Genomic DNA, 56,644 nt, shown 5'->3' with positions numbered 1-56,644 from the left:
CCGGCCCGACGCCGACGACGAGGCGGTCCTCGCGGCGCTGCGGGACGCGGGCGCGTACGACTTCGTCGCGGCGCTGCCCGACGGGATGCGGACGGCCCTGGGCGAGGACGGCGCCGGACTCTCCGCGGGCCAGCGCCAGCGCCTCGCCCTCGCCCGGGCGTTCCTCGCCGACCGGCCGCTCCTGCTGCTGGACGAGCCGACCGCGAGCCTGGACGGCGAGAGCGAGGCCGGGATCGTCGACGCCGTACGGAGGCTGGCCGCCGGGCGGACCGTGCTGCTGGTCGTCCACCGCCCGGCCCTGCTGGCGGTCGCCGACCGCGTGGTGACCCTGGAGCCGCGTACCGACGTGCGGGAGCGGACCGAGGACGCGGGCCGCGGTACGCGTGCCGTCGCCGCCGGACCGGCCGTCCCGCAGCCGCTCGCCGGGGGCGAACTCCTGGACGCCCACCGGGTGGAGGAACTGCGCGCGGCCGACGGCGGACCGCGGAAGGCCGGTGCCCGCTCCGGACGGGTGCTCGCCCGGGTCCGCGAGGCGGCCGGCGCGCAGCGGGGGCGGCTGACCCTGGCCCTGCTGCTCGGCAGCCTGGCGGTCGGGTCGGCCGTGGGGCTCATGGCGGTCTCCGGCTGGCTGATCTCCCGCGCTTCCGAAGAGCCGCCGGTCATGTACTTGATGATGGCGGTCACCGCGACCCGCGCTTTCGGCATCGGCCGGGCGGTCTTCCGCTACGCCGAACGGCTCGTCTCGCACGACGCCGTACTGAAGCTCCTCGCCGACCTGCGGGTCTCGGTCTACCGGGGTCTCGAACGCATCGCCCCCGGGGGCCTGCGCACCACAAGGCGCGGGGACCTGCTGTCCCGGCTCGTCGCCGATGTGGACGCGCTCCAGGACTACTGGCTGCGCTGGCTGCTGCCGGTCGGCACCGCAGTCGTGGTGGGGACCGCGGCCGCCGGCTTCACCGGCTGGCTGCTTCCGGAGGCGGGCGTGATCCTTGCCGTGGGGCTGCTGGTCGCCGGAGTCGGCGTCCCGCTCGTCAGCGGTGCCTGCGCCCGCCGTACGGAGCGTCAGCTCGCACCCGCCCGTGCCGCCCTGGCCACCCGGGTCACCGACCTCCTGGGCGCCACTGCCGAACTGACCGTCGCGGGCGCGCTGCCCGCCCGGCAGACGCGGCTGCGCGCGGCCGACACGCTGCTGACCCGGATCGCCTCGCGCGCCGCCGCCGCGACAGCACTGGGCGGCGGGCTCTCCGCCCTGGTCTGCGGGCTCACCGTGGTGGCCGCCGCGGCCGTCGCCGTCCCCGCCGTGCGGGACGGCCGGCTGTCCGGTGTCGCGCTCGCCGTGGTAGTGCTGACCCCGCTCGCCGCCTTCGAGGCCGTCACCGGGCTGCCGCTCGCCGTGCAGTACCGCCAGCGCGTCGCGCGGAGCGCTGAGCGGGTGTTCGAGGTGCTGGACGCCCCCGTGCCCGTACGCGAGCCCGAGGCCCCCGCCCAGGAGCCCGCGTCGCCCTTCCCGCTGGAGGTGCGGGGGCTGAGCGCCCGCTACCCGGGGGCCCGGCACGACGCGCTGGCCTCGCTCGACCTGACGCTGACGCCCGGTCGGCGCATCGCGGTCGTGGGCCCCTCCGGCTCGGGCAAGACGACGCTCGCCCAGGTCCTGCTGCGCTTCCTGGACGCCTCGTCGGGGACGTACCGGCTGGGCGGCGTCGAGGCGTCCGCGCTGGAATCGGAGACGGTCCGGCGCTCGGTCGGGCTGTGCGCCCAGGACGCGCACGTCTTCGACAGCACGATCCGCGAGAACCTGCGGCTGGCCCGCCCCGGGGCGACCGACGCCGAACTGCGCGACGCGCTCTCCCGGGCCCGGCTCCTGGACTGGGTGCTGGCCCTGCCGGAGAAGCTCGACACCCCGGTGGGCGAGCACGGCGCGCGGCTCTCCGGCGGCCAGCGCCAGCGCCTCGCGCTGGCCCGCGCGCTGCTCGCGGGCTTCCCCGTACTCGTCCTGGACGAGCCGGCCGAACACCTCGACCTGCCGACCGCCGACGCCCTCACCGCCGACCTGCTGGACGCGACCCGGGGCTGCGCGACCGTGCTGATCACCCACCGGCTGACCGGCCTCGACACGGTCGACGAGGTGTTGGTGCTGGACGCGGGCCGGGTCGTGCAGCGCGGACCGTACGCCGAACTCGCCGCCGAGGACGGGCCGCTGCGCCGCATGCTGGAGCGCGAACGGGAGACGGTCGGGGCGGGGGTGTGAGGCGGTGGGCGACGAGGACCGGCTTCGGACGCGAACGCCCCTCCGGTCATCCCGCCCATTCTCGACTTTCGCCGCCTATCCGTACTAACTAGGCTCGGGCCATGGCAGAGCCCGACCCGCAGGACTCCCTCGACGCCGCCACCCGGGCCACCCGCAGCCTCCAGGGTCTGTCCACCGAGCTGACCGCGCGGGTACCGCAGCTCCTGGAAGCAATGCGTTCCGTCGGCGCGGGGCTGGAACTGCACTCCACCCTGGACCGGATCTGCGAGACGGCGGCCGAGCTCGCCCACGCCCGGTACGCCGCCATCGGCGTCGTCGACGAGCGGGGTGAGGGGCTGTCGGACTTCGTCACGTACGGGGTTCCGCAGGAGGTGGCCGAGGCGATCGGGCGACGCCCCGACGGCCACCGGGGTCTGCTCGGCGCGCTGATCCACGACCCCGCCCCGGTCCGGCTGGCCGATCTGTCCACCGATCCGCGGTCCGCGGGCTTCCCGCCGGGGCACCCCTCGATGCGGACCTTCCTGGGGGTGCCCATCCGGGTCCAGGGGGAGATCTTCGGCAACCTCTACCTCACCGAGAAGCGACACGGAGCGGACTTCACCGACTACGACCTCCACATGGTCCGGGTGCTCGCCACGGAGGCCGGGATCGCCATCGGCAACGCCCGGCTGTACGAGGCGGCGCGGCAGCGGGAGCACTGGATCGACGGTTCGGTCGCGGTCACCACGGCCCTCCTGTCGGGCGGGGACGCCGACGAGGCGCTGTCCGTGGTCGCCGAACAGGCCCGCCGGCTCGCCGACTCCGCCGCCGGGATCGTCCTGCTGCCCGCCGAGGAGGGCGGCCTGGAGATCGTCGCCGTCTCGTCCGACGACCCCGCGTCCTTGCTCGGCGTGATCATCCCGCCCCGGAGCGCGGTGGTGGCGAGACTCCTGGCGGGCGAGGCGGTGTTCATCGACGACTCGGCCACCGACAGCCGGATGGTCACCAGACTGGCCGACCGGTTCGGCCCCAGCATGATGCTGCCGCTCCACAGCGGCGGGCGGGTGCTCGGTGCGCTGGCCACCCCCCGGGCGCGGGGCGCGCGTCCGTTCACGGAGACCGAGCGGACGCTCGCCACCCAGTTCGCCTCCCAGGCGGCGCTCGCGCTGATGATGGCCGAGGCGCAGCGGGACCGGGAGCGGCTCGCGGTGTACGAGGACCGTGACCGGATCGCCCGCGACCTCCACGACCTGGTGATCCAGCGGCTGTTCGCCACCGGGATGATGCTGGAGAGCGCCCAGCGCCGGTCGGTGGTGCCCGAGGTGCGGACCGGTGTCGGCCGGGCTGTGGACGAACTGGACGTGACGATCCAGGAGATTCGCACGGCCATCTTCGCGCTCCAGCAGGAACCGGCCGAAGCCCCGTCGGGGCTGCGCACCCGCGTGCTGCGGGAGATCAACATGGCGGCCGTCCCGCTGGGCTTCAAGCCCTCGCACCGCTTTCTGGGCGCGGTGGACTCGCTCGTCGGCGAGCTGACCGGTAAGAACCTGGTCGCGGCGCTGCGCGAGGCCCTCTCCAACGCGTTCCGGCACGCGGGGGCGTCGCTGATCGATGTGGTCGTCGACGCGACGGTGACCCTGCCGGGCGGGCGGGCAGCGGTACGCCTCTCGGTCGCCGACGACGGGGTGGGCATCCCGGAGGGCGGCCGTCGCAGCGGGCTGCGCAACCTGGCCCGCCGGGCCGAGTCCCTGGGCGGGTCGAGCCGGATCGAACCGGGGATCGGGGAGGACGGCGGCGGTACGACGGTGGTGTGGGAGGCGCCGTTGTGAGGGCGGCCCGGCGGTGCCCCTGCGGGCCCTGCCGGGCGGGCGGGGCGGGCGGGGCGGGCCTCGCGGTCCCTGCCGGGCCTGCGAGGCGGTGTGCTGGGGCGCAGGTACGCAGGTACGCAGGTGCGCAGGTGCGCAGGTGCGCAGGTGGGCCGGTGTGCCGAAAGGTTTCAGCGGGTCTCTGCGCGGGTGGCGAGGATCCGCTCGATGACGACCGCCACCCCGTCGTCCTCGTTGGTCGCGGTCCGGCCCGAGGCGGCGGCCACAGCGTCCGGGTGGGCGTTACCCATCGCGAAGGAGGCGCCGGCCCAGCGGAGCATCTCGATGTCGTTGGGCATGTCGCCGAAGGCGACCACCTCGGCGGGCGAGATGCCGCGCTCGGCACAACAGGCGGCGAGCGTGGTGGCCTTGGAGACACCGAGCCCGCTGACCTCCAGGAGCGCGGAGGGGCTGGAGCGGGTGAAGGCGGCCCGGTCGCCGACCGCCGTACGGGCCAGGGTGAGGAAGGCGTCGGGGGACAGCTCGGTGTGGTGGGCCAGCAGCTTGATCACCGGCGCGCCGGTGCCCGGGGCGTCCTCGTGCAGCAGCTTCTCGGCGACGGCCACGGTCGCGCCCGGGTCCAGGTGGAAGGGCGGGTAGGCCGGTTCGTAGTTGATGCCGGTGGTCATCTCGACGGCGAAGGAGGTGCCGGGGGCCGCCTCGCGCAGGGTGCGCACGACGTGCAGGGCGGCTGTGCGCGCCAGCGGCCGTACGGAGAGCAGGTCGCCGTCCGTCCGCAGGTCGGTGACCACCGCGCCGTTGGCGCAGATCGCCGTACCGTGGCTCTGGACGTGGTCCCGCACGACGTCCATCCAGCGGGCCGGCCTGCCGGTGACGAAGAAGACCTCGATCCCGGCCTCCTCGGCCGCCGCGAGGGCCGCTACCGTGCGCGCGGACAGCGTCTTGTCGTCGCGCAGCAGAGTGCCGTCGAGGTCGGTGGCGATCAGCCGGGTCACGGCGGGAAGAGGCGTATCGGTCACTGAGGTCACCGGGCCATTCTCGCCCACAACGGTGCACGTGCGTGCGGAGGGGCGCACATCTGAGGGGGCAGGACGCTGATCTGCGGAAAAGTCCTCTGGCATATGCCAAGGCCATCAGGCCGTCGGCACACGTGCGTACGGTCGTAGGCTCAGGGGCATGAGTCCCCGCCTGAGCACCGTGATCCTTCCCGTCCATCGCTGGCACGAGGGCGGTCGCGACCGCTGGCAGCGCGCGGAGGAGCTGGGCTTCCATACCGCCTACACCTACGACCACCTGTCCTGGCGGACCTTCCGGGACGGCCCGTGGTTCGGGGCGCTGCCCACGCTCACCGCCGCGGCGACGGCCACCGAACGCCTGCGGCTGGGCACTCTCGTGACCTCGCCGAACTTTCGTCACCCCGTCACGCTGGCCAAGGAGCTGATCTCCCTGGACGACATCTCGGGCGGGCGGGTCACCCTCGGTATCGGCGCCGGCGGCAGTGGCTTCGACGCCACCGCGCTGGGCCAGGACGCCTGGGCCCCGCGCGCACGCGCCGACCGCTTCGCCGAGTTCGTCCCGCTCCTGGACCGGCTGCTCACCGAGGACGCGGTGACCGAGCACGGGAAGTACTACGCGGCGGAGGAGGCCCGCAACATCCCCGGCTGTGTCCAGCGGCCCCGGCTGCCTTTCGCGGTCGCCGCGACCGGACCGCGCGGCCTGAAGCTCGCCGCCCGCCACGGGCAGGCCTGGGTCACCACGGGCGACCCCAAGCTGTACGAGAACGGCACCCCGGAGGAGTCACGGGCCGCGCTGCGGGGGCAGAACGAGAGGCTCACTGCGGCCTGCGCGGAGATCGGCCGGGACGCGTCCGAGCTGGACCGGATCCTGCTCACCGCCTTCACACCGGACCGCAACGGCCCGTTGGAGTCCGTGGACGCGTTCGTCGACTTCGCGGGGCGCCACGCGGAGCTGGGCTTCACCGAGATCGTCATCCACGCCCCGATCCCGGACTCGGTCTTCGACGTCGACCCGAAGGTCTTCGAGCGCATCGCGACCGAGGCGCCCGCGCAGTTGGCGTAGGGGCGGGGACGACGAGCGTGGGGGTCTGCCTCGTACGGGGATACGGGGATACGGGGATCGGACCGGTCGTGACGGTCCCGGACCCTTGAGGGAAGCGGCGTTGCCCCGGCTCTGACCCGGCAGCGCTTTCCGGCGTTGAGCCGTGCCCCTGCTCATGGTGGTCGGCAGGGGAGGGGCCGTATGCACGCACAGGCTTCGTCGGAGGAGGAGTACGCCCGGGCGCGGTCGCGGCGCGGCACCGGGCGCGGCGGGACGTCCGCGGGCGGGGCGATGATCGCCTTGCAGGGCACCACGGGCAACACCGCGCTTCGGAAGGCTCTCAGCAGCCGCGCAGACGCAGGAACCGCGGAGGTACGGCGTCGGCGAGCCAGACCCCGTTGGCGCTGACCCGGAAGACATGGCCGGCGCGGTGCATCGCGCCCGCGTCCACGGTGAGGACCAGGGGGCGGCCGCGACGGGCGCCGACCCGGGTGGCCGTTTCCCGGTCGGGGGACAGGTGGACGTGGTGGCGGGCCATGGGGCGCAGGCCCTCGGTCCGGATCGCGTCCATCACCCGGGCGACCGTGCCGTGGTAGAGGTACGCGGGCGGTTCGGCCGGCGGCAGGTCCAGGTCGACGTCGACGGTGTGGCCCTGATTCGCGCGGATGCGGCCGCCCTCGACGCCGCCCTCGACGGTGAAGCGCCGCTTGTCGTTGGCGGCGACGACGTGGTCGAGCTCGGCGCGGGAGATGGCGAATCCGTGCCGGGCCGCGGCGTGCAGCAGCTCCTCGACCGCCACCCAGCCGTTCTCGTCGAGGGTGAGGCCGATGCGTTCCGGCTGATGCCGCAGATGCTTCGAGAGGTACTTGGACACCTTGACGGTGCGACGTTCGTCCATGGCGTCAGAGTGCCCGTGGCGGGCTTGTCCGTGCATCCGCATTTCGGCTCGTCGGTTGGTCGGCTCGTCAACTCGTCGGTTCTTCGTTCTTCCGCGGTTCTTCGGCCTTTCTCCTCCGACAGGTTTGATCCACAGCCAACTCAAGTTATCCACAGGCTATTTGGCAATTCTGTGGACAACACCCGTTCGTTTTAGGGCTTTTCGTTAACTGTGTCCTCTTTGGGCCGAGTTGCGGTCAGGCTGTCCAGGGTGCGTGCCTGCACCTCCCGTTCGGTGGCCGCCGCCACGAAGGCAGCCACGCGCTCCGCGCCAACCAGCTGCTGCACGGCCCGTGTTGTCCGGGCCGGAAGCAGCACGGGGCGCGTCGCGTCCTCGGAGATCGACGTTTCCTCCGCGCCGAGGTGGTGGTGCAGATGACGTGTCGCGAACGTCCGCATGGCACGAGCCAGTTCCGCGTCCACCGTCTGCTGTGCGAGCGGCCGCAGACGGCGTACGAGAGACGCCGCCTCGGCCGCGTCGGAGTCGGTGGGCGGTCGATGGCCGAGATAGCGGGCGAAGACGTGCTCGGTGGTGAACTCGAGGAAACGGGAGGCGATGTGCTCCACCTGACCGCGAAGTTCCCTCAGATGGCCGGAGATCGCGGACAGCGGGACCCCGGCCCCGTACAACTCGACGGCCACCGCCAGCTCTTGCGGGCTGGGTACGAGGAATTCGTCGTCCCGGCCGGGCACCCGCTCCAGCACGCCGAGCTCCACCGCCTCGGCGATGGCCTCGTCGTCCTGTCGGCCGCCGAACCTCGCGTCCAGCTCCCGGCGGCTGATCCGGTCGGCCTCCTCGTCCGTCCACGGGCCGTGCACCTCGGCGACCAGACCGAGCACCCCGCCGAGCCCCCGTCCCGCGTCCCACGCCTCCAGCAACTCCTTGATACTGGCGAGGGTGTAACCCCGGTCGAGCAGGTCCGCGATCTGCCGCAGCCGGGCCAGATGGGTCTCCCGGTACACATTGGCCCGTCCGCGCCGCTCGGGCGTCGGGAGCAGCCCCCGGTCCTGGTAGGCGCGGATCGTGCGCACCGTGGCCCCGCTGGCGTGGGCCAGGTCCTCGATCCGGTACTCGGCGGCCCGGGCCCCGGCCCCGGTCACAGCGGAGGCTTCAGCCGGGCGACGGAGCGCAGGGCCCCGGGGCTCAGCCGGGACAGCAGCCGCGCGCCACGCGCCTCGGGGGTCACCGGCACCACCGCCTGGTTGCGCACGACCGCCCGCAGGATCGCGTCGGCGACCTTTTCCGGCGGGTAGTTGCGCCGCCCGTACAGACGGCTCGTCCGCTTCCGTAGTCGCTCCTCCTCCGCCGCGTCGGCCCCCGCGAAACGCGTGGTGGCGGTGATGTTGGTGTTGACGATGCCGGGACATATCGCGCTCACCCCGATCGACTTCTCCGCCAGCTCGGCCCGCAGACATTCGCTGAGCATCAGCACGGCCGCCTTCGACGTGCTGTACGCGGGCAGCACCCGCGAGGGCTGGAAGGCCGCGGCCGACGCCGTGTTGACGATGTGGCCGCCTTGGCCCCGGTCCGCCATCTGTTTGCCGAAGATCCGGCAGCCGTGGATGACCCCCCACAGATTGACGTCGAGGACCTTCTTCCACTCCTCGGTCGTGGTCTCCAGGAAGGAGCCGGACAGCCCGATCCCGGCGTTGTTGACCAGGACGTCGAGGATGCCGTACTCGGCGGCGACCCGGGCGGCGAGCTTCTCCATCGCGGCCTCGTCGCTGACGTCGACCGCCTCGCCCCAGGCCGCGGGCGCCCCGATCAGCCGCGCCATCTCCGCGGTCCGGGCGGCCCCCTCCGCGTCCCGGTCCACGGCCACGACCCGGGCGCCCGCCTCGGCGAACGCGAACGCGGTGGCCCGCCCGATCCCGGAGGCCGCGCCCGTCACCAGGATCAGCTGACCGCCGAACCGCTGAGCGTAGGGGCCCTGCGCGGCCGTCCGGTGCGCGGGCGCGCCCTCCCGTCCGGCGGACTCGTTCGCGGTGACGAACTCGTCGACCCAGGAGGCCAGCTGGTCCGGCCGGGTGCGGGGCACCCAGTGCTTGGCCGGAAGCGAGCGGCGCACCAGCGTGGGGACCCAGTCCTCCAGCCCGTCGTAGAGCCGCTCGGAGAGGAACGAGTCGCCGGTCGGCGTGATCAGCTGGACGGGGGCATGGGCATAGGCGTCCGCGCGGGGCCTGCTGAGCCGGGCGCGGACGTTGTCACGGTAGAGCCAGGCGCCGTGCGCCGCGTCGTCCGGCAAGGAGGCGGTGGGGTAATCGCCCGCGGGCACCTTCTCCATGCGCTCCAGGATCCGGGGCCACCGCTTCCCGAGCGGGCCGCGCCAGGCGAGCTCCGGCAGGACCGGGGTGTGGAGCATGTACACGTACCAGGACTTCGCGCCCTGGCCGAGCAGCTGGCCGACCCGGCGCGGGGTGGGGCGGGTCATCCGGCGCTTGATCCAGTGCCCGAAGTGGTCCAGGGACGGACCGGACATCGAGGTGAAGGAGGCGATCCGGCCCTCGGTCCTGCCGACCGTGACGAACTCCCAGGCCTGGACGGACCCCCAGTCGTGACCGACCACGTGCACCGGCCGGTCCGGGCTGACCGTGTCGATCACGGCCAGGAAGTCATCGGTCAGCTTCTCCAGGGTGAAGCCGCCGCGCAGCGGCTTCGGGGCGGTGGACCTGCCGTGCCCCCGCACGTCGTACAGCACCACGTGCCAGTGCTCGGCCAGCCGGACGGCGACGTCCGACCAGACCTCCTTGCTGTCCGGATAGCCGTGGACCAGCACCACGGTCGGCCGACCCGCGTCGCCCAGCTCGGCGACGCACAGCTCGACGCCTCCCGTGACCACGCGTCGCTCACGCGCCTGAGACAGATTCACGCCGCCACCTTCTCCTCGGCCCAGCGCCGCACATGCGGCAGATCGTCGTCCAGCCAGAAAGCGCTCTGCTCGGGGTCCTTGGAGTCGGTGACGACCAGGATCTCCTCGAACTTCGCGCCCGTACCCCGGAACCCGAGGTGGGGTTCGACCGCCCACAGGCCCGGCCGCGGCGGGTGATCGGAGAAGCGGTAGGGGCTCCACAGCGGCGACCAGCCGTCCCGGTGGCCGTGCAGGGCGTCACTCACCAGACCCTTGAGGGCCTGAGTGCCGAACCCGAACACCTGCGGCGACCAACGGCGTTCGGCGACGCGGTCGATCTTGTGGGCGATCACGCCGAAGGGGTAGGCCCGGTGCCTGTTCGCGTATCCCTGCGCGGTCATGAGGCGCTCGACGTTCTCGTATATCTCGCGCAGCGAACGGCGCTCGCGCACCTCCCGCAGGATCAGCTCGCGGTGGGCCTCCAGGTCGGCCAGCAGCCTGTCGTGCAGGGGATTGAGGCCGAGGCACCCCGCATACCCGACATCGGCGGTGAAGCCCTTGTACACCGGGGCCATGTCGAGGATGAACGGCATCCCCGGCTCCAGCTTCCGGTCGGTCGGGAAGAACTGCAGCGGCACCTTGAACCCGGCGAACGCCGTGCGGTCCCCGAACCAGGCGAACGGGAGGTGGAACCAGTCGCGCACGCCGCGCTCGCGCAGCCATGTGCGCTGCATCCGGGCCGCCTCGCGCTCGGTCACCCCCGACCGCAGCTGACCGGCGACCGCCTCCGCGCAGGCATAGGCCAGACGCTGGACTTCCCTGAACCCCCGCAGCTCCGGGGTGATTTCGTGCTGCACTGCCGCGGCCATGCCGGTCATGCCACCGTCCGTTCCCTGCCGTGTGCGGTACGCGTCCGTAACGTGACACTGATGAATGTGACAATGTCCGGCGGCTGCGTCAAGGGGGCTGCATGGCCTGTGGACAAGCACGGACACCGGGCGCCCCGCCGGTGGAAAACCCCGCCCCCGCCGGTGGAAAACCCCGCCCCCGCCGGTGGGAACCCCGCCCCCGCCGGTGGGAACCCCGGCCACCCCACCCGTGGGAACCCGTACCGCCGGCCCTTCTGGTGAACCCCGGTCGCACCGCCCGCCCCGGAGTCCGGGCCTCGTCCTTCGCGGGGTCCCCCTACGGGCGCGTACGCCTGGAGTCTGACGTGGATCCAGCCATCAGGGCTGACGACCCCTGTGGCCCGCGCCACTAACGTCGTTTCCGTGACAGCCGTTATCGCTACCGAAGCCCTGAGCATGCGGTTCCCCCGGGTGACCGCACTTGACCGGCTCACGTTGGACATCGGACCGGGTGTGACCGGTCTGGTGGGTTCCAACGGAGCCGGCAAGTCCACACTGATCAAGATCCTGCTGGGTCTCTCCCCCGCCACCGAAGGCCGGGCCGCAGTGCTCGGGCTCTCCGTCGCGACCAGCGGCGCCGCCATCCGGGAGCGGGTGGGGTACATGCCCGAGCACGACTGCCTGCCGCCCGACGTCTCGGCGACCGAGTTCGTCGTGCACATGGCCCGCATGTCGGGGCTGCCGCCCACGGCGGCCCGTGAGCGCACGGCCGACACCCTGCGCCACGTCGGCCTCTACGAGGAGCGCTACCGCCCCATCGGCGGCTACTCGACCGGCATGAAGCAGCGGGTCAAGCTGGCCCAGGCCCTCGTCCACGACCCCCAGTTGGTCCTCCTCGACGAGCCGACCAACGGCCTGGACCCGGTCGGCCGTGACGAGATGCTCGGCCTGATCCGCCGGATCCACACCGACTTCGGCATCTCCGTGCTGGTGACCTCGCACCTCCTCGGCGAACTGGAACGCACCTGCGACCACGTCGTCGTCATCGACGGCGGCACGCTCCTGCGCTCCAGCTCCACCAGCGACTTCACGCAGACCACCGCGACCCTCGCGGTCGAGGTGACCGACAGCGACGCCCACCCCGACGGCACCGGCGCGCTGCGCAAGATCCTCACCGACGCCGGGGTCACCCTCATCGGCCATGACGGGATCGACACGGAGGGGCTGCCGGGCGCGGGCCACATCCTGCTGATCGAGGCGGCCGGCGAGGACACGTACGACCTGGTCCGCGACAGCGTCGCCGGGCTCGGACTCGGCCTGGTCCGTATGGAACAGCGCCGCCACCACATCGCCGAGGTCTTCCGTACCGAACAGGGCGGGGCGCACAGCACCGCCGTCCGGGCCGGGGCCGCCACCGCCGGGGCCGTACAGCAGAAGGGAAGCGGTCGCGATGAGCACTGAGACCGGGACCGCGGCCGGGCGCGACGCCTCCCGGATCCACAACATCGGCTACCGCTCCTACGACGGACCGCGGCTCGGCCGGGCCTACGCCCGCCGCTCCCTGTTCTCGCAGACGCTGCGGGGCTCCTTCGGACTGGGCCGTTCCGCCAAGTCCAAGGTGCTGCCCATGCTGCTGTTCGGCGTGATGACGCTGGTCGCGGCGATCCTGGTGGCGGTCTCCATGGCCGCCCCGGATGCCAGTAAGCTGGTGGTGGAGTACACCTCGTACGCGATCTACCTCCAAGCCGTCATCGGCCTGTTCATCGCCGCCCAGGCACCGCAGGCGGTATCCAGGGACCTTCGTTTCAAGAGCGTCCCCCTGTACTTCTCGCGGCCGATCGAACGCGCCGACTACGTGCTGGCGAAGTTCGCCGCCACCGCCGCCGCGCTCTTCATCCTCACCGGCGCGCCGCTGCTCGTCCTCTATGTGGGCGCGCTGCTCGCGAAGTTCGACTTCGCCGATCAGACCAAGTGGTTCGGCCAGGGGCTGGTGTCGGTGGCGCTGCTGTCCGTGCTGTTCGCCGGCCTCGGCCTCGTGATGGCCGCCCTGACCCCGCGACGCGGCTTCGGCGTCGCCGCGGTGATCGCCCTCCTGACCATCACCTACGGCGCCGTCTCCACGGTCCAGGCCATCGCCTGGGAGACCGGGTCGGAGGGGGCCGTGCAGTGGCTCGGCCTCTTCTCGCCGATCACGCTGATCGACGGCGTCCAGACCGCGTTCCTCGGCGCGACCTCCGCCTTCCCCGGAGGGGAAGGCCCGGGGGCCGGCACCGGCGTGGTCTACCTGTTCGTTGTTCTCGCGCTCGTCGCCGGCTCGTACGCCGTTCTGATGCGCCGCTACCGGAGGGTCGGGCTGTGACCACCATCGAGATCGACCACACCTCGCGCTGGTTCGGCAACGTGGTCGCCGTCAACGACGTCTCCATGACCGTGGGGCCCGGCGTCACCGGACTTCTCGGCCCGAACGGCGCCGGGAAGTCCACCCTCATCAACATGATGGGCGGATTCCTCGCCCCCTCGACGGGGAAGGTCACGCTCGACGGCCGACCGATCTGGCGCAACGAGGCCGTCTACAAGGAGATCGGCATCGTCCCGGAGCGGGAGGGGATGTACGACTTCCTCACCGGCAAGGAGTTCGTCGTCGCCAACGCCGAACTGCAGGGTCTGGGAGGCGCCGAGGCGCAGAGGGCGCTCGCCACGGTCCAGATGGAGTACGCGCAGGACCGCAAGATCTCCACGTACAGCAAGGGCATGCGCCAGCGCGTGAAGATGGCGTCCGCGCTGGTCCACGAGCCCTCGGTGCTGCTCCTGGACGAGCCGTTCAACGGGATGGACCCACGCCAGCGGATGCAGCTGATGGAACTGCTGCGGCGGATGGGGGCCGAGGGACGCACGGTCCTGTTCTCCTCCCACATCCTCGAAGAGGTCGAGCAGTTGGCCTCGCACATCGAGGTGATCGTGGCGGGCCGTCATGCCGCGTCCGGCGACTTCCGGAAGATCCGCCGGCTGATGACGGACAGGCCGCACCGCTACCTGGTGCGCTCCAGCGACGACCGGGCCCTCGCGGCCGCGCTCATCGCCGACCCGTCCACGGCGGGCATCGAGGTCGATGTGACCGAGAAGGCGCTGCGCGTCCAGGCCGTCGACTTCGGGCGGTTCACCGAACTGCTGCCGAGGGTGGCCCGTGAGCAGTCCATCCGGCTGCTGACCGTCTCGCCGTCCGACGAGTCCCTCGAATCGGTCTTTTCCTACCTCGTAGCGGCCTGAGTAGTGGCCTGAAAGGAGCTGTGCACCGTCATGTACGACCCCACAGTCGCCCGGCTCACCTACCGGGCCCTGCTCGGCCGGCGCCGGGCCGCCATCCTGTTCGTCCTGCCCGCACTGCTGCTGGTGATCGCCGCCGCCGTGCGCATGTTCGCCGGAGCCGATGACCAGATCGCCGCGAACGTCCTCGGCGGCTTCGCCATCGCCACGATGGTGCCGCTGATCGGCGTGATCGCGGGTACCGGGGCGATCGGCCCCGAGATCGACGACGGCTCGATCGTCTACCTGCTCGCCAAGCCGGTGAAGCGGCCCACGATCATCTTCACCAAGCTCATCGTGGCCATCGCGGTGACCATGGTGTTCTCCGCCCTGCCGACGCTCCTCGCGGGCTTGATCCTCAACGGCAACGGCCAGCAGATCGCCGTCGCCTACACGATCGCGGCGCTGGTCGCCTCGATCGCGTACAGCGCCCTGTTCCTGCTGCTCGGCACGGTCAGCCGGCACGCGGTCGTCCTCGGCCTGGTCTACGCGCTGGTCTGGGAGGCCCTGTTCGGCAGCCTGGTGGCCGGCGCGCGGACGCTCAGCGTCCAGCAGTGGTCGCTGGCGGTCGCCCAGAAGGCCGCGGGCGACGGCGCGGTGACCTCGGAGGTCGGCCTGCCGCTCGCCACGGTCCTGCTGGTCGTGGTCACGGTCGCCGCCACCTGGTACGCGGGCCAGAAGCTGCGCGCGCTGAAGCTGGCGGGCGAGGAGTGAGTCTTCCGGCCTGAGCCCCCGCGCCCCGACGACCCCCGCCCTTTCGGACATGGGCGGGGGTCGTCGTATAAGCGGACAGACGCGCGCGTAACTGTACGTTTATCGGGTCGTTGGGCAGGGTGCGTGGAGGCAACTGGAATCCGTGGCGTCGTAGCGATCGTGAAATCGGGGAATGCCGGCACCGGGTGAGGCTCAGCCCACCGGACCGGTCATCGAGTGAGTGGCAACCGTGAGCGTCCTCCACCCCTGAAGCCCGGGGTGTGGGCCGTCCTCGTCATTCCCTCGTACGAAAGGCACACCCATGCCCACGGAAGTCGCCCTGCTCGAATCGCGCGCGCTGCGCGGGGAGCAGATGGGGCGCGTCGACGTCCTCGACAAGGTGAAGAGCCTGGTCATGCTCCCGGACGGAATTCACGTTCGCACAGAGGATGTGGCTCGTTACTTCGAAGTATCCACAGGGGCGGTCAGGAGGGTGACCGACCGGCATCAGGAGGAGTTCACCGAGAACGGCATGCGGGTGCTGCGCGGCGCTGACCTGCGGTCCTTCCATAGCGACATGTTGTCGCTATGGGCCCGTGACGGGGTGGAGAGTTATCCACAGGCGGCCACGCAACTGCGGCTCTACACCCGCCGCACCGTCCTCAACATCGCCATGCTTCTTCGCGACAGCGATATCGCCCGCTGCGTGCGTACGTACCTCCTCGACGCCGAGGAGGCGCTCCGCAGCCGGTACGCCTCCCTCGACCAGCGCGTCACGCGCATCGAGAGCTGCCTCACCGGAGTCGGCAGCGCGCTGCAGGAGCTCGGGCCGGTGCTGGTGCGGATGTCGGAGCGGCTCGACAGTCTGGACCGAAAGGTGGAGGTGACGCACCAGGTGATCGGGGCGATGAGTCTGCGGCTGACGGACGTGCAGCAGGACGTCGTCCGCCTGGACGGGCGGCTGGACTACTTCGCCCGACAGCTGAAGGATCTGCGCCGCCGTAGCGGGCAGCGCGGGCAGCGCTGAGACCGGCGGCCCGGCACCGTGGGAAACGGTGCCGGGCCGCTGTCGTGCTGCCGGGTGGGGCGCCCTACTGCACGGGCACCGAGCGGAGCAGTTCCTCCAGCACCACCGCGATGCCGTCGTCATCGTTGGATGCCGTGATCTCGTGGGCGACGGCCTTCAGGTCGTCGTGGGCGTTGGCCATGGCCACGCCGTGGTGGGCCCAGCCGAACATCGGGATGTCGTTCGGCATGTCGCCGAAGGCGATCGTGTCCGCCGCCTTCACGCCGAGCCGGCGGGCGGCCAGCGAGAGGCCGGTCGCCTTGCTCAGGCCCAGCGGCAGGATCTCGACCACGCCGGCCCCTGCCATGACCACGTCGACCAGGCTGCCTACCGCCGCCCGCGCGGCGAAGGCCAGCGCGTCGTCGTCCAGCTCCGGGTGCTGTATGTAGACCTTGTTGAGCGGGGCGGTCCACATCTCGGTGGCGTCGTCCACGAAGAGATACGGGAGCGGCCCCTCCTGCACCTGGTAGCCGGGGCCCACCAGCACCTCGCCGTCCAGCCCGTCGCGGCTGGCCGCCAGGTGCAGCGGGCCGACCTCCGCCTCGATCTTGGACAGCGCGAGACCGGCGAGCTGCCGGTCCAGGGTCAGCGAGGTCAGCAGCTTGTGCTCGCCCGCGTGGTAGACCTGCGCGCCCTGACCGCAGACCGCGAGCCCCTCGTAACCGAGGTCGTCCAGGATGTGCCGGGTCCAGGGGACCGCACGTCCGGTGACGATGATGTGCGCGGCGCCGGCCGACGTGGCGGCGGCCAGAGCCTCGCGGGTGCGCTCGGAGACCGTGTCGTCCCCGCGCAGCAGTGTGCCGTCGAGGTCGGTCGCGACGAGCTTGTAGGGGAAGGTCACTTGGCGACCGGTTCCAGGACCTCGCGCCCGCCCAGGTACGGACGGAGCATCTCGGGCACCCGGACCGAACCGTCGGGAAGCTGGTGGTTCTCCAGGATCGCCACGATCGTGCGAGGTACGGCGCAGAGCGTGCCGTTCAGCGTGGCCAGCGGCTGGACCTTCTTGCCCTCGCGCATCCGGACGGACAGGCGGCGGGCCTGGAAGCCGTCGCAGTTCGACGCGGAGGTGAGCTCGCGGTACTTGCCCTGGGTCGGGATCCACGCCTCGCAGTCGAACTTCCGCGAGGCGGAGGAGCCGAGGTCACCGGTGGCGACGTCGATCACCTGGAAGGGCAGTTCGAGGGCGGTGAGCCACTGCTTCTCCCAGTCCAGGAGCCTGCGGTGCTCGGCCTCGGCGTCCGCGGGGTCGACGTACGAGAACATCTCGACCTTGTCGAACTGGTGGACGCGGAAGATGCCGCGGGTGTCCTTGCCGTACGTGCCGGCCTCGCGTCGGAAGCACGGGGAGAACCCGGCGTACCGCAGGGGCAGCTTGTCGGCGTCGATGATCTCGTCCATGTGGTACGCGGCGAGGGGTACCTCGGAGGTGCCGACCAGGTAGTAGTCGTCCTTCTCCAGGTGGTACACGTTCTCCGAGGCCTGGCCGAGGAAGCCGGTGCCCTCCATGGCGCGGGGGCGGACCAGTGCCGGGGTGAGCATCGGGATGAAGCCGGCCTCGGTGGCCTGCGCGATCGCCGCGTTGACGAGGGCGAGCTCCAGGAGCGCGCCGATGCCCGTGAGGTAGTAGAACCGCGAGCCGGAGACCTTGGCCCCGCGCTCCATGTCGATGGCGCCGAGCGCCTCGCCGATCTCCAGGTGGTCCTTGGGCTCGAAGCCCTCGGCGCCGAAGTCCCGGATGGTGCCGTGGGTCTCCAGGACGACGAAGTCCTCCTCGCCGCCGACCGGCACGTCCTCGTGGACGATGTTGCCGAGCTGGAGCAGGAGCCGCTTGGCGTCCGCGTCGGCCTCGTCCTGGGCGGCGTCGGCCGCCTTGACGCCGGCCTTGAGCTGTTCGGCCTTCTTGAGGAGCTCGGTGCGCTCCTCGGGGGTGGCCTTGGGAATCAGCTTGCTGAGGGACTTCTGTTCAGCACGGAGTTCGTCGAAGCGGACGCCGGACGACCTGCGCAGCTCGTCGGCGGAGAGCAGGGCGTCGACGAGGTCGACGTCCTCTCCACGGGCGCGCTGGGAGGCGCGAACACGGTCGGGGTCCTCACGGAGCAGGCGAAGGTCAATCACCCCTCCAGGCTACCGGTGCGCGGTTCTCGCACTCGAACCGATATTGCCGAGCGTGTCACTTTGACCGAATTGCCGGAATTGATATTTCTGAGGCGGGAAGGGCGGAGATGGGGGTCAATAACGGTGGTTAACTCCCCTGAACAGGGCAGAAGGTGTGATCGTCCTTGACGCACCCGCCTTGAGCGGCGCGGGAGTTGGGGGCGCGTCGGTCGCCGTTGTCCACAGGTGGCCCCGCATCGGAATAGTTATCCACAGGCTGTGTGGAAGTTCTGTGGATGCCGGAGGTCATTTGCTCCGGAACTCGGACGAAGCCCTGCGGAATCCCCAGTCAAACCCGCTCCGCGTGCTCGTTCGGGTGGGAATTCGTCGCCCTAAAGAGTTGATCAAGAGAATTGGGGCGACATGGGCGCCTCGTGCCGCCTCATGGTGCCTCGTTCCTCTGTGGATGGCTCCGGGTGACTGGGTTGATTTGTCGATGATGTCGCATTGCGGTGTCGACTTGTCCCCAGGCTGAGGACCCTCCTGTGGATAACTCTCCGGAGTGCGTGACTATCTGTAGATCGCACCGCTGCGGAGCGCGTAAGGAGGCCGCCCCGGGAGCCTTCGCACCGGGGCTTCTCCTGCCCCTCCGTCAGATCCGGCCGTCCTGGCTGCGCGCCAGCCAGTCGGAGGCTTCCGTGAACGCCGTGTCCGACGTGCCCGCCCGCAGCGGCGGCACCTCGTCCGGGGAGACGCCCGCCCGCGGGTACGAGCCGAGGAACCGCACCTTCGGGCTGATCCGCTTCAGCCCCATCAGGGCCTCCCCGACCCGCCGGTCCGCGATGTGTCCCTCGGCGTCCACGGCGAAGCAGTAGTTGCCGATGCCCTCGCCGGTCGGGCGCGACTGGATCAGCATCAGGTTGACGCCGCGCACCGCGAACTCCTGGAGCAGCTCCAGGAGGGCGCCGGGACGGTCGTCGCCCAGCCAGATCACCACGGAGGTCTTGTCAGCGCCGGTCGGTGCGGAGGGCCGGGCGGGTCGGCCCACCAGGACGAACCGCGTCTGGGCGTTCTCCGCGTCGTGGATCTCCGTCACCAGCGGCTCCAGGCCGTAGGTCGCGGCGGCGAACTCCCCGGCGAACGCGGCGTCGTACCGCCCCTCCTGGACCAGCCGGGCCCCGTCCGCGTTGGACGCCGCCGACTCCCACAGAGCCCCCGGGAGGTGGGTCGCCATCCAGTTGCGCACCTGCGGCTGGGCGGCCGGGTGCGCGGTGACCGTCTTGATGTCCGACAGCTTGGTCCCGGGCCGTACCAGCAGCGCGAAGGTGATGGAGAGCAGCACCTCGCGGTAGATCATCAGCGGTTCCCCGCCGGCCAGCTCGTCCAGCGTCGCGGTGATGCCGCCCTCGACGGAGTTCTCGATCGGCACGAGCGCCGCCGCCGCCTCGCCGCAGCGCACGGCGTCCAGGGCGGCCGGCACGGACACCATCGGGACGAGTTCCCGGGTGGCGGCTTCCGGGAGCGTACGGAGGGCGACCTCGGTGAAGGTGCCTTCGGGACCGAGATAGGCGTAGCGCGTGGCTGACATACGGTCACCCTAATGCGCCCCGCGAGGCCCGCCGCGCTGTCTCAGAATGCGGTCGGAAGGGCGCGGGAAGACCACGCCACACGCGCTTCCCGACCGGAGCCACAAGCGCTTCCCGACCTGAGCCACCCGCGCTTCCCGGCCGGAGCGAGGACGGGGCGAAGACGGCGCGTGCGCCCCTATGACTCCAGCAGCCGCTGTCCCACGTACTCGCCCTCCGCCGCCCCGCCCGGGACCGCGAACACTCCGCTCGCCTCGTGCCGGAGGAACGGCGACAGCGCGTCGCCCCGGTCGAGTTTGCGCTGCACGGGCACGAAGCCCCGGAACGGGTCCGCCTGCCAGCAGATGAACAGCAGTCCGGCGTCCGGAGCGCCGTCCTCCGCGATGCCGTCGTGGTACGAGAACGGGCGGCGCAGCATGGCGGCCGCGCCGTTCTTTTCGGGCGAGGAGATCCGGGCGTGGGCGTTGTCGGGGATCACGAGCCTGCCGTCCGGGCCCGCCTTGTCGAGGTCCATCTCCGTGGTCTCGCTCCCCCCGCTGAGGGGCGCCCCGTCCGCCTTGCGCCGCCCGATGACCCGTTCCTGGCGTTCCACCGGAAGCTTCTCCCAGTCGTCCAGGAGCATCCTGATCCGGCGGACGACGGCGTACGAACCGCCCTCCATCCACTCCTGCGGCTTCCCGGGCGAGGCGGGGACGAAGACGCGCCGGTCGAAGTCCTCGTCGGCCGGCTTCGGGTTTCCGGTCCCGTCGATCTGGCCCATCAGATTGCGGGCGGTCATCGGGCGGGCGGTCGCGCCGGGGGTGCGGTTGAAGCCGTTCATCTGCCACCGCACCCGTGCCGTGCCCGCGGCTTCCTTCTGGAGGGCCCGCAGCGCGTGGAAGGCGACCAGCGCGTCGTCCGCGCCGATCTGCACCCACAGGTCGCCGTTCGACCGCTCGGCGTCGAGGGCGTCGGCGGAGAACGCGGGCAGCGGGTCGAGCGCGGCGGGCAGGCGGGCGGTCAGACCGGTGCGCGCGAAGAACGTACGGCCGAAGCCGAAGGTGACGGTCAGGGACGACGGCCCCGCGTCCAGGGCGATCCCGGTGTCGTGCCCGGGGCCGTCCGGCCCGCCCGCGGCGGGGCGGCCCGCCATCAGCTCCTTCGCCACCGCGGACCAGCGCCGCAGCAGAGCCGACGCCTCCTTGCGCCCGGCGCCCGCCGCCAGGTCGAAGGAGATGAGATGGCCCCGGGCCTGAAGCGGAGTGGTGATCCCCGGTTGATGTTTCCCGTGAAACATCGCCTCGGTCGCCCCGACGGTCGTCAGCGCGGCCGTCTCCTCGGGGCGGGTGGCGGCGTACCCGGCGGCCCCGCCCCCGGCCCCCAGCACCAGCCCCGTGGCGCCCGCCGCACCCGCCGTGCCCAGCAGCCGCCGCCGCGACACGCCGGTACCGCCGGCGTTGTCGGCGCCCGGGGAACCGGTGGCGGGGCTGCCCGGGGAGCCGGTGGCGGCGGTCTCGTCCGGGGTCTGCTTCTTGGTCTTGCTCACCGTGCTCAGCCGATCTTCGCGTTCTTGTCGATGGTGACCTGGTCGATGTCGGAGGTCCGTACCGTCACGTCGACCTTCCAGTCCCCGGCCATCGGGATCTGTACGCCGCTCGCCGTCCAGTGCCCCTCGGCCAGCCGGTCCGGGACGACCGGCAGCGGGCCGATGTCCTTCGACTCCAGGGTCAGGGCCACCTTCAGCTCGGGAACGTCCATCGGCTCGCCGTCGCTGCCGTCGATCCACACATGCAGATCGTTGGATCCGGTGCGGCCGGGGTCGATGTCGATGCGGACGGTGCCCTTGCCGTTCTCGCCGCCGGTGTCGAACGGCATGCTGAGGTTGACCGGGCCGCCGGCGGCGGGGGCGGTGGCCGCGGTGGCGCCGGCCGCGGCCTCCTCCTCCGTACGGCCGGGTTCGGTGGACGTCAGCATGGTGGTGACGGCCAGCAGGACGACGGCGACGGCGGCTTCGGCCAGCACCGAGCGGCGCAGCCCGGAGCGCTCCGGGTCGGCGTCCCGTATCCGCTTCTTCTTCGTCGCGGTCAGAACGGCCCGCTGACGGGCCAGTTGCGCGGCGCGCTCGGGGGCGATGTCGTCGTCTGGAGCCTCGGGAGCCTCGGGAGCCTCCGGCGACGTGGCTGGGGCCGGGGCGGTGTTCCCCGGCTCGGTCGCGGCGTCCGATTCCTCGGCTCCGGAGGAGGCGACCGCGGTGTCCGTCAGCCGCCCCGTCCAGCGCCGGGAGAACCAGGCGACGGCGAGCAGGACGGCGATCAGCGCCACCTTGAGGATCAGCAGCTGCCCGTAGCGCGTCCCGGTCAGCGCCGACCAGGAGCCGACCTGCCGCCAGGACTGGTAGATCCCGGTCGCCGCCAGGACCACGACACTGCCGAACGCGACCGCGGAGAAGCGCCGGACCGCTGCGCTCCCGATGTCCGGCGTCCGGTACAGCGCGACCAGGAGCGAGGCGAGCCCACCGAGCCACGCGGCGACGGCCAGCAGGTGCAGGACATCCACCGGCATGGCGATGGACGCCTGGATGCCGGTCGAGGCGTGCTCGGACATCGCCCAGGTGGCGGCGATGCCCGCCGCGACGACCCCGCCCCCGACGGCGAGGCCGAAGGTGAGGTCCTTCTTCTCCCGCTCGTCCTCGCGCCGGGCGTACGTACCGAAGAGCACGGCGATGAACAGGGCGGCGGCCCCGAGCAGCAGCAGCCGGGAGACGAGGGCGGCGCCGGGCTTGGTGTCCAGGACGGACTGGAGCCCGGCGAGGTCGAAGGCGTCGGCGAACTTCCCGCTGCCCGTGTACGGGTTGCGCAGCAGCAGCATGACCAGGGTCGCCGCGGTCAGGGTGAGCCAGCCGCGGACCACGAGCCGCTGCATCGGCAGGGCGGACGCGCCCCGCCGCCAGCAGACCAGGACGAACGCGCTGCCGCCGACGAGCAGCACGAATCCACCGTAGGCGGCGTAGCGCGCGATGTCGTAGACGACGCCGACCGGGCCGCCCCCCACCTCCTGGGAGGACAGGGCCACGGTGGTCTCGGACGGGGCGCCGATGGAGAACGTGAACGCGCCGGAGATGGGGTGGCTGTCGGCGGAGATCGCCTGCCAGGCCACCGTGTAGGTGCCGTCCGGCAGACCGGAGTGGAGTGCGACGCCGTAGCGGACGGTGGAGCCCTCGGAGAGGTCGCGCGGTTCGGCCTCGGTGTCGGCGCGCTTGCCGCTGGGGTCGAGGACGCGGATGGAGTCGTCGCCCACGGCGATGGCCTCGGAGAAGCTGAGGGTGACCTCCTTGGGCGCGGTGTCCACCACCGCCCCGTCCTGCGGGTCGCTCCCGGTGAGGGCGGCGTGCGCGGACGCCGGGCCCGCGCCGGCCAGCAGCAGCCCGAACACCAGGCTGAGCAGCGCGGCGAGGAGCGCGGCGGCGGCGACGGGCCGTCGTATCGGGGACGGTCCGGAGTACGGGGCGGTGGCAGACATCGATTCAGTCCCTCACTGCTTCTTCGGGTTGTGGGTGGTTTCCTTCACCGGCAGGTCGACCGTGATGAGGCCGGCCTTCTCGAAGTGCAGCTCGACGGAGACCTTCTCGCCCTGCTTGGGCTTCTGCTTGAGCTTCATGAACATGATGTGGTTGCCACCGCGTTCGAGGTCGAGCTCGCCCTTGGCGGGCACCTCGAACGAGGAGACCTCGCGCATCTTCTGGTTCTTCGTCTCGTGGATCGTGACGTCGTCGGAGAGCGGACTGGTCACCGAGGTGAGCCGGTCCCCGGCATCGCCGTTGTTCTGGACGACGAGGAACCCGGCGGCCATGTCGCTGACGGGCTGCGGCAGATACGCGCCGACGACCTTCAGGTCGGGCGCGCTGTCCGACGAGCAGCCGGCCAGCGTCAGCCCCGTGGTGAGGGCGAGGACGCCGGCGAGGGCCGCCCGGCGGTTCACGGAGCCTCCCCCTTGAGCAGCTTGGGGAGGTCCTTCGTGTACTCCTCGGCGGTGGTGTCCTCGCCGTAGAGCACATACCCCTTGTCCGTCTTCGGGGAGAAGGCGATGACCTGGGCGCCGTGCATCGAGACGACGGTCCCGTCCTTCTCCTTCTTCGGCGCGTCGATGCCGATGCCGATCTGCCGCGCCCCGGCCTGGATGGTCGGGAAGTCGCCGGTGAGGCCGGTGAAGGAGGGGTCCTGGGCGGAGAGCCACTCGCCGAGCGAGGCGGGGGTGTCGCGCTCGGGGTCGGTGGTGACGAAGACGACCTGGAGCTTTTCCTGGTCGGCCTTGGGCAGTTCCCGCTTGGCGAGCGAGATGTTGCTCATGGTCAGCGGGCAGACGTCGGGGCATTTGGTGTAGCCGAAGTAGATGAGCGTCGGCTTGCCCTTGGTCGCCTCGCGGAGGTCGTACTCCTTGCCGTGGGTGTCGGTGAGGACGAGGTTCGGCTTGGTGAACGGCTGGTCGAGGACGGTCGCGGCCTTGTCCTTCGGCGCGGCGCTGACGTCGGCGACGGCCGATGAGCCCGCCTTGTCGTCACCGGTGCCGCAGGCGGAGAGGGCCAGTGCGGCCGCGGCGGCGAACGCCACGGCCGTCACTGCTTTTTTGTTGCGCATGGGGTGAGGTGTCCTGAACGTGGTGCGGGTGATGGAACCGGCCGGTCAGGCCGAGCGGCGACGTCCGGCGAGCACGCCGAACGCGATGCCACCGATGCCGATGACGATGCCGATGATGCCCAGCGTGCGGGCGGTGGTGTCGCTGGAGGAGGAGGACGCGGCGGTGCTGCTCTCCTTGGCCGACGCGTCGGTGTCGGCGGCCTTGTGGTCGTCGGTCTTCTTGGCGTCGTCGGCCGCCCCGCCGTGGCCGTCCTCGGCGGCGGCGGTCAGCTTCAGGACGGGGGCCGGGCTGTCGGGCTCCTCGCCGCCGGCCGTGGGCTCCTCGATCCAGCGGACGACTTCCTTGTTGTCGTACGTCTGGATCGCCTTGAAGACGAGCTGGTCGGCGTCCTCGGGAAGCGCGCCGACGGAGACCGGGAACTGCTGGAAGTAGCCGGGGGCGATCTCGCCCTCGTCCGCGGTCCAGGTCACCTTGGAGACGGCCTCGGTGATCTTCTTGCCGTGTACCTCAAGAGGCTTGTCGAGCTTGCTCTTGGAGATGTCGATCTTCCAGCCGGGGACGGCCTGCGGGGTGACGGACGACAGCGGGTGGTCGGCCGGGAAGTTGACTTCGAGCTTCACGGTCGAGGCCTGGTCGCGCTCGTTGGGGACCTTGAAGTTGAGCGTGGCGTATCCGCCCTTGGCAGCCTCGCCGACCGGCTGGACGCTGACGTGGGCGGCGGCCGGGCAGGCGATCAGCAGGACGGTGGACGCGGCGACGCCGCCGGCGAGGGCGATACGGGAAAGCTTCATGGCAGGAATCTCCACGGGGGAAACGGAACACGGTGGTCCGGCGCGCGGGTGCGCGGCGGCATCACGACACCTCGTGGTCCGGTTCCGTGGGCGTGCGTGCACAGGGACGTGCACGGACAGGTCCCGCGGGGTCGGTGGAGGCGTCGCGTCAGGCTGCGAGGGCGTACGGGGCCGGAGGCCCGCGCCTGATCACCAGGTGTTGCAGAGGATCCCCGACGGCCGGTACCGGCACCTCGTCGGAGTGGCGCGGAGGCCGCGGCCCTGCCATGAGCTGCTCGCGTGCCCCGGCCCGCAGGGCGCGGACGAGGGCGAGCGCGGCCCGCAGGGACCGCAACCGGGCCCCGGCCGCCAGCGCCTGGGCGCTGTGGGCGGAGAGCCGCGCCAGCCCGAAGAGGGCGATCTCGCCGCGTCGCAGCAGCCAGCCGGTGGCGAGCGCGACGAGGACGTGGGCCAGGAACATCGACAGGCTCGGCAGCAGCGCGGAGACCGCGGCGCAGACCTGCGCGATGCCGGAGACGCCGTCCGGGGCCGCCGACGCGGCAGTCCCGGCAGCTCCGGCGACAGCGCCGTCCGCGAGATGGCCGTGGGCCCCCGTGAGCGTCGACGGGTCGATGCCGGCGGAGGAGACGATGCGGTGGGCGTCGGTCGCGCTCAGCTGCTCCGGGCCGGCACCGCAGACGAGACCGGCGGCGAACCGGATGACCGGGTTGTCGCCGCCCGTGGGCGCCGCGGCGGCCGGGGCACCGGCGTGGCTGCCGTACGCGAAGAGCACGTGCAGGAGGATCTGCCCGGCGGCCAGCGCGCCCACGATCGACGGAAGGGAACGTTCCCGTCCGGCGAGGACCGTGGCGACGGCGAGGACGCCGAGGAATCCGGCGAGCAGTGTCCACGCGGGGACGGGCGCTCCGGCGGCGAGCGCGTGTCCGGCCGCGGACAGCACGACGCAGGCCGCGGTGAACACCGCGGCCCTCATGAGCCGCAGACCGGCTCCTGCGTGTGCGAGAGGCGTGGACATGGCCGGAACATCATCGCACTGCACCCCCCTGTCCCGTACGGCAGGTCCGGAAGATCAGACTCCGTCCCCAACCATGCTTGTTGCACCCGTTCGCGGGGGATGTACGGACCGGGGGCGCGCACCCCAGGTCACCGGACGGACGCCCGGTGACCTGGTGCCGGGCGGGTCCATACACCGGGCGGCCGAATATCCACATCCGCCGAATGAGGGCTTTCCCACCCGATCCGTGCTTACGAAGTGCCGAGGGCGGCAATACGTATCGATACGTCGAGCCGCAGCCAGGAGGCTGAAAGATGAGCATCTGGTGGTCTCTCCATTTGCGGCGCGAAGCTGCGAGCGTTCCGCTCGCCCGTCGTTTTCTGCTCGGCACCATGGAAACCGCAGGGGTGGATCCGGACATCTCCTTCGACCTGTCGGTCGCGCTCAGCGAGGCCTGTGCGAACGCCGTCGAACACGGCGGCGACCGGACGGCTCTCGGGGAGCAGGGGGATTCCGGGTACGGACGCCCTGCCGCGGACTCCGGGCAGTACCGGGTCACGGCCTATCTGGACGGCGAGAAATGCCGTATCGAGGTCAGCGACTCGGGGCCGGGCTTTCCCGCCCGCCGCGCGCTTCGCCCAGCCGCGCACGCAGAACAGCACACACAGCACACACAGCATCCGCAGCACCCGCAGCAGCCACTCCCCTCGCGGGACGCCGAAGCCGAGAGCGGCCGGGGCCTCGATCTCATCCAGCAGCTCTCGGACCACGTCCAGTTCGGCAACCGGCCGGGCCACGGCGCGGTGGTGCGCTTCGACAAGGTCCTGAAATGGCGCGAGGGCGCGCTGCTCACGGTGTAGTGAGCGGCGCGCCCTCGCGAGAGGTACGGCGGTGGGTCAGCCCTTCAGCCGAGCCATCCAGGCCTCGACCTCGTCCGCCTGGCGGGGCAGCGTGTCGGAGAGGTTCCGGTTGCCGTCCTCGGTGACGAGGATGTCGTCCTCGATCCGGACGCCGATGCCCCGGTACTCCTCGGGCACGGTCAGGTCGTCGGCCTGGAAGTACAGACCCGGCTCCACGGTCAGGCAGACACCCGGCTCCAGGACGCCGTCGACGTACGCCTCGGTGCGCGCGACGGCGCAGTCGTGGACGTCCATGCCGAGCATGTGGCCCGTGCCGTGCAGGGTCCAGCGGCGCTGGAGGCCGAGCTCCAGGACCTTGTCCACGTCCAGGTCGCCGAGCAGGCCCCACGCGACGAGCTTCTCGGCGAGCACGCGCTGCGAGGCGTCGTGGAAGTCGCGGAAGGTGGCGCCGGGCTTCACGGCGGCGATGCCCGCCTCCTGGGCCTCGTACACCGCGTCGTAGATCTTGCGCTGGAGCGGCGAGAACGTGCCGTTGATCGGCAGGGTGCGCGTCACGTCGGCGGTGTAGAGGTCGTTGGTCTCCACGCCGGCGTCCAGGAGCAGCAGCTCGCCGGCGCGGACGTCGCCGTCGTTGCGGACCCAGTGCAGGGTGGTGGCGTGCGGACCGGCGGCGCAGATCGAGGCGTAGCCGATGTCGTTGCCCTCGATGCGGGCGCGCAGGAAGAACGTGCCCTCGATGAAGCGCTCGCTGGTCGCCTCGGCCTTGTCCAGGCTCTTCACGACGTCCTCGAAGCCGCGCGCGGTGGCGTCGCACGCCTTCTGCAGCTCGGCGATCTCGAAGGCGTCCTTCACCAGGCGGGCCTCGGAGAGGTAGACGCGCAGCTCCTCGTCGCGCTCCGCGGTGACCTTGTCGGTGAGGGCGGCCTCAATGGACGCGTCGTGACCGCGCACGTTGCGGACCGGGCCGGTGGCCTCGGTCAGTACGGCGGTCAGCTCGCGGACGTCCTTCGCGGGGATGTTCAGCAGCTGCTCGGCCTCGGAGAGGGAGTTCCGCCGACCGACCCACAGCTCGCCCTGGCCGTCGAGCCAGAACTCGCCGTTCCCCCGGTTGGAGCGCGGCAGCAGGTAGAGGGTCGCCTCGTGGCCGGGGCCCGTCGGCTCCAGGACGAGCACGCCGTCCTGGGTCTGGTCACCGGTGAGGTACGCGTACTCGGTGGAGGCGCGGAAGGCGTACTCGGTGTCGTTGGAGCGGGTCTTCAGGTTGCCCGCGGGGATGACCAGGCGCTCGCCGGGGAAGCGGGCGGAGAGCGCGGCGCGCCGGGCGGCGGTGTGCTCGGCCTGGGCGATCGGCTGGAGGCCGCGCAGCTCCGTGTCGGCCCAGCCCGACTTCATGTTCTCGGCGAGCTCGTCGGAGACGCCCGGGTACAGGCCGTTCTTCCGCTGCTTGACCGCTTCTGCTTCGTTCTCCTCGGTCTCCTGCTCCGGGTTCTCCGGGATGAGCTCCTCAGACACGATGTGTTTCTCCTTGAGTACGACACTGGACCATCACCCATCGTACGGGCGTGCGGAAGGGGGCCCAGGGCCGAAGGACCTGTTACCGGAGACCGCCGCCGGATCGGTCGGAGGGGCCCGTCGGCGGGCCGGCGCGGGCGGTCGGTCGACGGAGCGGCCACGCGGCGCGGACGGTCGGTCGACGTGGGTGGCCAGCGGCGTGAGCGGTCGGTCGACGTGGGTGGCCAGCGGCGTGAGCGGTCGGTCGACGTGGGGGCGGTCAGTCGAAGTGGGCGGCGAGGATCACGACGTCCTCGGCGGAGTCGCTCCGGTCGAGGCCGTCGGGAAGCATCGTGCGCAGGACGTGGTCGGCGACGGCCGCCGGATCGTGCCGGTCCGATTTCGGTACGGAGGCGGCGGCGGAGTGCAGCCGGGCGAAGGCGCGGTCCATGGCGTCCCCGGTGCGGCGCAGCAGCCCGTCCGTGTAGAGCAGCACCGTTTCACCGGGCGCCGGGCTGAACTCCACGCTCGGCGCCTCCCAGCAGGCGAGCATCCCCAGCGGGGCGGAGAGCGTGGTCTCGACGAACTCGCAGCGCCGCTCGCCGAGCACCAGGGGCGGGGTGTGCCCGGCCCCGGCCAGCACGACCTTGCGGGCGGCGGGCTCGCAGTAGGCGAAGAGGGCGGTCGCGGTCCGCGCGGGTTCGGTGAGCCGCAGCAGCAGTTCCAGGTCGGAGAGGACGGCCACGGGGTCCTCGCCCTCCATCACGGCGTACGCCCGCAGGCTGGCGCGCAGCCGGCCCATCGCGGCCATGGCGCTCGGTCCGGACCCGCCGACGGAGCCGACGGCGAGCCCGAGCGCGCGGTCGGGCAGCGGCAGCGCGTCGTACCAGTCGCCGCCGCCCCGGGGGCCGGTGCGGTGCCGGGCGGCGAGCTGGACGCCGGGGATCCGGGGCAGCCGGCTGGGGAGCAGTTCCTCGGCGACGGCGGCGATGTCCGCGCGGGCGCGCTCCAGCTCGATCAGGCGGGCCAGGTGCTCGGTGGCGTACCGCGCGTAGAGGCCGGCGAGGTGGCGCTGCTTCTGCGCGGGTTCGGCCGGTTCGTCGTAGAGCCAAGCGGCCGCGCCGAGGCGGCCGGCCGCCTCGGAGGCGAGCGGGAGGGCGTAGCTGGCGGCGTAGCCGAGCCGGGCGGCGACCTCGCGGTGCCGGGGGTCCAGGTCCTTCTCGCCGAGCAGATCGGGGCTGGTTACCCCGTCGGCGGTGTCCGGCAACCCGTCGAGGACCCGGCCGAGCGCGGTGGCCGCGCGCGGCACGGTCTCGATGTGGCCGAGCTCGGCGTGGCTGAGCCCGAGGCCGAGGGTGGCAAAGGGGCCTTCGCCGTTCGCCGGTTCCAGAACGAGAAGTCCGCGGCGGGCGCCGACGAGGGCGGCTCCGGCATGCAGCAGCTCGTTCAGGGCGTCGTCGAGGGTGCTCGTCCCGGCCAGCCGCTCGGTGAGTTCGTGCAGGGTCGTGAGGTCCGATACCCAGCCCGCGAGCCGGTCCTGGATGAAGGCCCCGGGAGGTCCCGGGACCTCCGTCAGGGGAGCGGGAGTGTGCGTTGAAACCGGAACCTCTGGATCGATTCCAGCCACTTTCGGCAGGTGTGGGGCGCTCATGGCAGCCAGCTTTCCGACCGGTGTGATTCGTCGAATAGCATCGCAAACCCCCATGTGATTCTGCGCCACTATCAATGCATCCACATGTACACGCACAAGTAACCCGATGTCCAGCATTGTCCCTTCGGGGACCGGGCGATTCGTGCTCTCCCAGTGTCGGTTAACTTGGCCAAAAATTGCACCCTATGGACGCTATTTACGATCGACTGGGGCTGCTCAACAGGGGTACCTCCGGGGTCAGGTCGCCGGAGGAGCGTCATTCCGGGCATGCTGGGTACGTAAACGGTGATGCGCGGGTGCGGTTGTGATCGCCCAGGAACCCGGCAGCGGGTTCAGGCGTCCTTACCCGTGAAGGTGGAGCCCTCGCCCCGGACGGCGGGGTTCGCACCAGGGACGGCAGGCGAGGCGCATGCCGCCCTCGCCCAGCGATCGCCGGTCCGGCTCGACCCGCTCGGTTCGACCCGCACGACTCTGCCAGGGCAGCACGACTCCGCTCGGTCAGTCCGACCCGTTCGGTCGGTTCGGCCCCGTTCGGTTCGACTCCGCTCGACTCTGCTCGGTTCGGCTCTGTTCCACCCCAGATCGGTTCTATTCGGATCGGTTCCACTCGGCTCGGCTCGGCTCACGCTCGGTATCGGCGGCACGCCCGTACCGCAGAACTGATGAGCACGTACGCACAGCGAAGAGATACGCACGTGGTGTCACACACGCGTGTGTCGTGTGGACTCGGCGTTCAACGGAAAGGAACGAGCGCTCATGCGCGAGATCCTCGGAAGGCGACGCAGGCTCCGGCTCCGGCGCAAGGAGGGGGCCGCCCGGCTCGACGCGGCCCTGACCTGCGCCACCGTATGGCAGTGGCCCGTGCTCCCCGGAGTGGGGACGGCACAGGCCGGCCCGCGCGGCGAGAGCGCCGGTCTCGGCTGCGCCTGCCCCGAACGCGACTGCGCCGTACCGGGCGCACACCCCTTCGATCCCGGCCTGCTGGCGGCCACCACGGACGAGCGCATGGTGCGCTGGTGGTGGACCCACCGCCCCACCGCCCCCGTGATGCTGGCGACCGGCGGCCGCGCGCCCTGCGCGGTGAGCCTGCCCGCCGTGGCCGGCGCCAGAGCACTCAGCGCCCTCGACGTCCTCGGCATGCGGCTCGGCCCCGTCGTGGCGACGCCCACCCGGTGGTCGCTGCTCGTGGCCCCGTACGGCCTGGAACGGCTCGGCGAACTGCTGTACGCGAAGGACTGGGTGCCCAGTTCGCTCCGGTTCCACGGTGAGGGCGGCTATCTCGTCCTGCCGCCGTCCCGGACCGGCGCGGGTCAGGTCCGTTGGGAGCGGCCCCCGGCGCCGGTGAAGACCTCTGCCGCCGCCCCGGTGCCCCACGGGCGGGCGAAGGGCGGGGCGCCCACGGTCGCTGCGCCCTGGCTCCCGGACGTGGAAGCGGTCCTGGACGCCCTGGTCGAGGCGAGCACCGGCGCCCCGGGCGGCGGGAGTCGGCTCGCCCACTGACCCGGCCGGGCGGAGGCCGCGGTGCCCAGGAGGTGCCTGGCTCACGGTGTCCCGCTCTGGCGCCCGGCTCATGGTGCCCGGCTCACTCGAACGGGTGTGAGCCGGGCCAGATCACCGGTAAACGGGTGGCGGGCGACCCGGCGGTGCGCATGGCGCCGATATCGTCGCCCCGTCGTCAGGAATTCCGCGCAGTCGCCAGGTGGGGCCACCATGAATCTCCGCATGATCGGTCTCGCGGCCGCCGCCGTGTTCGCCTGGCTGGTTCCGCTGGTCGCTTCCGCGGATCCCGCCGTTGCTCCGGATGCCGTATCGGGTGATCCGGCACCATCCGATGCGAAATCACCTGGCGGCTCGCCAGAAAGCGTGCGGGCAAAGGCTTCTGATGCGCTCTCCGGAGAGAAATCATCCGCCTCTTCTCCGACGTTGCTGAAATCGCCATCGAGAATGAGCGCAGAAGCAGGATTCCTGCCTGAGTTTGATCGTTCGCCCTCTTTTGGCGGTGACGATCACAGGGACGGCAGGGACGGCAGGGACGGCGGGGACGGCGGGGACGGCGGGGACGGAGGGTGGCACCCGGGCGCGGTGGCCCGGTGCGGCCCCGAGCTGGTCGCACCGGAGGGCGTCGAGGCGCAGACCTGCGTCCTGACCCGGGACGGCGAGGCCTGGGCGCGCGTCTACTACCGGAACGCGACCGGGGAGGAACTCCGTTCCGTGCTCACCCTGATGGGGCCGGGCGGGCGGACCGTGGAGCTGCACTGCGAGCCGGCCGCGCACGATGAGCCGGGCATCTGCGAGACGCCGCGCGTCCCGTCCTCGGGTGCGCCCCGGCCCGCGACGGCGGTGGCGGAGTTCGTGGGAGCCGGGCCGGTGGACGAGTCGCCGCTGCTGCTCCGCGCCGGATCCGAACGGCCGTCGGCCGCGAAGAACTGACCGGGGCCGGCCGCAGGGGCGTACGGACTACGGCGGCACGGCCTACGGAGGCACGGACTACGGCGGTACGGCCTGCGGAGGCACGGACTGTGGGAGTGCAGGCTCCGACGTGACCTGACGGGCTCCGACGCGCCGGGCGGGGATTCAGGGGTGGCGCGGCCTCCGCGCCCGGGGTGTCACAGGGCGGTCCGCAGCCGGAAATGAAGACGCCCGGTCGCTGGCGACGGGGGATGCACCAGCGACCGGGCTTCTAGAACCGTAACAAGAGATCTGCCGTTCGCAAATTCGATCTCGCCTGTAGGGACGCCGATTTACTTACGGGTACGGCGAGTTGTGACGCGGGTCACCGTCTGCGGCGCCCTGTTGTCGCTGTCAGCTGAGGGTCACCTGGCGGTTGGTGAGACCGCCCCGGGCGCGGCGTTCCTCGGCGGTGAGCGGGGCGTCGGACGCGAGCGCCGCCGCCAGTCGCTCGGCGAACTCGACGGCGGGCTTCTCGCACGCCTCGGCCCCCATCGAGCTGGGCAGGTCCCAGACGGGAACCACGAGTCCGTGCGCCCGGAACGAACCGACCAGGCGGGTGTCGTCGCCGAGCGAGGAGGTGCCGGCGGCGTGCAGCCGGGCGAGCGCGTCGAGGAGCTTCTCCTCGGGGTGCGGCATGACCCAGCGCAGGTGGTTCTTCTCCGGGGTCTCGCACCAGTACGCGGCGTCGACGCCGGACAGCAGCGTCGTCGGGATCGCGGCGGCGTTCGCGCGCTCCAGCGAGGCGGACACCTCCGGCGTGGCGTTCTCCGCGTCCGGGACCCAGAACTCGAACCCGGAGTGCACGTTCGGCTCGAATACGGCGTCCGGGGCGAGGAGGTCCTGGAGGCGCGGACCGTCGGCCGGCACGCGGCGTGCGGTGACCGGGGAGCCGGGCTCGGCCTCCAGCGCGCGCTGGAGGGTGTCCGCGAGGTCGCGGCTGAGGTCGCCGGAGGAGGTGTCGTTCTGCAGGGCGAGCAGGACGGAACCGTCGTCCCGGCGCAGGGCCGGCCAGGCCATCGGCAGGACCGTCGCGAGCGTCACCGACGGAACTCCCTCGGGCAGCCCGTCCTCGAGGGTCAGTTCGACCGTGGCGGCGGGCACCAGCTCGCGCAGCGCGACCCAGTCGCACTCGCCCGCGAGTCCCTCGAAGGGGCGGTGCACGAGCTCGGTCACGGCCTGGGCGGCGGCGCGTCCGTGACACGCCTTGTAACGGCGGCCCGATCCGCACGGGCAGGGCTCACGGGCCCCGACGACCGGGATCTCACCGTCCTTGAGCTGCTGCTTCCCGGCCTTGGACTGAGGGCGCTTCTTGGCCATGGTGGGCATTCTCCCGATTGCGACAGTGCGGACTCGGCGCGAGCCTAGCCGCCCGGGGAGCCCCGCTCGTCCGCCGTACGGGCTCGGCCCCCGTCGTCCGCGCGCTCAGCCCACGTCGTCGAAGGCCTCGGAGAGGTCCAGCCCCTCGAACCCGGTGAGCCCGCCGATGCCGTCGGTGTCGATGCCATGGGCTCCCGAGCCGTTGGCGCCGGTTCCGTTCGGGGCGGAGCCGTTGCCGCCGATTCCGGGCGGCTTCTGCGAGGAGACCAGGGCCCAGACGGTGACCTCGCCGGACGAGTCGTCCCGTACGCCCCATTCCTGGGCGAGGGCGCTGATGATGTTGAGGCCCCGGCCGCCGCGTGCCGTCACCGAAGGGGTGGCCGGAACCGGGCGGGTCGGGCCGCCGCCGTCCGTGACCTCCACGGTGAGCGCACCGGCGGTGTCCACCCGCCAGGCGGCGCGGATGTCTCCGTCGCCGACGTCGGTGTGCCGCCCCAGGGGCCTGCCGTGTCGGCAGGCGTTGCTGAGAAGTTCGGAAAGGATCAGAACAGCGTCGTCGACGACCGCGTCCGACACCCCGTTGCCGCGCAACTGTTCACGCATCCGGTGTCGTGCCTGCCCCACGCCGGCAGGGCCATGAGGAATGGCCATGCTCGACGACGCGGGCACTTCTTGTGCCACCACCAACGCCACCCCCGAGACCTCCTTTGCCCCACGCCACGGGTTGGATGCCCCACTGAGCTGCACCGGAAACCGGCCAATGCACTCCCGGTGACGCACTCGTAACGATCGAACGCGCAGCGAGTGCGCCGGTGCACACCCCGTAAGGGCGAGGCCGGGGCCCTGGTGGGTCCTTATCCGTACTAAATGCGGCCCAGTTGGGACAGAACCTGCTTGGGTCGGTTGGTGATGATCGCCTCGACGCCGAGTTCGGCGCACATGTCGACATCGGCCGGTTCGTTCACGGTCCACACGTGCACCCGGTGCCCCGCACGGTGCAGCCGGTCGATGTATCCGGGGTGGCTGCGCACGATCCGCATGCCCGGCCCCGCGATCCGGGCCCCGGCGGGCAGCCGTCCGTCGCGCATCCGGGGCGAGACGAACTGCATCAGATAGACCGTCGGCAGCGTGGGCGCGGCGGCCTGGACACGGTGGAGGGAGCGGGCGGAGAAGCTCATGACGCGGATGGGCGAGGGTCCGTCCGCGGGCGGATCGGCCAGCCCGAAGCGCTTCAGGAGATGCAGCAGCCGCTCCTCGACCTGCCCGGCCCAGCGGGTGGGGTGCTTCGTCTCGATGGCCAGCTGGAGCGGCCGCCCGGTGGCCCGGACCTCGGTGAAGAGCTCCAGGAGCCGTTCCAGGGTGAGTACGGAGGTGAGCTCGCCCGGCACCGGATCCCAGTCGGGCGACTCCTCGCGGTCCTTCCAGGAGCCGAAGTCGAGGGCGGCGAGGTCGGCGAGCTCCAGCGCCGACACGGCGCCGCGCCCGTTGGACGTACGGTTCACCCGCCGGTCGTGGACGCAGACGAGATGGCCGTCGGCGGTGAGCCGGACATCGCATTCCAAGGCGTCGGCACCGTCCTCGATCGCCTTGCGATAGGCGGCGAGGGTGTGCTCGGGGGCATCGTCGGAGGCCCCGCGGTGGGCGATGACCTGGATGGAGGTGTGCGCGCTGCGCTGCCGTGCGTGGGTCACCCGCGCCATGGTGTCACCGCCGCGGGGAAGGCTGAGCACATGTCACCCTGGAGGTCTGTTTTGTCGGATGTAAAGATTGGTGTGCGGATGCACAGGTCCTGCTTACAGTGGCCCGACGTGTCGTGGGAAAAGCTGACCGCAGACACGTGCACAGCGGATTTCTTGCCGAACGCCGACTGGATGCCGAGTGGAACCGAGGAGTAAAGAGCTGTGAGCACCGAGAACGAGGGCAACGAGGGCAACGCGGTACCGGCCGTGCCGTCCGCACCTCCCGGGCCGGCCGCCACTCCCGAACCGGCGACCGACGGAGCCACTCCGCCGCCGGCCCAGGACCCGGCCCAGGACGCCGCGCCCAAGGCGGCGCACGACCCCGCGCACGACACCGCGCGCCTTCCCGTGCACGACACCGGAGCAGCGGAGGCGGCCCCGCACGCACCCGGCGCGGAGGCCCCGGCACCGGGAGCACCGGCGCACGCCGAGGCACCGCGCCACGACCCCACGCACCAGGGCGCCCCGGCCTCCCCGGGCGCTCCGGCCACACCCGCGTACGCCCAGGGCCCCCACGCGACGCCGCCGCAGCCGCCGCAGCACTCCCCGTACGGAGCGACGCCCGGATACGGAGCGGAGCCCGGGCTCCCCGCGGGCGCCGCGTCCTGGCCGCCGCCTCCGCCCGCCGTCCCGTCGTACGCCGACGGGGGCGCCGGTCACGCGTCCGGCGGTATCGGCAACGGCAGCGGTCACGGCCCGGTCTGGGGCGCTCCCGTCCCGCCCGGCTCCGAGTCCCCGGGCGGAAAGAGCGGCAGGGGCCGCGGGAGCGGTCTGGTGGCGGCCGTGGCCGTCGCGGCCCTCGTCGCGGGCGGCGTCGGCGGAGCCCTCGGCTTCTGGGCGGCCGACCGGAACGACGGCAACGGCGGCGGCTCGACCACCATCTCGGCGTCGGACACCCCGAGGGACCTGAAGCGCCCGGCGGGCACGGTGGCCGGGGTCGCGGCGAAGGCGCTCCCCAGCGTGGTCACCATCGACGCGCAGGGCGGCGAAGGGGAGGGCGGCACGGGCACGGGCTTCGTGTACGACAAGGAAGGCCACATCCTCACCAACAACCACGTGGTGGCGTCCGCCGCGGAGTCCGGCGAACTGTCGGCGACCTTCTCCGACGGCAAGAAGTACGCCGCCGAGGTGGTCGGCCGGGCCCAGGGCTACGACGTGGCCGTACTGAAGCTCAAGAACCCGCCCGCGGGCCTCGCCCCGCTGCCGCTGGGCAACTCGGAGGGCGTCGCGGTCGGCGACTCGACGATCGCGATCGGCGCGCCCTTCGGCCTCTCCAACACGGTCACCACGGGCATCATCAGCGCGAAGAACCGCCCGGTGGCGTCCGGGGACGGCTCCAGCAACAAGAACTCGTACATGAGCGCCCTGCAGACCGACGCCTCGATCAACCCGGGCAACTCCGGCGGCCCGCTGCTGGACGCGACGGGCGCGGTCATCGGCATCAACTCCGCGATCCAGTCGACCGGCGGCGGCCTCGGCCAGTCCCAGGCCGGCTCCATCGGTCTCGGCTTCGCGATCCCGATCAACCAGGCCAAGAACGTCGCGGAGCAGCTGATCAAGACCGGCAAGCCGGTCTACCCGGTGATCGGCGCGACGGTCACGATGGAGGAGAAGACGGGCGGAGCGGCCATCTCCGCCGAGGGAGCGGGCGGCACGCCTGCGGTCACCCCGAACGGCCCGGCGGCCAAGGCGGGCCTCAAGGCGGGCGACGTGATCACGAAGTTCAACGACACCGTGATCGACAGCGGCCCGACCCTGATCGGCGAGATCTGGACCCGCAAGCCGGGCGAGAAGGTGACCCTGACGTACGAGCGCGACGGCAAGACGGCCACGGCCGAAGTCACCCTGGGCCAGCGCGAGGGCGACAGCTGACCGGCTAGGCTGTCCCACGCGTCGAACCGGCCCCACGCGGGCCTGACGGCCCATCGGCTTGCACAGCGACCGGACCGCCGACGCGAGGTGGGTTGCCCGAGCGGCCTAAGGGAACGGTCTTGAAAACCGTCGTGGCAGCGATGTCACCGTGGGTTCAAATCCCACACCCACCGCCAGGTGCAAGGCCCCCGACCAGGAAGATTCGGTCGGGGGCCTTACGCGTGCGTGTCGTCCGTCGGGGCACCAAGAGGGATGCTTTTCCCGGGTGTTTCGCCGTAGCGTGGCCGGATGTTCGATTCTCTGGAGATCGGTGTGCTGCCGCGAGGGCGCCGGTTTCCGCCCAGTCTGCGGCTCCTGGTCAATGGTGAGGACGTGGTGGCGGGCGCGGTCGGTGAAGGGGGGCGGGGGCCGCTCGTCGCCGATGCGCTGTCGGTCGGCGGCCCCGGTCTGCTGTGGGCGACCGGCGAGGCTCGGCGGGTGTTGCTGGGGGAGCCGGAGTGTTCGGGAGGGTGCTGCGGGTATCTGACCGTGGTCGTTCAGCGTCTCGGAGGCATCGTGCAGTGGTCCGACTGGGAGGTTCCGTACAAGGAGGACGCCCCGCTGGAGTTCCACTTCGACGCCGATCAGTACGACGCGGAGCTGCGCCGTACGGAACGTGAGGTCGGGGCGTCCCGGTGACGCGTGACGCCGGAGCGGCCGGGCGGGCCGAGGGCGTGCGGGGCTGCCGTGGTGGGAGCCTCCTCGGTCGGCACGGTCGGCACGGACGGCTACAGCGCGATCGTGTCGTCGCCGCGATGGCGCCGGTGCGGGAACGGGGCGGCCAGGGCGCAGAGCGCCAAGACCACCACGCCGGCCGCGCCGGTCAGTTGCAACGCATCGCCGATGTCATCGCTCGGCCGGGGAGTCGGCGCGCCGAACAGGGTCAGGAACATGCCGTCGGTGAACGCGGGGCCGACCCCGACCCGCCGGGGGAACGCCCGGGCGGCCGCCTGCTGCGCCAGGCCGCGGCCGTCAGGAACATCGCCCCGAGGACGCCGAGGAGCAGACCGATGGCGAGGGGCATCCGGAACGACTCGCGCGGGTCCGCGTTCGTGTAGCGGCGATCCGGGCCGAAGTCGACGTACCGGATCTGGTCCTGCCAGTACGTGACCTCGATGTTCGCTCCCGGACGGGCAGCCGGAAGCCGTTCCAGGTTGCTCTCGATCCGGGTGCGCGTGGACGTTCCGTCGGCCTCGGTGAGGTAGAGCCAGTACGACGGGGTTTTGCGCCCGGTCTCCTTCTCGGTGCGGTCGAGCACCGCGGTGACCGTCCGCAGGCAGTCGGAATCGCCTCCGCCGGGGGCCGTGCACGTGGGCGCCGTGGTGAAAGCGCGCTCGTCGTCGCGGGCGTCCGGCGTGGTGTGGAGCAGCAGAGAACCCCGTCAGGCCGCGCCGTCTTGCTCCTCGCCCCGCCCCGAGGTCAGCCGTGCCGCCGAGGCGATCGCGGCGCGGGCCTCGTGTTCCGGCAGTCCCGTGCGGACGGCGGCGGCGGTGAGCTTGTCGGCCAGGGCGTCGCCGAAGCCGTGCTCGTAGGCGCGGCAGGCCGCCCAGAACAGGCGGGTGTTGCGCTGGCCCTCGTGGGCGGCCAGCACGAACTGGATCAGGCCCTCCCCGCGGCGGGCCGCGGTGGCCGGTGCGCCGGGGCCCGAGCCCGTGCCGGTGACCGGTTCGGACGTGGTGCCGGAGGCCGGGCTCGTACCCGTGCGCGGGGTGCGGCCGGGCGGTGGGGTCAGGAGGCGGAGCAGGGCGCGGGGACAGGGGGCCGGGGTGAGGTGGGCGGTGCCGGGGGCCAGGCGGTAGCGGCCGTGGGCGGTGACCGAGCCGGGGCCGACCAGGTAGCCGCCGCTGCCGCGGATGTCGATGCCCGGGGCGAGGCGGCCGGCGGAGTTGGGGACCGTGGCGTCGGCGGGGCCGGTCAGCCAGAGGTGGCGGCCGCCGCTCGGGGTGAGCACCGTGACCGTCGGCGGGATGGTGAACAGGTGCTGGAGGGCCAGCTGCCGCAGCGCGCCCGCCGCGTCGCTGCCGTACGCGGGGTCGACGTCCAGATCGATGCCGATGAGGCGGTGCGGGGCCCGTCCGCAGGCGATGCCGTAGCCGGTGGCCCGGGGGGCGGCGGCGAAGAGGGCGCGGACGGCCGCGGGGTCGGTCGTGGCGTCGTGCACCCCGTGTCCCGGCAGCCCGCACTCTCCCCGGCAGTGCGTCGATGGCTGCTCGCCCCGGTGCGGCGAGCGCAGCGCGGGGAGCTTGCTGGCGGAGAGCGGGAAGACGGGGAGGCCGCGCCCGGCGGCGGCGAGGGCGTGGGCGAGGGCCAGGGTGGGGGTCTGCCGGTCGATGGTGGCCATGGAACCATTTTCGTACACGCGTTCGAATAAGGGAAGGGGGGAGGGGTGTGGGGTGGGGTGGAGGCGTTCGGGAGGGGCGGGTGGCGGAACGCTTCTTCCCGGGCGTGCCAACGGGTCGTCGAGGTCGCTTCGCTGACCTGGACTTTCGCGCGGCTTGGGAGGTTTATCCGCTCTTCGTCATACGTGAGGGGGAATCGGGAGGTGGGGAGGGGTTCGCCGGGGGCGTGCTGGGCAACTCTGGTCTCGCGACGTTGTGAACAGCACCGGGGTGGTTGGCCAACTCCCCCGGGACCAGCCGAATATGAAGCCGCAATTCCGTTTCCTGGAGGAAATGACATGGCAAGTATCCGTACCGCTCGTGCCCTCGCCGCTGTCGCCGCGCTGCCCCTGACCGTCGCGCTCTGCGGCGGTGTCGCCATGGCGGACAACGGCTCCTTCGCGAACGACGGATCGAACGCGGCTGTGGCGACGGTCGGCGGCAGCGGTGTCGGCGGCAACAACGCCGGCAACTCCTCCACGACCCAGCAGCAGGCGGTCGGGACCGGTGCGTCGAACCAGAACACGTCCGCCCAGGTGAGCAATTCGGCCTTCGTGCCGATCGACCAGTCGGACCACAGCGTCGCGGTGAACTTCACGCCCATCTTCTGGTGATCCTCCTCGGGTGACACGGCCGTCGGGACCTCCCGGGGGGTGGGTTCCGGCCGACCGAACGGCAGCCCGCGCGAAGGCACTCAGGTGTCCTCGCGCGGGCTGTCGCCGTCTTGACAGGGGTCATTATCTGACGGACAGTCAGAAACGTCGGAACGTGGGCCGCCGGTCACCGGGTACATCGGTAGCCGGACGGGAGCGCTCCGGCTTTTCCGTATCCGCAGCTCTGGAGGCCCTCCGTGCATCTCGCTCCGACGGAACGCCAGCAGCGGCTCCGTGCCGAACTCCGTTCGTATTTCCGCGCGCTGCTGCCCGATGCGGCGGGCGGAGGGACGGGGGAAGGCAAGGGGAAGGGGGAGAGCGGGGGCGGAGGGCCGGACGCGGTCGAACAGCGGCGGCTGCTCCGCCGGATCGGCGCCGACGGCCTGCTCGGCCTCGGCTGGCCCGAGGAGTACGGCGGCCGGGGCCGGGGCCCCGACGAGCAGTTCGTCTTCTTCGACGAGGCGTACCGGGCCGGCGCCCCCGTCTCCATGGTCACGCTCAACACCGTCGGCCCGACCCTGATGGCGTACGGGACCGAGGAGCAGAAGGCGTACTTCCTGCCCCGCATCCTCGGCGGCGACCTCGTCTTCGCGATCGGCTACAGCGAGCCCGATGCCGGTACGGACCTGGCGGCGCTGCGGACCCGTGCCGTGCGGGACGGCGACGACTGGGTCATCGACGGCCAGAAGATCTTCACCAGCAACGCCCAGCAGGCGGACTGGATCTGGCTCGCCTGCCGTACGGACCCCGAGGCCCCCAAGCACCGCGGCATCTCGATCGTCCTGGTGCCCACGGACTGCCCCGGCTTCTCCTGGACGCCGATCCGTACGGTGGGCGGGGTCACCACCACCGCCACCTACTACGACGGCGTACGCGTCCCGGCCACGAACCTCGTCGGCGAGGAGAACGGCGGCTGGAAGCTCATCACCAGCCAGCTCAACCACGAACGCGTCGCCCTGGCCGCGATCGGCATGCAGGCCGAGGACTTCTACGAGGAGGCACTCGCCCACGCCCGTACCCCCGATCCCGTGACCGGGCGCCGCCGGATCGACGAGCCGTGGGTGCGCGCCCGGCTCGCGGAGGCGTACGCCCGGCTCACGGCGACGCGCTTGCTGAACTGGCGGCTGGTCGACGCCGTCGGCGCCGGAGCACCCGCCCCCGGAGAGGCCAGCGGGGTGAAGTTCGCGGGCACCGAGAGCGCGGTCGAGGTCTACCGGATGTGCCAGGAGGCCGTCGGGGACGCCGCCCTGCTCCGGGGTGGCTCTCCCGGCTGCTTCGGGCCCGGCGGTGAGCTGGAGCGGATGAACCGCGCGGCGCAGATCAACACCTTCGGTGGCGGTGTCGGCGAGGTGCAGCGCGAGATCGTCGCCACGGCCCGGCTCGGGATGACCCGGAGCAAGCGATGAGCGCGCGGGAGTACGAGGTCGATTACGAGGTCGAGATCGAGTACGAGAGCCAGCAGCGCGACGCGCGCGAGCACGAGGTCCGTGACGCGCGGGATGACGAGGGCCGGGAGCGTGAGGTCCCGGCGCATGACGGCCAGGTGCGTCAGGCGCATGACGACCGGGATCAGCTGTACGAGCGGCTCGCCGCCTACGAGGGCCGCGCCGCCGCCACCGGGGGCAGGGGCAAGGACCCGGTCAACGAGCCCATGATCCGGCACTGGTGCGAGGCGATGGGCGACACCTCGGCCGCCTACCGGGGCCCGGACGCCGTCGCCCCGCCCACGATGCTCCAGGCGTGGACGATGGGCGGGCTCTCCGGGCACACGGACGGAACGGGGCGCTCCGCGGCGTACGACGAGATGTTCGCCCTGCTCGACGGCGGCGGCTACACCTCCGTCGTCGCGACCGACTGCGAGCAGGAGTACGCGAGCCCGCTGCGCCCCGGCGACCGGATCACCTTCGACACGGTCATCGAGTCCGTCTCCCGGCGCAAGACGACCAAGCTCGGCACCGGCTACTTCGTCACCACCCGCACGGACGTCCGCGCCGACGGCGAGCCCGCCGGAACGCACCGCTTCCGCATCCTCAAGTACCGCCCCGCACAACGGGAAAAGCCCGTTGATCCTCCTCTGCGGCCCCGGCCCGTGATCAATCGCGACAACGCCGGCTTCTGGGCCTCAGTCGCCGACCACCGGCTCCTCATCCAGCGCTGCACCGACTGCGCGACCCTGCGCCTCCCCTGGCTGCCCGGCTGCAACGCCTGCGGCGGCGCGGAGTGGGACACGGTCGAGGCGGACGGGCGGGGCACGGTCTTCAGCCATGTCGTGATGCATCACCCGCCGTTCCCCGCCTTCAGCCCGTCCGGCGAGGGCGGACCGTACGCCGTCGCGCTGATCGAACTGGCCGAGGGCGTCCGCATCGTCAGCAACGTGATCGGTGTGCCGTACGACAAGGTCCGCGTCGGCATGCCCGTACACCTGGAGTTCCTCGTCACGGACCCCGACCTGGAACTGCCCGTCTTCCGGGCGAGCGAAGGCGGTTGAGATGGACTTCACCCCGAGCGAGGAGCAGTCCGCCGCACAGGGACTGGCCGCGCGCATCTTCGGCGACCTGTCCACCCACGAGCGGCTCGCGGCGGCCGGCACGGGCACCGACGCGGAACTGTGGAAGGAGCTGTGCGCGGCCGGACTGCCCGGCGCGGTCGAGGACATCGGGCTGCTCGGCCTCGTCCTGCTCCTTGAGGAACAGGGCCGGACCACCGCGCAGGTCCCGTTCGCGGCCACCTGTGTGTACGGGCTGCTCGCGGTCGCCGAGCACGGCGCGCCCGAGCAGCGCGAGCGCCTGCTCCCCGGTCTGCGTGACGGTACGTCGGTGGCGACCGGCGCCTTCCCGGCGCGGGGCGGCATACACACGTCGGACGGGGCGCTGTACGGGGCCGTGCCCTGGGTGCCCTGGCTGCGCGACGCCACCCAGGTGCTGGTGGCGGACGCCGACCGGGCCCTGTGGATCGTCGAGGCGGGCGCGCCGGGCGTGGCCGTGGTGCCGGTGGAGACGACCGCGCCCTGGGCGGCGGGACGGCTGGTTCTCGACGGCGTACGCGGGGAGCGTCTGGGGGGCGGGCCGGAGGCGTACGCGGCCGTCCTCGCCACCGCCCGTACCGCGTTCGCCGGACTCCAGGCCGGGGTGTGCGCGGGCTCACTCGCCCGCGCGGTCCACCACACCGTCACCCGCGAGCAGTTCGGGCGCCCGCTCTCCACCAACCAGGGCGTCCTGCTCCGCGCCGCCGACGCCCACATGGATACCGAGGCGATCCGGGTCACCGCGTACGAGGCGGCCTGGCGGCGGGACGACGGACGGGAGTACGGGGCAGCGGCGCTGACCGCCGCCTGGTGGGCCTCGGAGGCGGGCAAGCGGGTCGTCCACGCGGGCCAGCATCTGCACGGCGGCACGGGTGCCGACCTCGACCACCCGGTCCACCGGCATTTCCTCTGGGGCCGTCAGCTCGACGCGTATCTCGGCTGCGGCAGCGAAGTCCTGGAGGAACTGGGCCTGTTGCTCGCGGAGAGCGGTCGGGAGGACGCGTCGTGACGTACACGTACCGCGTCGGTGATGAGCTGCCGCCCCTGGAGATCCCGCTGACCCGGACCCTGATCGTCGCCGGGGCCATCGCCTCGCGCGACTACCAGGACGTGCACCACGATGCTGACCTGGCCCGGGAGAAGGGCTCCCCCGACATCTTCATGAACATCCTCACCACCAACGGGCTCGTCGGCCGCTACATCACCGACCACTTCGGCCCGAACGCCGTTCTCCGCAAGGTCGCGATCCGCCTGGGCGTTCCCAACTACCCGGGGGACATCATGCGGTTGACCGGACGCGTCACCGAGCTGACCGGCGAAGAGCCCGTACGCGCGACGATCACCGTCACCGGCGACAACGGCATCGGCCGCCACGTCACCGGCACGGTCATCGTGACCCTGCCGGCCCCGAGCGACGAAAGGCCCGGAGCATGAGCATCCGCAGGGCCGACTCGCTCGGCGGGAAGGCCGCGATCGTCGGCATCGGGGCCACCGAGTTCTCCAAGGACTCCGGCCGCAGCGAGCTGAAGCTGGCCGTCGAGGCCGTCCGCGCCGCCCTCGACGACGCGGGTCTCACCCCCGCCGACGTGGATGGGCTCGTCACCTTCACCATGGACACCAGCCCCGAGATCACCGTCGCCCAGGCGGCCGGCATCGGCGAGCTGTCGTTCTTCTCCCGGATCCACTACGGCGGCGGCGCGGCCTGCGCCACCGTGCAGCAGGCCGCCCTCGCGGTGGCGAGTGGGATCGCGGACGTCGTCGTCTGCTACCGGGCCTTCAACGAGCGCTCCGGCCGCCGCTTCGGCTCCGGCGTCCAGCGCCGCGAGCCCACCGCCGAGGGGGCGGCGCTCGGCTGGAACCTCCCCTACGGGCTGCTCACCCCGGCCTCCTGGGTGGCGATGGCGGCCCAGCGCTACCTCCACGCGTACGGCCTCGACCCGGAGGTCTTCGGGCATGTGGCGGTGGTCGACCGGCTCCACGCGGCGCGGAACCCGGCGGCGTACTTCTACGGGAAGCCGATCACGCTCGCCGACCACGCCGCGTCCCGCTGGATCGTGGAGCCGCTGCGGCTGCTGGACTGCTGCCAGGAGACGGACGGCGGCCAGGCCCTCGTCGTCACCAGCCTGGAGCGCGCCCGCGACCTGCCCCGACCGCCCGCCGTCGTCGTCGCGGCGGCCCAGGGCGCGGGCCGGTCGCAGGAACAGATGACGAGCTTCTACCGGGACGGGCTGACCGGCCTGCCGGAGACCGCCGTGGTCGCCCGGCAGCTCTGGCGCAGCTCCGGACTGTCGCCGGCCGACATCGACGTGGGCATCCTCTACGACCACTTCACCCCGTTCGTCCTGATGCAGCTGGAGGAGTTCGGTTTCTGCGGCCCCGGGGAGGGCGGGGCGTTCGTCGCTGCGGACGCGCTGCCCCTGAACACCCATGGGGGTCAGCTGGGGGAGGCGTACCTCCATGGGATGAACGGCATCGCGGAGGCCGTCCGGCAGATCCGGGGGACCTCGGTGAACCAGGTGGCGGGGGCGGCGAGGTCGCTGGTCACGGCGGGTACGGGGGTTCCGACGTCGGGCCTGGTCATCGGTGCGGACGGCTGAGCGGCGAGGCCCGGCCGCGGGGGGCTCTCGGGGGCGGACCCTTACGGCCGGGCGGAGGCCCGTCCACCTTCAGGAGGTGCAGGGTGCACACCCCCTACAACCTGAGGCGGACGAGCCTTCGGGACCTGGGGGCGATCCCCTCGGCGGTGCCCGCTCCTAGCGTGGAGTACATGACCACGCCAGTCTGCACGGGCGCCTCCAGGGCGGCCTCTGCCACCGCCGCCGGCCACCCCCACGCGCCCTACGCGTCGTTCTCCTCGTACGTAAGGGCCCGTGGACCGGTCCTGCTGCGTACCGCGCGCTCGCTCACCGCGAACCCGTGCGACGCGGAGGACCTGCTGCAGACCGCGCTCGCCAAGACGTACGTCGCGTGGGAGCGGATCGAGGACCACCGGGCGCTGGACGGCTACGTCCGGCGGGCGCTGCTCAACACCCGCACCTCGCAGTGGCGCAAGCGCAAGGTCGACGAGTTCGCGTGCGAGGAACTGCCCGAGCGGGAGGCCTTTCCGGCGCCGGACCCGGCCGAGCAGCAGTCGTTGCACGACGCGATGTGGCGAGCGGTGCTCAAGCTCCCGGACCGCCAGCGCGCGATGGTCGTCCTGCGCTATTACGAGGACCTGAGCGAGGCCCAGACGGCGGAGGTGCTCGGCGTGTCGATCGGTACGGTCAAGAGCGCCGTCTCCCGTGCCCTCGGCAAGCTCCGCGAGGACCCGGAGCTGACGCCGGTCCGCTGATCCGGGCGGCCCGGCACGCGATCCGGACGACCCGGAAGGCCCTGCCACGTGTTCCGCCTATGTTCCGCTACCGGTCCGACGCAGGGTCCCGGAGCAGGCTCCCCGGCAGGAATTCTCCCGCGAGTAGTGACATACCGCGTGGTATGTGCGCAGAATCAGCGGAACCTTACTGCCGCGTAGCGCCTACCGGGAGGACGCCGTGCTGAGCACCATGCAGGACGTACCGCTGACTGTCACCCGCATCCTGCACCACGGGATGACGATTCATGGGAAGTCGCAGGTCACGACCTGGACCGGCGAACCCGAGCCGCATCGTGCCACCTTCGCCGAGATCGGCGCACGCGCCACCCGGCTGGCCAACGCGCTGCGCGACGAGCTGGGCGTCGACGGCGACCAGAGGGTCGCGACGCTCATGTGGAACAACTCCGTCCACGTCGAGGTGTACCTCGCCATTCCCTCCATGGGCGCCGTGCTCCACACCCTCAACCTCCGGCTGCCGCCCGAGCAACTCGCCTGGATCGTCAACCACGCGGACGACAAGGTGGTGATCGTCAACGGCTCGCTGCTGCCGCTCCTCGTGCCGCTGCTGCCCCACCTGCCGAGCATCGAGCACGTGGTCGTGTCCGGCCCCGGCGACCGCTCCGCCCTCGCCGGCGTCACGCCGCGCGTGCACGAGTACGAGGAACTGATCGCGGGCCGCCCCACCACCTACGACTGGCCGGAGCTGGACGAACGCCAGGCCGCGGCCATGTGCTACACCTCCGGCACCACGGGCGACCCCAAGGGCGTCGTCTACTCGCACCGCTCGATCTACCTGCACTCGATGCAGGTCAACATGACCGAGTCGATGGGGCTGACCGACAAGGACACCACGCTGGTCGTCGTGCCCCAGTTCCATGTGAACGCCTGGGGCCTGCCGCACTCCACGTTCATGAGCGGCGTCAACATGCTCATGCCGGACCGCTTCCTCCAGCCCGCTCCGCTCGCCGACATGATCGAGAGCGAGCGCCCGACGCACGCCGCAGCCGTTCCCACCATCTGGCAGGGCCTGCTCGCCGAGGTCACCGCCAACCCGCGCGACCTCACCTCCATGGCCAACGTGACCATCGGCGGCGCGGCCTGCCCGCCCTCGCTGATGGAGGCGTACGACAAGCTCGGCGTCCGGCTCTGCCACGCCTGGGGCATGACGGAGACCTCGCCGCTCGGCACCATGGCCCACCCGCCCGCCGGCCTGAGCGCCGACGAGGAGTGGCCGTACCGGGTCACCCAGGGCCGCTTCCCCGCCGGGGTCGAGGCGCGGCTGGTCGGCCCCGGCGGCGAACACCTTCCGTGGGACGGCGAGTCGGCGGGTGAGCTGGAGGTCAGGGGCCCCTGGATCGCCGCCGCCTACTACGGCGGCGCCGACGGCGAGCACCTGCGCCCCGAGGACAAGTTCAGCGAGGACGGCTGGCTGAAGACCGGCGACGTCGGTGTGATCAGCACCGACGGCTACCTCACCCTCACCGACCGGGCCAAGGACGTCATCAAGTCGGGCGGCGAGTGGATCTCCAGCGTCGAGCTGGAGAACGCGCTGATGGCCCATCCGGACGTCGCTGAGGCGGCCGTCGTCGCCGTGCCGGACGAGAAGTGGGGCGAGCGGCCGCTCGCGACGGTGGTCCTCAAGGAGGGCGTCACCGGGACCGACTACGAGGCGCTGAAGGAGTTCCTCGCGGAGTCGGGCATCGCCAAGTGGCAGCTGCCGGAGCGCTGGTCGGTGATCGCCGCCGTCCCGAAGACGAGCGTCGGCAAGTTCGACAAGAAGGTGATCCGCAAGCAGTACGCGGAAGGCGAGCTGGACGTCACCCGGCTCTGAGGCTCCGGGCCTTCTCCTGTTTCACGTGAAACAGGGCGCGGGCGGTACGGGACACCCGTACCGCCCCCGCCCCTTTCTGCCCCCTGCGTCCGTCTAGTTGGTGCCGATCTTCGCCAGCAGGTCCACGATCCGCGACTGGACCTCGTCGCTGGTCGACCGTTCCGCCAGGAAGAGGACGGTTTCACCCGATGCGAGGCGCGGCAGCTCCGCCTGGTCCATCCCCGCCGAGGTGTAGACGACCAGCGGGGTGCGATTCAGCTGCCCGTTGGCCCGCAGCCAGTCGATGATCCCGGCGCGTCGGCGGCGTACCTGCATCAGGTCCATCACCACGAGGTTCGGCCGCATCCGGCCCGCCAGGTCGACGGCCTCGCTGTCCGTCGCGGCACGCGCCACCTGCATCCCGCGCCGCTCCAGGGTCTGCGTCAGCGCCACCGCGATCTCCTCGTGCTCCTCGATCAGGAGCACCCGCGAGGGGTGCTGCTCGCTGTCGCGGGGGGCCAGTGCCTTGAGCAGGACGGCCGGGTCGGCGCCGTACGCCGCTTCCCGGGTCGCCTGCCCCAGGCCGGCGGTGACCAGCACCGGGACCTCGGCCGCGACGGCCGCCTGACGCAGCGACTGCAACGCGGTACGGGTGATGGGGCCGGTCAGCGGGTCGACGAAGAGCGCGGCGGGGAACGCGGCGATCTGGGCGTCGACCTCCTCGCGGGAGTTCACGATCACCGGACGGTAGCCCCGGTCGCTGAGCGCCTGCTGGGTCGGCACGTCGGGCGCGGGCCAGACCAGCAGCCGGCGCGGGTTGTCCAGCGGCTCGGGCGGCAGCTCGTCGTCGACCGGGTGCGGGTGCGGCCGGTTGGCGACCTCGACCGCGCCTCCGGGCCCGTCCAGCGGCTCGGGACCCTCCGCCCCCTCGTCGGGCGCCCCTATGGCGTACGCGCGCCCCTCCGCGACGGGCTGCGCGAGCAGTTGCCCCTCACCGTAGGCGGCACCGGGCCCGCCCTGCGCCGGCTGGCCGGGCTGACCCGGCTGACCCGGCCGACCGGGCTCCTGCGCCTGGTCCGGCCCCTGGCCCTGGTCCTGGGGGTGGGTGCGGGGCTGGTGCTGCTGCGGCGCGGGCGCCTGCGCGGGGCTCGCCGCTCCGTCGGTGGCCCGGGCCGGGGAGCGGTCGCCCTCCGGCGGGGCGGCGAGCTTGCGGCGCCTTCCGGCCCCGCCGAGGCTCTGATGCGGCTGGTTCTGCTGATGCGCGAGGTGCTGGGCGAACGGCACGCCCTGGCCCAGCGTGCGCACGCTGAAGGCCCTCCCCTGCGTGGAGTCGGGGTTGCTGCCGTCCGGCATCGGCTCCTCGGCGGGCAGCGGCTGCCGCCGCGCGTCCGGGCCCGGGACGCCCGCGTCACCGTCGGCCGGGTGCGTCACCGGATCGGCGACGGCCGCGACGCCGGTGGTGTGGGCGGTCCGCCCGGCGCCGGTCTGCCCGGTGCCGGAGGGGACGTTCTGCCCGGTGTCGGGGTGGACGTTCTGCCCGGTGTCGCCCCACGGCGCGAGGTCCGGCGCCGGGCTCGGAGCCTGCGGTACGCCGCCGTCGTGCGGGCCGGGCGCGTGGGGTGCCGCTCCGGGGAGGCGGGGCGCGTGGGCCGCTCCGGGCGCGGCCGGGAAACCCTGCCCGGAGGTTCCGTCCGGCTGCGGGCCGGTGTGCGCCGGGGCGACGGGGTGCGCCTGCGGAGGCGTGTGACCGGCTTCCGGTGCGGTACGCGCGTGGTGCGCGCTCGCCCCGTCGCCGGGGGCCACCGGGGCGTCGGGGGCGAGCGGCGCCCGGTCCGCGTCGGCGGGCGGCAGGGCGAAGGCGGTGCGCGGCCCGGCCTCGGCCGCGGTGCGCTCCTGGGCGGCGGCCAGCGCGCGCCGGGCACGCCGCCCTCCGGGCTGCTGGGACTGCTCCGGCCCGGGCTGACCGCCGTTGCTTTCAGTTCCGCTGTTGCCGCTGTTGCCGCTGTTGCCGCTGTTGCCGGAGGCGAGGGCGGGCAGGGCGGGGCGGGCGGGCTCGCCCTCACGACGGGCCCGCCGCCCGGTGGGCGGCACGGGCTGCTGCGGGCTCAACGGGACGCCCTGCGGCGGCACGGTCTGCCCGAGCTGCGGGCGACCGCCGCCCTGGGCGTTCTCGGCCGCGGTGACGACCGACCCCTCGGAAGGGGCGGTGGGCGCCGGGGACGGGGCGGAGGTCAGGGCCAGCGCCCCCCGCTGCGGTGGCTGGGGCTGCTCCCGGGCGCCGTCGGCCGGCACCGTGCCCGGGGCCGCCTCGGCCGGGCTGGGCCGGCCGCGCCGACGCCCGGAACCCTCACCCTGCTGGGCCGGGATCAGCTCGGGAGCCTGCTGCTCCTCGGACGCGGCCGGCCCACGGCGCGCTCGCCGCCGCCCGGTCGGCTCGGCGGCCGGGCGGTCATCGGAAACGGGAGCCACGGCACCGACCGCGTTGTCGCCGACGCTCTCCGACGTACCGCCGGGGCTGTCCAGGAACGCGTCGGTGGAGGACCTGCGCGCCCGGCGCCGGCCGCCGCTGGTGACGCCCGGCGCTCCGAGCCCTTCGGGCGACGAGGAGGCGGCGGGGGGAGGTTCCGGCAGCAGGGCGGTGCCGTCCCTCTCCGGGGGCGCGATCGTGCCGGACGCGGTGCCGATGGGCAGGTCGAGCACGTACGCGCTGCCGCTCATGCCCGGCATCTCGTGCGTCTGGAGGACCCCGCCGTGCGCCCGGACGATGCCGCGCACGATCGGCTCGTGCACCGGGTCGCCCCCGGCGAACGGGCCGCGCACCTCGATCCGTACGACGTCACCGCGCTGGGCCGCGGCCACGACCACGGTGGAGTCGACATAGCCGCCCCCGGGCACGGCCCGGGTCTTGCCGGTCGAATCGACGCCGCAGACGTCCGCGACGAGGTGAGCGATGGCGGTCGCGAGCCGGGGCGCGTCGACCTCGGCCTCGATCGGCGGGGCGTGCACGGCGAACTGGGCGCGCCCGGGACCGATCAGCTCGACCGCCCCGTCGATACCGCCCGTGACGATGCCGTCCACCATCGCCGGGGCCTTGTGCAGCCCCTCCACCCCCGCGTCCAGGCGCTGGTACCCCAGCACGTTGTCGACGAGCGTGGTCATCCGGGCGTACCCGGCGGCGAGATGGTGCAGGATCTGGTTGGCCTCGGGCCACAGCTGCCCGGCCGGGTCGGAGGCGAGCGTGGACAGCTCGCCGCGCAGCTCCTCCAGGGGCCCGCGCAGCGAACCGCCGAGGACGGCGGTGAGCTGGGAGTGCTGGGCGCCCAGGGAGGCGAGGAGCTCGGCCTGCCCCTCGATCTCGGCGGCGTACCGCTCGCTGCGGTCGGCGATCTCGGCGGCGTGCGCCTCCTTCAGCGCCTCCAGCTCGGCGGCGTGCGCCTCCTTGAGCGCGGTGACCTCGGCGGAGTGGCTCGTGGTCAGCTCGGCGACGACGCTCTTGTGCTGCGCCGACAACTCCTCGTACGGCCGGCGGTCGGTGAACGTCATCACCGCGCCGACGAGCTGGTCCCCGTCCCGTACCGGCGCGGTCGTGAGGTCCACCGGCACCTGCGCGCCGCTCTTGGACCACAGCACCTGCCCGCGCACCCGGTGCTTGCGCCCGGACTTGAGGGTGTCGGCGAGCGGGGAGTCCTCGTACGGGAACGGCTCGCCCTCCGCCCGCGAGTGCAGGATCAGCGGATGCAGCTCCTGGCCGCCGAGGTCACTGGCCCGGAAGCCGAGGATCTGCGCGGCGGCGGGGTTGACGAGGACGACGCGCCCGTCGGTGTCCGTGCCGACGACGCCCTCGGAGGCGGCCCGCAGGATCATCTCGGTCTGCCGCTGCGAACGGGCCAGCTCCGCCTCGGTGTCGACGGTGCCGGAGAGGTCCCGCACGACGAGCATGAGCAGCTCGTCACCGGTGTAGCTGGAGTGGATGTCGTTGTACGCGGCCTGCCCGCTGTCGAGGCTCGCGCTGGTGACCTCGACCGGGTACTCGATGCCGTCGGTGCGCCGCGCGGTCATCCGCGTCGGCTTGGTCCTGCCCTGCTCGTCCGCAGCCTCGGGCCGGCGCATCGAACCCGGGATCAGCTTGGAGTCGAACTCCGGCAGCAGATCGAGCAGTCCGCGACCGACGAGCGCGGTGCCCGGGGTCTCGAACATTTCGAGGGCGATGGCGTTGGCGTTGACGACCGTGCCGTTGCAATTGACGAGCAGAAGCCCGTCAGGAAGGGCATCGAGTATGGCTGCGAGGCGAGCAGTGCCTCGGGATGGCCTGCTGCTCACGACGACGCTTCCTCCCTGATTACCGCACCTTGCCGACAGCGGGCCCCATCTTGCCCCTCGGGCCGCAGACTGTCACTGGAGGAGTCTAAGGGCAGGGGAGGCCCCAGGGGCGGCGGATGAGGGGGAGCTCTCACCAAGGTTCTGTGCGCGGCGTGTATGCCGCGGGCCCATGACGTGAGCGTCCGCGCACCCTGTGACGTGCGCGGACGCGCGGCTCGGCCAGGTCCTTCGGGGCGCGCGGGGCCCCCGGAGCCGTCTGCGGCGGATACGCGGAGGCGAACGCTTTTACGCCGGGGTCGACGGGCTATCGCACGTCCGGAAGGACCGGCACGAGGCTGTTCCAGCGCGCGATCTCGCATCCGTCGCGGCGGCTCGCGGTGGTGTCCACGGCCCGTCCCTCCCAGGTGCCCACGATGCGCGCGGTGGCGTCGCCGCCGTGGATCATCGTGCACATCGTGCCCTCGGGGGTCGGCCGGAACAGCTCCTGCCGCCCGGACCGGGTGGCGCCGGCCTCCGCCAGCCGGTCACAGGCCGCCTGCCCCTGCGGGTGGCTGCCCCCGGTGGGCCCGCACTCCAGCTCGAAGGTGCCGTCGGCTCCGGCGACCCCGGTGTTCTCGACGGAGACGGTGAGCCGCGTCAGCACCTCGCCCGCCTCACCCGCGCCCTTCCCGCCCCCGCCCTCCAGGAACCCGGGCAGCGGGATGGGCATGGGCAGCGGCCCGAGGGAGGGCCGGGCGGCGGCGAACGGCCCGGAGGTGGGCACGGCGGCGGGCGTCGGGCCGGAGGACCCGGGGCCGGAGGCGGTGGCGGTGGACGCCGGCACGGCGGTGGCGAGCGCGGCGAGCGAGACGACGGCGGTGAGGGCGAGACGGCGCAGCATGCGGAAGCTCCAGGATCTCTGCAGCGGGGTCGGCCACGGGCGGCGGTCACGGCTGATCACCGACCCGCCCGGGCGCCACGGCTGACGGACGACTGACGGGCGACGACGACTGACGGAGACCGGAGCCCCCACCCCTCTCTAACGCGCACCACGCCCGGACGTTGCGGCACCACGCCGAACTGCTTTGCCCTGGCCCCCGGGGGCCTAGTAACGTGTGCGGCGATTGGTGGCACGACGCTCGACTGTGTCATCATCTGCACGCACCACTCGCGTCCGCGCGAAGTGTGTCTGGAGGCGTCGCCTAGTCCGGTCTATGGCGCCGCACTGCTAATGCGGTTTGGGTCTTAAAGCCCATCGAGGGTTCAAATCCCTCCGCCTCCGCCCCACCCCGAAGCCCCGTGCCCCTGGCACGGGGCTTCGGCCGTTCCGGGACGCGCGAGGGCGCGCAGGGGGTGCCGGGGCCGGTTCGTGGCTGGTTCGAGAGGGTGGCCGAGACAGCCCTCGGGAGGCCGTTTCCGCAGGTCGGCAGCGGTGCGGCTAATGGATTTCGCGTCACGGCGCAGGTCATGTAATGTTGTTCTCGCAACGCCGACCGGGGAGAAAAAAGCCCGGAACGCCAAGCACTCGTAGCTTAACGGATAGAGCATCTGACTACGGATCAGAAGGTTGCAGGTTCGAATCCTGCCGAGTGCACAGCAGGCCAGAGGCCCCCAGGAGAGATCCTGGGGGCCTTTCGCGTTGCCCGTACGCAGCGAAGTACAGCAACGGTGGTGGCCATCGGGGTCTTCCCCCTCAAAGGCTAGACGTGCGTCATGCGACTGAACCCGAGGGAGGCCAGCCCTTCTGAGCGACACAGTCGATCCGAAGGGCCGCCGACCTCGGTCTGGAGAAGTTGGTAGGCGGCGCCGTGGGACTGCCCCCAGTGCATCGCCGCCCGCCACAGGAGGCGTCCGACGCCCTTGCCTCGGGCCTCGGGTAGGACGGCGAAGTACTGGGGCATGAGCTGGGGGCGTCCGATCGCATCCGCGCGCACTTCCATGGGGCCGATCGCGCCGACGATGCGGTCTCCGATGGTGGTGGCGAGGACTGGGCCGCACCGACCGGCCTGCATCTGGGTGTGAAGGAAGGCCAGGCCGTCGGCGGCCACCGACTCGGCGAACGGGGCGAAGGTGCTCTGGACGGCGGCCGGCCAGGCGGTGACGGGGCGGACCGGGCCGTCCGGGGCGGGGCAGGGGCCGTTGGTGAAGTCCTTCAGCTGGATGCGGGTGCCGCGCGGGTGTGAGGTCTCGGGGCCGAGGGGACGTACGACCCGGGCGTTGACCACGTCGTGCGCGGCGGCGAGTTTGGCGGCCAGTTCGGCGGCCTCCCCCACCGCGCTGTCAGGGGACCCGTAGGCGAACACTTTGACTGTGCCGTGTCCGCGCCGGGTCAGGGTGGGGACGAGGGTGTGCTCGGGCTGATGGACCACGACTTCGCGGAGGACTTTTTCGTCCTTCTGACCACCCCAGCGCCGGTCCTTGTCGTAAGGAAGAAAGTCCCCGGTGCCGGCCGCTTGCAGGATGTCCTCGAAGATGTCGAGGGTCAGGGCGTCGGGGTGGACGGGGCCGAGGGTCGGCACGATCGGCGCGGTCAGTTGGGGCCGGAGCCAGTCCCAGCGGAAGAACATGAGCGGCACCCTAGTGATGGGACGGGCAGGGCTCAGGCCCCGACGCGAGCATGCCGGGGCCTGAGGGGAGTTGACCGGATCGTGTCGCTCAGTGGGGGTTGTCGTCACCGGCGTCGCAGGAGCACTCCGCGCTCTCCACGATCACGTCGAGGTCCTGGACGGCGGTGATCGACGCGGTCGCGACAGGCGGGGCGGCGCGGCGGGCCGAGGTCGGCGGGCCGGGGAGGATGGTCACCGGTACGGACGGGGTCATGAGGCGTTCTCCTTGTCTCCGTGCTGGCAGTAGCTGTGCAGCGGCGCCTTGGCTTCCTGGTAGTGCTTGGCCAGGGGGCGGCAGACCCGGCAGGTGCCGGACAGGGCGCAGCCCTCGCACCCACCGGTGCGAAGCATGAGGCGGTCGGCGATGGCGCCGAGCCGGGTGAGGCCGTCGATGCCTTCGGCCATGAGGTCGATCTGGTCGTCGCGGCCGACCTTGCAGATCGACACTCTGGCGTGGGGGTCGGCGTGGAAGAAGGTGTGTCCCGCGTTGCAGCCGGCGAACGGCTTGCGCTGCCGTAGGTGGGCGGCGGACTGGGCGAGGAGCGGCTCTCCGCCGCCGTAGATCGTAGGCGTCATGTTCGTGTACGCGTGGTTCTCGACGTTCCACTCGTCGGCGAGGGCGGCCATCTCGTCGGCCTCGGAGGCGTTGTCCTCGGTCACCACGACGTTGATCCGCAGAGGCAGGGCCGCCTCGCGGGCTGCGGCCATGCCGCGCCGGAACGCCTTCCACGCCCCGCGGCGTTGGGTGAGCGTGTCGAAGGACTCCTCGCTCGCCCCGTACATGCTGACCACCAGGCGGTAGGGCGGGCAGTCCCGGAAGAGCTTGAGGAGGTCAGGTCGCCAGAGCAGCGAGCCGTTCGTGGAGATGGTGAGCATCATCCCGGCCTGCCAGGCGTACCGGTAGGCGCCCTGGAAGTGGGGGTCCATGGTGGGCTCGCCTCCGGTGATCTGGAGCCAGAGGACACCGGCGTCCCGCATGATGTCGAGCAGCCGCACTTTGTCGTCCCAGCCGAGGCCGGAGAAGGGCCGCTCGCCGAGGTAGCAGTGCTTGCAGCCGAAGTTGCAGCCGAGGTTGATCTCCCAGGACGCCCGGCAGTAGCCGTACGGGGACGGCTCGCGCACCACCACGGTGCCTTGCGTGGTCCGGCCGCCCAGGTCCAGGCCCCACACGTCGGAGGCGGTCTGCACCGCCCAGGCGGGAAGCGGCCCCCCGCTGGTGGCGGCCTGGCGCAGGCCGTCGAAGTGGTCGGCGGAGATGCGGGCACCGGCCCGTGCTCCGGGTTTGAGGAGAAGGTGTCCGTCGAGGAATGGGGAGGCGATCAGAGCGTGGGCCATCGGTGGCCCTCCTTCCGGATCACGGAGCGGGACAGAACACAGGACTTCTGGCAGCCGGCACGGCAGTGGATCTCGCCCAGCCCGTTGCAGGTGCCGCACGTTCTGCCGGACGAGTTGGCGCCTCTGCCACCGCAGTCCCCGCACTGTTCGTTGCGAGGCGAGCGAGGGCACCGGGGCGTGTGTGGGCTCGCGATCAGTTGGTGCACGAGTCCCCTTCCGGGGCGCATTTCCAGGAGTGCTGCTTGGCGTGGTCGGCGAACAGACAGCAGCCCTCACCATCGGGCCACGGGGCAACCACCGGGCAGTCCGGCAGCACGACAAGCTCCACCTCGCCCGTTCCGTACCAGCGGAGCCACAGCGCGGTCCCGTACGCCCCGTCGTC

The 56,644-nt window shown here is 72.1% G+C and carries 49 protein-coding genes and 3 tRNA genes (2 of these 52 running past the window's edge); 24 read left to right on the top strand and 28 right to left on the bottom strand.

Going from position 1 to position 56,644, the window contains the following annotated elements:
* Positions 1-2,248: the 3' portion of a thiol reductant ABC exporter subunit CydD gene (cydD, locus tag ACIQRW_RS08460; protein ID WP_403756243.1), read on the top strand. 1,292 nt of this gene lie to the left of the window's left edge; 2,248 of the gene's 3,540 nt are visible here — the last part of the coding sequence; its start codon lies beyond the left edge, outside the window; the stop codon is at positions 2,246-2,248.
* 101 nt (positions 2,249-2,349) lie between these two features.
* Positions 2,350-4,056, top strand: a complete 1,707-nt coding sequence (locus ACIQRW_RS08455) for a GAF domain-containing sensor histidine kinase (RefSeq protein WP_403756240.1) — start codon at positions 2,350-2,352, stop codon at positions 4,054-4,056.
* 167 nt (positions 4,057-4,223) lie between these two features.
* Here the strand turns inward: ACIQRW_RS08455 and ACIQRW_RS08450 are convergent, their stop codons facing one another.
* Positions 4,224-5,081 carry an HAD family hydrolase gene (locus ACIQRW_RS08450; RefSeq protein ID WP_403756238.1) on the bottom strand — a complete coding sequence of 286 codons (858 nt, stop codon included), beginning with the start codon at positions 5,079-5,081 and terminating at the stop codon, positions 4,224-4,226.
* Positions 5,082-5,229: 148 nt separating this feature from the next.
* Here ACIQRW_RS08450 and ACIQRW_RS08445 point away from each other — a divergent pair, with 148 nt between their 5' ends.
* The gene (locus ACIQRW_RS08445) at positions 5,230-6,132 is read left to right on the top strand and encodes an LLM class flavin-dependent oxidoreductase (protein ID WP_403756235.1); all 903 of its coding nucleotides are present in this window, start codon (positions 5,230-5,232) and stop codon (positions 6,130-6,132) included.
* A gap of 319 nt (positions 6,133-6,451) precedes the next feature.
* Here the strand turns inward: ACIQRW_RS08445 and ACIQRW_RS08440 are convergent, their stop codons facing one another.
* The 4 genes from ACIQRW_RS08440 to ACIQRW_RS08425 form a co-directional block, all read right to left on the bottom strand.
* Entirely contained in the window at positions 6,452-7,009 is a 558-nt protein-coding gene (locus ACIQRW_RS08440) for an RNA 2'-phosphotransferase (protein WP_403756232.1), read from the bottom strand.
* Between the two features lie 191 nt (positions 7,010-7,200).
* Positions 7,201-8,148, bottom strand: a complete 948-nt coding sequence (locus ACIQRW_RS08435; protein WP_403756229.1) for a MerR family transcriptional regulator — start codon at positions 8,146-8,148, stop codon at positions 7,201-7,203.
* Positions 8,145-9,917 carry an SDR family oxidoreductase gene (locus ACIQRW_RS08430; protein ID WP_403756226.1) on the bottom strand — a complete coding sequence of 591 codons (1,773 nt, stop codon included), beginning with the start codon at positions 9,915-9,917 and terminating at the stop codon, positions 8,145-8,147. Before ACIQRW_RS08430 ends, ACIQRW_RS08435 begins: the two co-directional genes overlap by 4 nt.
* Positions 9,914-10,774 (bottom strand): M24 family metallopeptidase, encoded by an 861-nt coding sequence (locus ACIQRW_RS08425; protein ID WP_403756224.1) that lies wholly within the window; start codon positions 10,772-10,774, stop codon positions 9,914-9,916. The genes ACIQRW_RS08430 and ACIQRW_RS08425 overlap by 4 nt, the downstream gene beginning before the upstream one ends.
* A gap of 426 nt (positions 10,775-11,200) precedes the next feature.
* On the opposite strand from ACIQRW_RS08425, the gene ACIQRW_RS08420 reads away from it, so the two are divergent.
* The 5 genes from ACIQRW_RS08420 to ACIQRW_RS08400 all read left to right on the top strand — a co-directional run bounded on the left by ACIQRW_RS08420 (position 11,201) and on the right by ACIQRW_RS08400 (position 15,767).
* Complete coding sequence (locus ACIQRW_RS08420; RefSeq protein ID WP_403756428.1) at positions 11,201-12,205, top strand: ABC transporter ATP-binding protein; 1,005 nt, start codon at positions 11,201-11,203, stop codon at positions 12,203-12,205.
* Positions 12,195-13,103 (top strand): ABC transporter permease, encoded by a 909-nt coding sequence (locus ACIQRW_RS08415; RefSeq protein ID WP_403756222.1) that lies wholly within the window; start codon positions 12,195-12,197, stop codon positions 13,101-13,103. The genes ACIQRW_RS08420 and ACIQRW_RS08415 overlap by 11 nt, the downstream gene beginning before the upstream one ends.
* Positions 13,100-14,011 (top strand): ABC transporter ATP-binding protein, encoded by a 912-nt coding sequence (locus tag ACIQRW_RS08410; RefSeq protein WP_403756219.1) that lies wholly within the window; start codon positions 13,100-13,102, stop codon positions 14,009-14,011. Before ACIQRW_RS08415 ends, ACIQRW_RS08410 begins: the two co-directional genes overlap by 4 nt.
* Positions 14,012-14,041: 30 nt before the next feature.
* Positions 14,042-14,761 carry an ABC transporter permease gene (locus tag ACIQRW_RS08405; protein ID WP_403756216.1) on the top strand — a complete coding sequence of 240 codons (720 nt, stop codon included), beginning with the start codon at positions 14,042-14,044 and terminating at the stop codon, positions 14,759-14,761.
* 301 nt (positions 14,762-15,062) lie between these two features.
* On the top strand, positions 15,063-15,767 hold the full coding sequence (locus ACIQRW_RS08400) for a hypothetical protein (protein WP_403756213.1): 705 nt from the start codon (positions 15,063-15,065) through the stop codon (positions 15,765-15,767).
* Between the two features lie 64 nt (positions 15,768-15,831).
* On the opposite strand, the gene ACIQRW_RS08395 is transcribed toward ACIQRW_RS08400, so the two are convergent.
* The 9 genes from ACIQRW_RS08395 to ACIQRW_RS08355 form a co-directional block, all read right to left on the bottom strand.
* Positions 15,832-16,647, bottom strand: a complete 816-nt coding sequence (locus tag ACIQRW_RS08395; RefSeq protein ID WP_403756210.1) for an HAD family hydrolase — start codon at positions 16,645-16,647, stop codon at positions 15,832-15,834.
* Positions 16,644-17,921 (bottom strand): serine--tRNA ligase, encoded by a 1,278-nt coding sequence (serS, locus tag ACIQRW_RS08390; protein WP_403756207.1) that lies wholly within the window; start codon positions 17,919-17,921, stop codon positions 16,644-16,646. The genes ACIQRW_RS08395 and serS overlap by 4 nt, the downstream gene beginning before the upstream one ends.
* Before the next feature lie 631 nt (positions 17,922-18,552).
* Entirely contained in the window at positions 18,553-19,488 is a 936-nt protein-coding gene (gene pheA / locus ACIQRW_RS08385) for a prephenate dehydratase (protein WP_403756204.1), read from the bottom strand.
* Between the two features lie 176 nt (positions 19,489-19,664).
* Complete coding sequence (gene efeB / locus ACIQRW_RS08380) at positions 19,665-21,011, bottom strand: iron uptake transporter deferrochelatase/peroxidase subunit (protein WP_403756202.1); 1,347 nt, start codon at positions 21,009-21,011, stop codon at positions 19,665-19,667.
* 5 nt (positions 21,012-21,016) lie between these two features.
* Positions 21,017-22,984, bottom strand: coding sequence for a copper resistance CopC/CopD family protein (locus tag ACIQRW_RS08375; RefSeq protein ID WP_403756199.1), 1,968 nt, complete (start codon positions 22,982-22,984; stop codon positions 21,017-21,019).
* A gap of 12 nt (positions 22,985-22,996) precedes the next feature.
* Positions 22,997-23,443 carry a copper chaperone PCu(A)C gene (locus ACIQRW_RS08370; protein WP_403756196.1) on the bottom strand — a complete coding sequence of 149 codons (447 nt, stop codon included), beginning with the start codon at positions 23,441-23,443 and terminating at the stop codon, positions 22,997-22,999.
* On the bottom strand, positions 23,440-24,099 hold the full coding sequence (locus ACIQRW_RS08365; RefSeq protein ID WP_403756193.1) for an SCO family protein: 660 nt from the start codon (positions 24,097-24,099) through the stop codon (positions 23,440-23,442). Before ACIQRW_RS08365 ends, ACIQRW_RS08370 begins: the two co-directional genes overlap by 4 nt.
* A 45-nt stretch (positions 24,100-24,144) precedes the next feature.
* Positions 24,145-24,891, bottom strand: coding sequence for a YcnI family protein (locus ACIQRW_RS08360; protein WP_403756190.1), 747 nt, complete (start codon positions 24,889-24,891; stop codon positions 24,145-24,147).
* 148 nt (positions 24,892-25,039) lie between these two features.
* Complete coding sequence (locus ACIQRW_RS08355) at positions 25,040-25,906, bottom strand: hypothetical protein (protein ID WP_403756189.1); 867 nt, start codon at positions 25,904-25,906, stop codon at positions 25,040-25,042.
* A 293-nt stretch (positions 25,907-26,199) separates the two neighbouring features.
* Here ACIQRW_RS08355 and ACIQRW_RS08350 point away from each other — a divergent pair, with 293 nt between their 5' ends.
* Positions 26,200-26,745 carry an ATP-binding protein gene (locus ACIQRW_RS08350; protein WP_403756186.1) on the top strand — a complete coding sequence of 182 codons (546 nt, stop codon included), beginning with the start codon at positions 26,200-26,202 and terminating at the stop codon, positions 26,743-26,745.
* Between the two features lie 36 nt (positions 26,746-26,781).
* Here ACIQRW_RS08350 and ACIQRW_RS08345 read toward each other — a convergent pair whose 3' ends face one another.
* Positions 26,782-28,257, bottom strand: coding sequence for an aminopeptidase P family protein (locus ACIQRW_RS08345; protein WP_403756183.1), 1,476 nt, complete (start codon positions 28,255-28,257; stop codon positions 26,782-26,784).
* A 259-nt stretch (positions 28,258-28,516) separates the two neighbouring features.
* Entirely contained in the window at positions 28,517-30,004 is a 1,488-nt protein-coding gene (locus tag ACIQRW_RS08340) for a PP2C family protein-serine/threonine phosphatase (RefSeq protein ID WP_403756180.1), read from the bottom strand.
* Between the two features lie 639 nt (positions 30,005-30,643).
* Between ACIQRW_RS08340 and ACIQRW_RS08335 the strand changes: the two genes are divergently transcribed.
* Positions 30,644-31,387, top strand: coding sequence for a bifunctional DNA primase/polymerase (locus tag ACIQRW_RS08335; RefSeq protein ID WP_403756177.1), 744 nt, complete (start codon positions 30,644-30,646; stop codon positions 31,385-31,387).
* Positions 31,388-31,969: 582 nt separating this feature from the next.
* Entirely contained in the window at positions 31,970-32,317 is a 348-nt protein-coding gene (locus tag ACIQRW_RS08330; protein ID WP_403756174.1) for a hypothetical protein, read from the top strand.
* A 372-nt stretch (positions 32,318-32,689) separates the two neighbouring features.
* Here ACIQRW_RS08330 and ACIQRW_RS08325 read toward each other — a convergent pair whose 3' ends face one another.
* From ACIQRW_RS08325 to ACIQRW_RS08315, 3 genes are all read right to left on the bottom strand, one after another.
* Complete coding sequence (locus ACIQRW_RS08325; protein WP_403756171.1) at positions 32,690-33,655, bottom strand: DUF5926 family protein; 966 nt, start codon at positions 33,653-33,655, stop codon at positions 32,690-32,692.
* Positions 33,656-33,760: 105 nt separating this feature from the next.
* The gene (locus ACIQRW_RS08320; RefSeq protein ID WP_403756168.1) at positions 33,761-34,435 is read right to left on the bottom strand and encodes an ATP-binding protein; all 675 of its coding nucleotides are present in this window, start codon (positions 34,433-34,435) and stop codon (positions 33,761-33,763) included.
* Positions 34,436-34,518: 83 nt separating this feature from the next.
* Positions 34,519-35,355: a glycerophosphodiester phosphodiesterase gene (locus ACIQRW_RS08315; RefSeq protein ID WP_403756165.1), complete on the bottom strand. Its 837-nt coding sequence runs from the start codon at positions 35,353-35,355 to the stop codon at positions 34,519-34,521.
* Positions 35,356-35,556: 201 nt separating this feature from the next.
* On the opposite strand from ACIQRW_RS08315, the gene ACIQRW_RS08310 reads away from it, so the two are divergent.
* The 3 genes from ACIQRW_RS08310 (at position 35,557) to ACIQRW_RS08300 (ending at position 37,944) form a co-directional block, all read left to right on the top strand.
* The gene (locus ACIQRW_RS08310) at positions 35,557-37,266 is read left to right on the top strand and encodes a trypsin-like peptidase domain-containing protein (RefSeq protein WP_403756162.1); all 1,710 of its coding nucleotides are present in this window, start codon (positions 35,557-35,559) and stop codon (positions 37,264-37,266) included.
* A gap of 86 nt (positions 37,267-37,352) precedes the next feature.
* A tRNA-Ser gene (locus ACIQRW_RS08305) sits at positions 37,353-37,442 on the top strand.
* 112 nt (positions 37,443-37,554) lie between these two features.
* The gene (locus tag ACIQRW_RS08300; RefSeq protein WP_403756160.1) at positions 37,555-37,944 is read left to right on the top strand and encodes a hypothetical protein; all 390 of its coding nucleotides are present in this window, start codon (positions 37,555-37,557) and stop codon (positions 37,942-37,944) included.
* 89 nt (positions 37,945-38,033) lie between these two features.
* On the opposite strand, the gene ACIQRW_RS08295 is transcribed toward ACIQRW_RS08300, so the two are convergent.
* From ACIQRW_RS08295 to ACIQRW_RS08285, 3 genes are all read right to left on the bottom strand, one after another.
* Positions 38,034-38,198 carry a hypothetical protein gene (locus ACIQRW_RS08295; RefSeq protein WP_403756157.1) on the bottom strand — a complete coding sequence of 55 codons (165 nt, stop codon included), beginning with the start codon at positions 38,196-38,198 and terminating at the stop codon, positions 38,034-38,036.
* Positions 38,189-38,563: a hypothetical protein gene (locus tag ACIQRW_RS08290; RefSeq protein ID WP_403756154.1), complete on the bottom strand. Its 375-nt coding sequence runs from the start codon at positions 38,561-38,563 to the stop codon at positions 38,189-38,191. Before ACIQRW_RS08290 ends, ACIQRW_RS08295 begins: the two co-directional genes overlap by 10 nt.
* Before the next feature lie 123 nt (positions 38,564-38,686).
* Positions 38,687-39,646, bottom strand: a complete 960-nt coding sequence (locus ACIQRW_RS08285; protein WP_403756151.1) for a bifunctional DNA primase/polymerase — start codon at positions 39,644-39,646, stop codon at positions 38,687-38,689.
* Between the two features lie 336 nt (positions 39,647-39,982).
* Here ACIQRW_RS08285 and ACIQRW_RS08280 point away from each other — a divergent pair, with 336 nt between their 5' ends.
* From ACIQRW_RS08280 to ACIQRW_RS08245, 8 genes are all read left to right on the top strand, one after another.
* On the top strand, positions 39,983-40,297 hold the full coding sequence (locus tag ACIQRW_RS08280; protein ID WP_069757555.1) for a hypothetical protein: 315 nt from the start codon (positions 39,983-39,985) through the stop codon (positions 40,295-40,297).
* A 236-nt stretch (positions 40,298-40,533) separates the two neighbouring features.
* A complete protein-coding gene (locus ACIQRW_RS08275; protein ID WP_403756149.1) occupies positions 40,534-41,742 on the top strand; it encodes an acyl-CoA dehydrogenase family protein in 1,209 nt (402 codons plus the stop codon).
* Entirely contained in the window at positions 41,739-42,824 is a 1,086-nt protein-coding gene (locus tag ACIQRW_RS08270) for a bifunctional MaoC family dehydratase N-terminal/OB-fold nucleic acid binding domain-containing protein (protein ID WP_403756147.1), read from the top strand. The genes ACIQRW_RS08275 and ACIQRW_RS08270 overlap by 4 nt, the downstream gene beginning before the upstream one ends.
* A 1-nt stretch (position 42,825) precedes the next feature.
* Entirely contained in the window at positions 42,826-43,869 is a 1,044-nt protein-coding gene (locus ACIQRW_RS08265) for an acyl-CoA dehydrogenase family protein (protein ID WP_403756144.1), read from the top strand.
* The gene (locus ACIQRW_RS08260) at positions 43,866-44,294 is read left to right on the top strand and encodes a MaoC family dehydratase (protein WP_403756142.1); all 429 of its coding nucleotides are present in this window, start codon (positions 43,866-43,868) and stop codon (positions 44,292-44,294) included. The genes ACIQRW_RS08265 and ACIQRW_RS08260 overlap by 4 nt, the downstream gene beginning before the upstream one ends.
* Entirely contained in the window at positions 44,291-45,457 is a 1,167-nt protein-coding gene (locus ACIQRW_RS08255) for a lipid-transfer protein (RefSeq protein ID WP_403756139.1), read from the top strand. Before ACIQRW_RS08260 ends, ACIQRW_RS08255 begins: the two co-directional genes overlap by 4 nt.
* 170 nt (positions 45,458-45,627) lie before the next feature.
* A complete protein-coding gene (locus ACIQRW_RS08250) occupies positions 45,628-46,191 on the top strand; it encodes a SigE family RNA polymerase sigma factor (protein WP_012380021.1) in 564 nt (187 codons plus the stop codon).
* Between the two features lie 199 nt (positions 46,192-46,390).
* Entirely contained in the window at positions 46,391-48,043 is a 1,653-nt protein-coding gene (locus tag ACIQRW_RS08245) for a long-chain fatty acid--CoA ligase (RefSeq protein WP_403756136.1), read from the top strand.
* A gap of 93 nt (positions 48,044-48,136) precedes the next feature.
* On the opposite strand, the gene ACIQRW_RS08240 is transcribed toward ACIQRW_RS08245, so the two are convergent.
* Together ACIQRW_RS08240 and ACIQRW_RS08235 are read right to left on the bottom strand one after the other, a co-directional pair.
* The gene (locus tag ACIQRW_RS08240) at positions 48,137-52,342 is read right to left on the bottom strand and encodes a PAS domain-containing protein (protein WP_403756133.1); all 4,206 of its coding nucleotides are present in this window, start codon (positions 52,340-52,342) and stop codon (positions 48,137-48,139) included.
* Between the two features lie 304 nt (positions 52,343-52,646).
* Positions 52,647-53,222 (bottom strand): SSI family serine proteinase inhibitor, encoded by a 576-nt coding sequence (locus ACIQRW_RS08235; protein WP_403756130.1) that lies wholly within the window; start codon positions 53,220-53,222, stop codon positions 52,647-52,649.
* 290 nt (positions 53,223-53,512) lie between these two features.
* Between ACIQRW_RS08235 and ACIQRW_RS08230 the strand changes: the two genes are divergently transcribed.
* A tRNA-Ser gene (locus ACIQRW_RS08230) sits at positions 53,513-53,603 on the top strand.
* A gap of 239 nt (positions 53,604-53,842) precedes the next feature.
* Positions 53,843-53,915 (top strand) — tRNA-Arg (locus ACIQRW_RS08225).
* A gap of 106 nt (positions 53,916-54,021) precedes the next feature.
* Here the strand turns inward: ACIQRW_RS08225 and ACIQRW_RS08220 are convergent.
* The 4 genes from ACIQRW_RS08220 to ACIQRW_RS08205 all read right to left on the bottom strand — a co-directional run.
* Complete coding sequence (locus ACIQRW_RS08220) at positions 54,022-54,888, bottom strand: GNAT family N-acetyltransferase (RefSeq protein ID WP_403756127.1); 867 nt, start codon at positions 54,886-54,888, stop codon at positions 54,022-54,024.
* Between the two features lie 88 nt (positions 54,889-54,976).
* Complete coding sequence (locus ACIQRW_RS08215; protein ID WP_403756124.1) at positions 54,977-55,141, bottom strand: hypothetical protein; 165 nt, start codon at positions 55,139-55,141, stop codon at positions 54,977-54,979.
* Complete coding sequence (locus tag ACIQRW_RS08210; protein WP_403756121.1) at positions 55,138-56,262, bottom strand: radical SAM protein; 1,125 nt, start codon at positions 56,260-56,262, stop codon at positions 55,138-55,140. Before ACIQRW_RS08210 ends, ACIQRW_RS08215 begins: the two co-directional genes overlap by 4 nt.
* 193 nt (positions 56,263-56,455) lie before the next feature.
* On the bottom strand, positions 56,456-56,644 hold the 3' portion of the coding sequence (locus ACIQRW_RS08205) for a hypothetical protein (RefSeq protein ID WP_403756118.1). 141 nt of this gene lie beyond the right edge of the window; 189 of the gene's 330 nt are visible here — the last part of the coding sequence; the start codon falls outside the window, past its right edge; it ends in the stop codon at positions 56,456-56,458.

It is taken from the genome of Streptomyces sp. NPDC091287 (assembly GCF_044768525.1).
GTDB lineage: Bacteria > Actinomycetota > Actinomycetes > Streptomycetales > Streptomycetaceae > Streptomyces.
Note: the sequence above shows the minus strand (reverse complement) of the source record. Positions and strands in the feature narration are given on the sequence as shown.

What these genes read in the sequence shown, in the direction of transcription:
- ACIQRW_RS08455 (WP_403756240.1), top strand. Translation starts at nt 2,350, where the DNA reads ATGGCAGAGCCCGACCCGCAGGACTCCCTCGACGCCGCCACCCGGGCC.
- ACIQRW_RS08445 (WP_403756235.1), top strand. Translation starts at nt 5,230, where the DNA reads ATGAGTCCCCGCCTGAGCACCGTGATCCTTCCCGTCCATCGCTGGCAC.
- ACIQRW_RS08440 (WP_403756232.1), bottom strand. Translation starts at nt 7,009, where the DNA reads ATGGACGAACGTCGCACCGTCAAGGTGTCCAAGTACCTCTCGAAGCAT.
- ACIQRW_RS08425 (WP_403756224.1), bottom strand. Translation starts at nt 10,774, where the DNA reads ATGACCGGCATGGCCGCGGCAGTGCAGCACGAAATCACCCCGGAGCTG.
- ACIQRW_RS08420 (WP_403756428.1), top strand. Translation starts at nt 11,201, where the DNA reads ATGCGGTTCCCCCGGGTGACCGCACTTGACCGGCTCACGTTGGACATC.
- ACIQRW_RS08415 (WP_403756222.1), top strand. Translation starts at nt 12,195, where the DNA reads ATGAGCACTGAGACCGGGACCGCGGCCGGGCGCGACGCCTCCCGGATC.
- ACIQRW_RS08405 (WP_403756216.1), top strand. Translation starts at nt 14,042, where the DNA reads ATGTACGACCCCACAGTCGCCCGGCTCACCTACCGGGCCCTGCTCGGC.
- ACIQRW_RS08400 (WP_403756213.1), top strand. Translation starts at nt 15,063, where the DNA reads ATGCCCACGGAAGTCGCCCTGCTCGAATCGCGCGCGCTGCGCGGGGAG.
- pheA (WP_403756204.1), bottom strand. Translation starts at nt 19,488, where the DNA reads ATGTCAGCCACGCGCTACGCCTATCTCGGTCCCGAAGGCACCTTCACC.
- ACIQRW_RS08375 (WP_403756199.1), bottom strand. Translation starts at nt 22,984, where the DNA reads ATGTCTGCCACCGCCCCGTACTCCGGACCGTCCCCGATACGACGGCCC.
- ACIQRW_RS08365 (WP_403756193.1), bottom strand. Translation starts at nt 24,099, where the DNA reads ATGCGCAACAAAAAAGCAGTGACGGCCGTGGCGTTCGCCGCCGCGGCC.
- ACIQRW_RS08360 (WP_403756190.1), bottom strand. Translation starts at nt 24,891, where the DNA reads ATGAAGCTTTCCCGTATCGCCCTCGCCGGCGGCGTCGCCGCGTCCACC.
- ACIQRW_RS08355 (WP_403756189.1), bottom strand. Translation starts at nt 25,906, where the DNA reads ATGTCCACGCCTCTCGCACACGCAGGAGCCGGTCTGCGGCTCATGAGG.
- ACIQRW_RS08350 (WP_403756186.1), top strand. Translation starts at nt 26,200, where the DNA reads ATGAGCATCTGGTGGTCTCTCCATTTGCGGCGCGAAGCTGCGAGCGTT.
- ACIQRW_RS08340 (WP_403756180.1), bottom strand. Translation starts at nt 30,004, where the DNA reads ATGCTGGACATCGGGTTACTTGTGCGTGTACATGTGGATGCATTGATA.
- ACIQRW_RS08335 (WP_403756177.1), top strand. Translation starts at nt 30,644, where the DNA reads ATGCGCGAGATCCTCGGAAGGCGACGCAGGCTCCGGCTCCGGCGCAAG.
- ACIQRW_RS08325 (WP_403756171.1), bottom strand. Translation starts at nt 33,655, where the DNA reads ATGGCCAAGAAGCGCCCTCAGTCCAAGGCCGGGAAGCAGCAGCTCAAG.
- ACIQRW_RS08315 (WP_403756165.1), bottom strand. Translation starts at nt 35,355, where the DNA reads ATGGCGCGGGTGACCCACGCACGGCAGCGCAGCGCGCACACCTCCATC.
- ACIQRW_RS08300 (WP_403756160.1), top strand. Translation starts at nt 37,555, where the DNA reads ATGTTCGATTCTCTGGAGATCGGTGTGCTGCCGCGAGGGCGCCGGTTT.
- ACIQRW_RS08295 (WP_403756157.1), bottom strand. Translation starts at nt 38,198, where the DNA reads ATGTTCCTGACCCTGTTCGGCGCGCCGACTCCCCGGCCGAGCGATGAC.
- ACIQRW_RS08285 (WP_403756151.1), bottom strand. Translation starts at nt 39,646, where the DNA reads ATGGCCACCATCGACCGGCAGACCCCCACCCTGGCCCTCGCCCACGCC.
- ACIQRW_RS08280 (WP_069757555.1), top strand. Translation starts at nt 39,983, where the DNA reads ATGGCAAGTATCCGTACCGCTCGTGCCCTCGCCGCTGTCGCCGCGCTG.
- ACIQRW_RS08270 (WP_403756147.1), top strand. Translation starts at nt 41,739, where the DNA reads ATGAGCGCGCGGGAGTACGAGGTCGATTACGAGGTCGAGATCGAGTAC.
- ACIQRW_RS08265 (WP_403756144.1), top strand. Translation starts at nt 42,826, where the DNA reads ATGGACTTCACCCCGAGCGAGGAGCAGTCCGCCGCACAGGGACTGGCC.
- ACIQRW_RS08255 (WP_403756139.1), top strand. Translation starts at nt 44,291, where the DNA reads ATGAGCATCCGCAGGGCCGACTCGCTCGGCGGGAAGGCCGCGATCGTC.
- ACIQRW_RS08250 (WP_012380021.1), top strand. Translation starts at nt 45,628, where the DNA reads ATGACCACGCCAGTCTGCACGGGCGCCTCCAGGGCGGCCTCTGCCACC.
- ACIQRW_RS08235 (WP_403756130.1), bottom strand. Translation starts at nt 53,222, where the DNA reads ATGCTGCGCCGTCTCGCCCTCACCGCCGTCGTCTCGCTCGCCGCGCTC.
- ACIQRW_RS08220 (WP_403756127.1), bottom strand. Translation starts at nt 54,888, where the DNA reads ATGTTCTTCCGCTGGGACTGGCTCCGGCCCCAACTGACCGCGCCGATC.
- ACIQRW_RS08215 (WP_403756124.1), bottom strand. Translation starts at nt 55,141, where the DNA reads ATGACCCCGTCCGTACCGGTGACCATCCTCCCCGGCCCGCCGACCTCG.
- ACIQRW_RS08210 (WP_403756121.1), bottom strand. Translation starts at nt 56,262, where the DNA reads ATGGCCCACGCTCTGATCGCCTCCCCATTCCTCGACGGACACCTTCTC.